At 70.3% G+C, this 57,671-nt stretch carries 49 protein-coding genes (1 of these 49 running past the window's edge); 24 read left to right on the top strand and 25 right to left on the bottom strand.

The window, feature by feature from the left end:
• On the bottom strand, positions 1-250 hold the beginning of the coding sequence (locus HZZ10_RS05750; protein WP_056132072.1) for an aldo/keto reductase family protein. It extends 764 nt beyond the left edge of the window; only the first 250 of its 1,014 coding nucleotides appear in the window; the start codon lies at positions 248-250; its stop codon lies off the left edge, out of view.
• Positions 251-345: 95 nt separating this feature from the next.
• Positions 346-945 (bottom strand): DUF3043 domain-containing protein, encoded by a 600-nt coding sequence (locus tag HZZ10_RS05745; protein WP_056132075.1) that lies wholly within the window; start codon positions 943-945, stop codon positions 346-348.
• Positions 946-1,124: 179 nt separating this feature from the next.
• Between HZZ10_RS05745 and HZZ10_RS05740 the strand changes: the two genes are divergently transcribed.
• Positions 1,125-2,468, top strand: a complete 1,344-nt coding sequence (locus HZZ10_RS05740; protein WP_179912771.1) for a dipeptidase — start codon at positions 1,125-1,127, stop codon at positions 2,466-2,468.
• Between the two features lie 204 nt (positions 2,469-2,672).
• Here HZZ10_RS05740 and HZZ10_RS05735 read toward each other — a convergent pair whose 3' ends face one another.
• On the bottom strand, positions 2,673-3,200 hold the full coding sequence (locus tag HZZ10_RS05735) for an acyl-CoA thioesterase (protein ID WP_179912770.1): 528 nt from the start codon (positions 3,198-3,200) through the stop codon (positions 2,673-2,675).
• A 95-nt stretch (positions 3,201-3,295) separates the two neighbouring features.
• Complete coding sequence (gene nadA, locus HZZ10_RS05730) at positions 3,296-4,507, bottom strand: quinolinate synthase NadA (RefSeq protein WP_179912769.1); 1,212 nt, start codon at positions 4,505-4,507, stop codon at positions 3,296-3,298.
• 50 nt (positions 4,508-4,557) lie between these two features.
• Here nadA and HZZ10_RS05725 point away from each other — a divergent pair, with 50 nt between their 5' ends.
• Positions 4,558-5,838 (top strand): glycerate kinase, encoded by a 1,281-nt coding sequence (locus HZZ10_RS05725; protein WP_179912768.1) that lies wholly within the window; start codon positions 4,558-4,560, stop codon positions 5,836-5,838.
• 294 nt (positions 5,839-6,132) lie between these two features.
• Positions 6,133-6,483 carry an iron-sulfur cluster insertion protein ErpA gene (gene erpA, locus HZZ10_RS05720; protein ID WP_012866564.1) on the top strand — a complete coding sequence of 117 codons (351 nt, stop codon included), beginning with the start codon at positions 6,133-6,135 and terminating at the stop codon, positions 6,481-6,483.
• Between the two features lie 202 nt (positions 6,484-6,685).
• Here the strand turns inward: erpA and HZZ10_RS05715 are convergent, their stop codons facing one another.
• Positions 6,686-7,111, bottom strand: coding sequence for a sulfurtransferase TusA family protein (locus tag HZZ10_RS05715; RefSeq protein WP_308507503.1), 426 nt, complete (start codon positions 7,109-7,111; stop codon positions 6,686-6,688).
• Positions 7,108-8,310 (bottom strand): cysteine desulfurase family protein, encoded by a 1,203-nt coding sequence (locus HZZ10_RS05710; RefSeq protein ID WP_179912767.1) that lies wholly within the window; start codon positions 8,308-8,310, stop codon positions 7,108-7,110. The genes HZZ10_RS05715 and HZZ10_RS05710 overlap by 4 nt, the downstream gene beginning before the upstream one ends.
• A 295-nt stretch (positions 8,311-8,605) precedes the next feature.
• Between HZZ10_RS05710 and ctaC the strand changes: the two genes are divergently transcribed.
• The 4 genes from ctaC to HZZ10_RS05690 all read left to right on the top strand — a co-directional run bounded on the left by ctaC (position 8,606) and on the right by HZZ10_RS05690 (position 13,007).
• Positions 8,606-9,505 carry an aa3-type cytochrome oxidase subunit II gene (ctaC, locus tag HZZ10_RS05705; protein ID WP_056132090.1) on the top strand — a complete coding sequence of 300 codons (900 nt, stop codon included), beginning with the start codon at positions 8,606-8,608 and terminating at the stop codon, positions 9,503-9,505.
• Positions 9,505-11,292, top strand: coding sequence for an aa3-type cytochrome oxidase subunit I (gene ctaD, locus HZZ10_RS05700; protein ID WP_056132093.1), 1,788 nt, complete (start codon positions 9,505-9,507; stop codon positions 11,290-11,292). Before ctaC ends, ctaD begins: the two co-directional genes overlap by 1 nt.
• Positions 11,289-11,687 (top strand): cytochrome c oxidase subunit 4, encoded by a 399-nt coding sequence (locus HZZ10_RS05695; protein ID WP_056132096.1) that lies wholly within the window; start codon positions 11,289-11,291, stop codon positions 11,685-11,687. Before ctaD ends, HZZ10_RS05695 begins: the two co-directional genes overlap by 4 nt.
• A gap of 237 nt (positions 11,688-11,924) precedes the next feature.
• A complete protein-coding gene (locus HZZ10_RS05690) occupies positions 11,925-13,007 on the top strand; it encodes a DUF4349 domain-containing protein (RefSeq protein WP_179912766.1) in 1,083 nt (360 codons plus the stop codon).
• Positions 13,008-13,173: 166 nt separating this feature from the next.
• Here HZZ10_RS05690 and HZZ10_RS05685 read toward each other — a convergent pair whose 3' ends face one another.
• From HZZ10_RS05685 to ctaE, 5 genes are all read right to left on the bottom strand, one after another.
• Positions 13,174-13,797: a superoxide dismutase gene (locus tag HZZ10_RS05685; RefSeq protein ID WP_056132101.1), complete on the bottom strand. Its 624-nt coding sequence runs from the start codon at positions 13,795-13,797 to the stop codon at positions 13,174-13,176.
• 127 nt (positions 13,798-13,924) lie between these two features.
• Entirely contained in the window at positions 13,925-15,625 is a 1,701-nt protein-coding gene (qcrB, locus tag HZZ10_RS05680; protein ID WP_056132103.1) for a cytochrome bc1 complex cytochrome b subunit, read from the bottom strand.
• A complete protein-coding gene (gene qcrA / locus HZZ10_RS05675; RefSeq protein WP_056132106.1) occupies positions 15,622-16,653 on the bottom strand; it encodes a cytochrome bc1 complex Rieske iron-sulfur subunit in 1,032 nt (343 codons plus the stop codon). The genes qcrB and qcrA overlap by 4 nt, the downstream gene beginning before the upstream one ends.
• A complete protein-coding gene (gene qcrC, locus HZZ10_RS05670) occupies positions 16,650-17,429 on the bottom strand; it encodes a cytochrome bc1 complex diheme cytochrome c subunit (RefSeq protein WP_056132109.1) in 780 nt (259 codons plus the stop codon). Before qcrC ends, qcrA begins: the two co-directional genes overlap by 4 nt.
• Before the next feature lie 103 nt (positions 17,430-17,532).
• Complete coding sequence (gene ctaE, locus HZZ10_RS05665) at positions 17,533-18,174, bottom strand: aa3-type cytochrome oxidase subunit III (RefSeq protein WP_056132113.1); 642 nt, start codon at positions 18,172-18,174, stop codon at positions 17,533-17,535.
• Positions 18,175-18,424: 250 nt separating this feature from the next.
• Here ctaE and HZZ10_RS05660 point away from each other — a divergent pair, with 250 nt between their 5' ends.
• Both HZZ10_RS05660 and trpD read left to right on the top strand, forming a co-directional pair.
• Positions 18,425-18,841 carry a response regulator transcription factor gene (locus tag HZZ10_RS05660; protein WP_179912765.1) on the top strand — a complete coding sequence of 139 codons (417 nt, stop codon included), beginning with the start codon at positions 18,425-18,427 and terminating at the stop codon, positions 18,839-18,841.
• A 41-nt stretch (positions 18,842-18,882) separates the two neighbouring features.
• Positions 18,883-19,938, top strand: coding sequence for an anthranilate phosphoribosyltransferase (trpD, locus tag HZZ10_RS05655; protein ID WP_056134020.1), 1,056 nt, complete (start codon positions 18,883-18,885; stop codon positions 19,936-19,938).
• 18 nt (positions 19,939-19,956) lie between these two features.
• Here trpD and HZZ10_RS05650 read toward each other — a convergent pair whose 3' ends face one another.
• The 3 genes from HZZ10_RS05650 to HZZ10_RS05640 all read right to left on the bottom strand — a co-directional run bounded on the left by HZZ10_RS05650 (position 19,957) and on the right by HZZ10_RS05640 (position 24,031).
• Complete coding sequence (locus tag HZZ10_RS05650; protein WP_012866578.1) at positions 19,957-20,238, bottom strand: Lrp/AsnC family transcriptional regulator; 282 nt, start codon at positions 20,236-20,238, stop codon at positions 19,957-19,959.
• Between the two features lie 55 nt (positions 20,239-20,293).
• Positions 20,294-22,144 (bottom strand): DEDD exonuclease domain-containing protein, encoded by a 1,851-nt coding sequence (locus HZZ10_RS05645; RefSeq protein WP_179912764.1) that lies wholly within the window; start codon positions 22,142-22,144, stop codon positions 20,294-20,296.
• Positions 22,145-22,213: 69 nt separating this feature from the next.
• The gene (locus HZZ10_RS05640) at positions 22,214-24,031 is read right to left on the bottom strand and encodes an AMP-dependent synthetase/ligase (RefSeq protein WP_179912763.1); all 1,818 of its coding nucleotides are present in this window, start codon (positions 24,029-24,031) and stop codon (positions 22,214-22,216) included.
• Between the two features lie 138 nt (positions 24,032-24,169).
• Here HZZ10_RS05640 and HZZ10_RS05635 point away from each other — a divergent pair, with 138 nt between their 5' ends.
• Entirely contained in the window at positions 24,170-25,114 is a 945-nt protein-coding gene (locus HZZ10_RS05635) for an ROK family glucokinase (RefSeq protein ID WP_179912762.1), read from the top strand.
• Positions 25,115-25,352: 238 nt separating this feature from the next.
• Here HZZ10_RS05635 and HZZ10_RS05630 read toward each other — a convergent pair whose 3' ends face one another.
• Entirely contained in the window at positions 25,353-26,006 is a 654-nt protein-coding gene (locus HZZ10_RS05630) for a hypothetical protein (RefSeq protein ID WP_179912761.1), read from the bottom strand.
• Positions 26,007-26,080: 74 nt separating this feature from the next.
• Here HZZ10_RS05630 and HZZ10_RS05625 point away from each other — a divergent pair, with 74 nt between their 5' ends.
• The 3 genes from HZZ10_RS05625 (at position 26,081) to HZZ10_RS05615 (ending at position 29,515) form a co-directional block, all read left to right on the top strand.
• Entirely contained in the window at positions 26,081-26,860 is a 780-nt protein-coding gene (locus tag HZZ10_RS05625) for a lysophospholipid acyltransferase family protein (RefSeq protein ID WP_056134023.1), read from the top strand.
• Positions 26,861-26,942: 82 nt separating this feature from the next.
• A complete protein-coding gene (locus tag HZZ10_RS05620; protein ID WP_179912760.1) occupies positions 26,943-28,166 on the top strand; it encodes a pyrophosphate--fructose-6-phosphate 1-phosphotransferase in 1,224 nt (407 codons plus the stop codon).
• Positions 28,163-29,515 (top strand): class II 3-deoxy-7-phosphoheptulonate synthase, encoded by a 1,353-nt coding sequence (locus HZZ10_RS05615; protein ID WP_179912759.1) that lies wholly within the window; start codon positions 28,163-28,165, stop codon positions 29,513-29,515. Before HZZ10_RS05620 ends, HZZ10_RS05615 begins: the two co-directional genes overlap by 4 nt.
• A 186-nt stretch (positions 29,516-29,701) precedes the next feature.
• On the opposite strand, the gene pknB is transcribed toward HZZ10_RS05615, so the two are convergent.
• Positions 29,702-31,813 carry a Stk1 family PASTA domain-containing Ser/Thr kinase gene (gene pknB, locus HZZ10_RS05610; protein WP_179912758.1) on the bottom strand — a complete coding sequence of 704 codons (2,112 nt, stop codon included), beginning with the start codon at positions 31,811-31,813 and terminating at the stop codon, positions 29,702-29,704.
• Positions 31,814-31,934: 121 nt separating this feature from the next.
• On the bottom strand, positions 31,935-33,170 hold the full coding sequence (locus HZZ10_RS05605; RefSeq protein ID WP_179912757.1) for a LysM peptidoglycan-binding domain-containing protein: 1,236 nt from the start codon (positions 33,168-33,170) through the stop codon (positions 31,935-31,937).
• Positions 33,171-33,385: 215 nt separating this feature from the next.
• On the opposite strand from HZZ10_RS05605, the gene HZZ10_RS05600 reads away from it, so the two are divergent.
• Entirely contained in the window at positions 33,386-33,862 is a 477-nt protein-coding gene (locus tag HZZ10_RS05600) for an Rv2175c family DNA-binding protein (RefSeq protein WP_179912756.1), read from the top strand.
• A 131-nt stretch (positions 33,863-33,993) separates the two neighbouring features.
• On the opposite strand, the gene HZZ10_RS05595 is transcribed toward HZZ10_RS05600, so the two are convergent.
• Positions 33,994-35,103, bottom strand: a complete 1,110-nt coding sequence (locus tag HZZ10_RS05595; protein WP_179912755.1) for a polyprenyl synthetase family protein — start codon at positions 35,101-35,103, stop codon at positions 33,994-33,996.
• 165 nt (positions 35,104-35,268) lie between these two features.
• Here HZZ10_RS05595 and HZZ10_RS05590 point away from each other — a divergent pair, with 165 nt between their 5' ends.
• The 3 genes from HZZ10_RS05590 to HZZ10_RS05580 all read left to right on the top strand — a co-directional run bounded on the left by HZZ10_RS05590 (position 35,269) and on the right by HZZ10_RS05580 (position 38,786).
• On the top strand, positions 35,269-36,390 hold the full coding sequence (locus tag HZZ10_RS05590; RefSeq protein ID WP_179912754.1) for a DUF4192 domain-containing protein: 1,122 nt from the start codon (positions 35,269-35,271) through the stop codon (positions 36,388-36,390).
• A 98-nt stretch (positions 36,391-36,488) separates the two neighbouring features.
• Positions 36,489-36,899 (top strand): universal stress protein, encoded by a 411-nt coding sequence (locus HZZ10_RS05585; protein WP_056132157.1) that lies wholly within the window; start codon positions 36,489-36,491, stop codon positions 36,897-36,899.
• A gap of 333 nt (positions 36,900-37,232) precedes the next feature.
• Complete coding sequence (locus tag HZZ10_RS05580; RefSeq protein ID WP_179912753.1) at positions 37,233-38,786, top strand: RNA polymerase sigma factor; 1,554 nt, start codon at positions 37,233-37,235, stop codon at positions 38,784-38,786.
• A gap of 115 nt (positions 38,787-38,901) precedes the next feature.
• Here the strand turns inward: HZZ10_RS05580 and HZZ10_RS05575 are convergent, their stop codons facing one another.
• Both HZZ10_RS05575 and HZZ10_RS19405 read right to left on the bottom strand, forming a co-directional pair.
• Positions 38,902-39,348 carry a hypothetical protein gene (locus HZZ10_RS05575; protein ID WP_179912752.1) on the bottom strand — a complete coding sequence of 149 codons (447 nt, stop codon included), beginning with the start codon at positions 39,346-39,348 and terminating at the stop codon, positions 38,902-38,904.
• A gap of 151 nt (positions 39,349-39,499) precedes the next feature.
• Positions 39,500-39,697, bottom strand: coding sequence for a DUF7455 domain-containing protein (locus HZZ10_RS19405; protein ID WP_228087150.1), 198 nt, complete (start codon positions 39,695-39,697; stop codon positions 39,500-39,502).
• 168 nt (positions 39,698-39,865) lie between these two features.
• On the opposite strand from HZZ10_RS19405, the gene HZZ10_RS05570 reads away from it, so the two are divergent.
• The 7 genes from HZZ10_RS05570 to HZZ10_RS05540 all read left to right on the top strand — a co-directional run bounded on the left by HZZ10_RS05570 (position 39,866) and on the right by HZZ10_RS05540 (position 48,773).
• Positions 39,866-41,995, top strand: coding sequence for a DNA gyrase/topoisomerase IV subunit B (locus tag HZZ10_RS05570; protein ID WP_179912751.1), 2,130 nt, complete (start codon positions 39,866-39,868; stop codon positions 41,993-41,995).
• A gap of 101 nt (positions 41,996-42,096) precedes the next feature.
• Positions 42,097-43,152, top strand: a complete 1,056-nt coding sequence (locus HZZ10_RS05565; protein WP_228087148.1) for a GNAT family N-acetyltransferase — start codon at positions 42,097-42,099, stop codon at positions 43,150-43,152.
• Between the two features lie 119 nt (positions 43,153-43,271).
• On the top strand, positions 43,272-44,342 hold the full coding sequence (locus HZZ10_RS05560; protein WP_179912750.1) for a prenyltransferase/squalene oxidase repeat-containing protein: 1,071 nt from the start codon (positions 43,272-43,274) through the stop codon (positions 44,340-44,342).
• Positions 44,343-44,351: 9 nt separating this feature from the next.
• Positions 44,352-45,206 (top strand): hypothetical protein, encoded by an 855-nt coding sequence (locus HZZ10_RS05555; RefSeq protein WP_179912749.1) that lies wholly within the window; start codon positions 44,352-44,354, stop codon positions 45,204-45,206.
• Positions 45,207-45,214: 8 nt separating this feature from the next.
• Entirely contained in the window at positions 45,215-46,309 is a 1,095-nt protein-coding gene (locus tag HZZ10_RS05550) for a CbiQ family ECF transporter T component (protein WP_179912748.1), read from the top strand.
• The gene (locus HZZ10_RS05545) at positions 46,306-47,922 is read left to right on the top strand and encodes an ABC transporter ATP-binding protein (protein WP_179912747.1); all 1,617 of its coding nucleotides are present in this window, start codon (positions 46,306-46,308) and stop codon (positions 47,920-47,922) included. Before HZZ10_RS05550 ends, HZZ10_RS05545 begins: the two co-directional genes overlap by 4 nt.
• Entirely contained in the window at positions 47,919-48,773 is an 855-nt protein-coding gene (locus HZZ10_RS05540) for an ECF transporter S component (protein WP_308507502.1), read from the top strand. The genes HZZ10_RS05545 and HZZ10_RS05540 overlap by 4 nt, the downstream gene beginning before the upstream one ends.
• Before the next feature lie 84 nt (positions 48,774-48,857).
• On the opposite strand, the gene HZZ10_RS05535 is transcribed toward HZZ10_RS05540, so the two are convergent.
• From HZZ10_RS05535 to HZZ10_RS05515, 5 genes are all read right to left on the bottom strand, one after another.
• Positions 48,858-49,691 (bottom strand): aminoglycoside phosphotransferase family protein, encoded by an 834-nt coding sequence (locus HZZ10_RS05535; RefSeq protein WP_179912746.1) that lies wholly within the window; start codon positions 49,689-49,691, stop codon positions 48,858-48,860.
• Between the two features lie 44 nt (positions 49,692-49,735).
• Positions 49,736-53,266 (bottom strand): methionine synthase, encoded by a 3,531-nt coding sequence (gene metH, locus HZZ10_RS05530; RefSeq protein ID WP_179912745.1) that lies wholly within the window; start codon positions 53,264-53,266, stop codon positions 49,736-49,738.
• Positions 53,267-53,409: 143 nt separating this feature from the next.
• Positions 53,410-54,276, bottom strand: coding sequence for an NAD-dependent epimerase/dehydratase family protein (locus HZZ10_RS05525; protein ID WP_179912744.1), 867 nt, complete (start codon positions 54,274-54,276; stop codon positions 53,410-53,412).
• A gap of 13 nt (positions 54,277-54,289) precedes the next feature.
• Complete coding sequence (locus tag HZZ10_RS05520) at positions 54,290-55,012, bottom strand: LpqN/LpqT family lipoprotein (protein WP_179912743.1); 723 nt, start codon at positions 55,010-55,012, stop codon at positions 54,290-54,292.
• Between the two features lie 141 nt (positions 55,013-55,153).
• Complete coding sequence (locus tag HZZ10_RS05515) at positions 55,154-57,631, bottom strand: DNA gyrase/topoisomerase IV subunit A (protein WP_179912742.1); 2,478 nt, start codon at positions 57,629-57,631, stop codon at positions 55,154-55,156.
• Positions 57,632-57,671 lie beyond the last annotated feature (40 nt).

Raw genomic sequence — 57,671 nt, 5'->3', positions numbered from 1 at the left:
AGTAGACCTTCGTGAAGATCTCGAGCGACTCGCGACGCTCGCCCTTGAGCGCGTCGCCGAGGACCTGCTCGGCCTTCGTGTTCGCATAGACGTCTGCGGTGTCGAAGGTCGAGATGCCGGCGTCGAGCGCCGCACGGACGCAGGCTGTCGCCGCGTCGTTCTCGACCTGTGAGCCGTGGGTGAGCCAGTTGCCGTAGGTGATCTCCGAGATCTTCAGACCGGAGTTGCCGAGGTATCGATAGTTGACCATCCGTCCACAGTATCCGTGACGTACGACACCGGCCGCTCGAGACGAGCGACCGGTGTCGGGTGGATCAGCAGACGCGCCCAGGAGGCGTGCGCAGGTCAGGCTGGGTACTGCCCGTGCTTGACCATCGGCTTGGGCAGACGGGCCCGGCGGATCTGGAAGGCGCGCATCGCGGCGTAGCGGCCGATCCCGCGCAGCTCGACGTTCTCGCCGAACTTCGCGATCAGACGCTTCTTCAGAGCGCGCCACATGATGAAGGTGTCGGCGATCGCGACGATCACCACGATGTACACGGCGAGGATCGCGAAGAGCGCGAGCTCAGGGATCTGGTTGCCGAAGAGAGTCACGACGAGGAAGGCGAGGGCCAGGAACAAGAAGTACTCGGCGACGTTGCGGCGGGCGTCGACGACATCGCGCACGTAGCGCTTGACCGGCCCACGGTCGCGGTAGGGGAGGTGCTTCTCGTCACCGGTCTTCATCGCCTGGTACTCGACGTCGCGGGCGGCACGCTGCTTCGCGCGGGCGGCCTTGGCGGCTGCGCGGCGGTCGTCCGGGACCAGAGGACGCTTGTTCGCGGCCTCGGACACCTTGCGCTTGGGCGTCGGGCGGCCCTTCTTGGCCTGCTCGAGCGCCTCGGCGGCAGCTGCCACGTCGGTGGGCGGGACGGCGTCGTCTGAAGACTTGCTACGTGAGAACACGCAACGATCCTAGTCGACCGGTCGCGAGGGTCGAGCACGGTGCGGCTGCAGGCTCGCCGTCTCGCTCGAGGCCCGCCGGTGCCGCGACCCGGTCGGAGCTGGCAGGTGCGCAGACTCGCTGTCCACAGATGCGCAGGCCCGGCTCTCGGTGGGCGGGGTGGTCGCGATACGGTGCACAGGTGACTCTTCCTGACGACCTCCGGTCCCGTGTCCACGACCTCTTCCCCGCGCTGCGCGCCGACCTCGAGGTGCTCGTGCGCATCCCGAGCGTCTCCGCCCCCGCCTTCGACCAGGCTCACGTCGCATCGAGCGCCGAGGCCGTCGCCGAGCTCCTGCGCGGCGCTGGCCTCGACGAGGTGCAGATCCTCACCTCCGGCGAGAGCCGACCTGCCGTCGTCGCGCGCCGTGCGGCCCCTGCCGGCGCCCCGACGGTCCTGCTCTACGCGCACCACGACGTCCAGCCTCCGGGCGACGCAGCGTCCTGGGCCACCGACCCCTTCGTGCCGACCGAGCGCGACGGGCGCCTCTACGGGCGCGGCGCCGCTGACGACAAGGCCGGCATCGTCGCGCACCTCGGTGCGCTGCGCGCGCTCGGTGACAACCTCGCAGTCGGGGTCACGGTCTTCGTCGAGGGTGAAGAAGAGATCGGCTCGCCGTACTTCGGCGAGTTCCTGGCCGAGCACGCCGAGCTGCTGCGCGCCGACGTGATCGTCGTCGCCGACTCCTCCAACTGGAAGGTCGGCGTCCCCGGCCTCACCACCTCGCTGCGTGGTCTCGTCGACTGCGAGGTCGAGCTGTCGGTCCTCTCGCACGCGGTCCACTCCGGGATGTTCGGCGGACCGGTCCTCGACGCCATCACACTGCTCTCGCGCCTCATCTCGACCCTGCACGACGACGCGGGTGACGTCGCCGTCGCGGGCCTGGCCCACGCACCCGACCCGACGGTCGACTACGACGAGGCCGACTTCCGCGCTGACTCTGGTCTGCTGGACGGCGTGCAGCTCGCGGGCACCGGACCGATCTCCTCCCGCCTGTGGACCAAGCCCGCGCTCTCGGTCATCGGCTTCGACGCCCCGACAGTCGAGCTGTCCTCGAACACGATCGCCCCGAAGGCAACCGCAAAGCTCTCGCTGCGGATCGCCGCCGGGCAGGACCCGGAGGCCGCTCTCGAGGCTCTGCGCACCCACCTGCTCGACCACGCGCCGCTCGGCGCCAAGGTCGTCGTGCGGGACGGCGAGCTCGGCAAGCCCTTCCAGGCTCCCGCCGACTCCGCCGCGATGCGCGCCGCCCGTGCCGCCTTCGAGCAGGCGTGGGGTGTCCCGCCCGTCGACATCGGCATCGGCGGGTCGATCCCGTTCATCGCGGACCTGCTCGAGGTCTTCCCCGACGCCGCGATCCTCGTGACCGGCGTCGAAGACCCGGACTCGCGCGCCCACGGCGCGGACGAGTCCGTGCACCTCGGCGAGCTCGAGAAGGTCGTCCTCGCCGAGGCCCTCCTGCTCGACGGGCTCGCGCAGGGCTGAGCCCCCTGAGAGTCCGACGACCTGTCGGTCTCACGCAGAGAGCCGTCGTCCCCGTCTGGGGCGGCGGCTCTCTGCGTGCGGCATGCAAGATGGCGGCGTGGCCCGACGGCTGCTCCGCACAGCACGGTCCAGCCGGTCTTCAGCCCCGCTGGAGGGCGTTCGTGCCGGAGTCATCCATACGGTGCACTGCCGACCGTCTCGTCGTCAGGCGCGGTGCGCGACGTCCATGGCTCGTGCCCAGGCGGCGACGTCCTCGGGCAGCTCCGGGCTGGTCTCAGGACCGCCGAGCAGTGCCACGACGTCGGGTGCGGGGACGCGGTCCCCGGTCTTGGACAGGAACCGCCCAGCCACGATGCCGCGGGCGGCGAGCTGCCCGCCAGTGGTGACGACCTGCTCGAGGTAGGCGATACGGGGGTCCCAGCCGAGGACCCGGCTGGTGATCTCGACGCGCTGCCCGAGGGTGAGCGACCGGCGGTACTTGACGGTCGACGCGGCCACGACCGGGTACCAGCCACGCTCGTTGAGCAGCGGCATCCCGCCGCAGTCGGCGAGCAGGTTGCTGCGCCCCGTGTCCATCATGTTGAGGTACACGGCGTTGTTGACGTGGCGGTAGATGTCGAGGTCCCCGAGCCTGACCCGGGTGCGGGTCACGGAGGGGTCGAGGACAGTCTGGCCGGGGATCGCCCGGCGAGGACGGAAGGTGGCGAGAGCGAGCTGGATCTGGCGAGTCACCCGGTCACGCTACTACGGCCCCCACCCGACGCAGACGTCAGGTGGAGGCCGTAGGAGGCCTCGGGTCCGGAGACCGGGCAGGAGGTCGCCGCCCCTCAGAGCCCGGGCAGCGCGAGCATCTGGTCGAGGGCGACACGAGCCCAGTGCGCGTCGTCGGAGTCGACGACGATCGGGTTGACCACGCGGCCGGCGACGAGCGACTCCATGGTCCACACGAGGTGGGGGAGGTCGATGCGGTTCATCGTCGAGCAGAAGCACACCGTGGAGTCGAGGTAGTGCACGTTCTTGTCCGGGTGCGCTGCGGCGACCCGGCGCACGAGATTGAGCTCGGTGCCGATGGCCCACGACGAGCCGGGCTCGGCAGCGTCGAGGGTCTGGATGATGAACTCGGTCGACCCCACTAGGTCTGCCGCGACGACGACCTCGTTCTTGCACTCGGGGTGCACCAGGACGTTGATGCCGGGGACCGCCGCGCGGATGTCCGTGACGTTCTTCTCGCTGAACCGCCCGTGGACCGAGCAGTGCCCGCGCCACAAGATCATGCGGGCGTCGCGCAGCTGCTGGGTGGTCAGGCCGCCGCCGGGCTTGCGGGGGTCGAAGACCACGCACTCCTCGGGGGACATGCCGAGCTTGAGGATCGCGGTGTTGCGGCCGAGGTGCTGGTCGGGCATGAAGAGCACCTTGCCGGTGCCCTCGACGCCGCCCACCTGGTCGAAGGCCCAGCGCAGCGCGACCTCGGCGTTGGAGGACGTGCACACGGTGCCCGCGTGGCGACCAGTGAAGGCCTTGATAGCCGCGGTCGAGTTCATGTACGTGACGGGGAGGGTCTGGTCGGCGATGCCGGCGTCCTGGAGGACCTCCCAGCACTCCTCGACCTGGTTGATCGCGGCCATGTCAGCCATGGAGCACCCGGCGGCGAGGTCCGGGAGGATCACCGTCTGGTCGTCCGAGGTGAGGATGTCCGCGCTCTCCGCCATGAAGTGCACACCGCAGAAGATGATGAACTCGGCGTCGGGCCGGGCGGCGGCCTCGCGGGCGAGCTTGAAGGAGTCACCGGTGACGTCGGCGAAGTTGATGACCTCGTCGCGCTGGTAGTGGTGGCCCAAGATGAAGGCTCGGTCGCCGAGTGCCGCGCGGGCGGCTCGGGCGCGTTCGACGAGGTCCGGGTCGCTCGCCGCAGGCAGGGCCCCGGCGCACTCGACACCGCGCTCGGAGGCGAGGTCTTTGCCCTGTCCGAGCAGCAGCAGCGCGGGTGAGGGTGCCGGCTCGGAGAAGGTTGCGTTCAGCAGTGTGCTCACGTCGTCCATGATCTCACAGCGTGCAGGGCAGGGACCGTCCGGCAGGGCAGGATGTGGACATGGACGTCCTGCTGGCTCCCTGCGTCGTGAGCCCCGTCGTGAGCCTTGTCGAGAACGCTGCCGAGGCGCCGGTCGCGAGCTCTGCCGAGAGTGCAGCCGGAGCGAGGCTCCTGAGCGCCTGGACTGCTGCGGCTCCGCACGACGCGGTCGACCTCTGCGAGCTCTCGTCCGGAGGTCCGGGGTTCGCGACGCTCGTCGGACGCCGAGCGGAGACCGTGCGTCGCGGCCGACAGCCGCAGCCTGCGGACCCGGTCGTCTGGCTCGCCCCGAGCGTCGTGCTCGTCGGCACGACCGCCTACGTCGACGCCTCCGCCGCGCTCGTCCACGGGGAGGGGACCTCCGGGGTAGGGGAGCAGCTGATCGCGGCAGTCGGTGCAGGCGCGTCGAGGATCGTCCTGGGGCTCGTCGGGCCGGACCGCTGCATCGTCCCTGATGCCGGGCTCGGGCTGCTCCTCGCACTCGGTGTCGCGGGGCTCGACGGGCGGCGTCTCCTGGCCCTCGGAGACCCGGCCGCCAGGAATGACGAGACCGACCCGATCAGCCCGGCCGTCGACACCGACCAGACCGGCGAGACCCGACAGGCCGACGACATCACCCCCGACCACCTGGCCGGGCTCACCGACGCCCTCGGGCTCCTCGCCCGTGTCGACCTCGTCGGAGCCTGCTCCGACGACCTCCCGCTCCTCGGGCTGCACGGGGCGAGCGCTGCCGCAGGAGAGGTGGGTGCGCTGACGCCCTCCGGAGCCCAGCAGCTCGAGCGGGCTGTCGGCCAGCTCGCCCACACCGTCTGGTCGGTCCAGACCACGTCACGCAGACCCGACCTCCTGTCAGGCTCCGGGTCGGCGGTCCCCGCCCGCCTCCGCGACGTCACCGGTCTGCCCGGGGCAGGCGCAGGCGGCGGGGCCGGATGGCTCGTCGCCCTGGCCGGGGGACGCCTGCTGCCGGGTGCTGCCGTGTTCGCCGACGCCGTCGACCTGCGGAGGCGGGCCGCGGCCGCCGACCTCGTCGTGACGACGGTCGATCACCTCGACGCGTCGACCTTCCACGGCTCGGGCGCCGAGCAGGCGGTGTCTGCGGCCGCCGAGGTCGGTGTGCCGTCCGTGGTGGTCGCGGGGACGAGCATGATGAGCCGGAGGGAGTCGTCCTCTGCCGGGATCAGCGCGGTCTACGTCGCCTCGGACCGGCCGCGCGCCGACGGTGAGACCTCGCCCGTGGACCTTGGGGACGTGCTCGGGCGGGTGGCCAGGTCCTGGTCACCGGCCCGGACGGCGCGTCGCTGACCGGTGTCGACGTGCCTGGACAGGACCCCCGCCGCCATGCTGTCGCGGGCCGCCGCCTGACCCGCTCGACGATGCCGTCGTCGTGCGTGGGCATCATGCGTCGGCCTCCGGTCCTGCGGGAGCCAGCACCGCGCTGGTGACCAGTGAGCGGCACGGGGCTTAGTCTGGTGGGAATACTCCGACGGTGCTGCAGGTTGGCACACGTGCGGGACGGCTCGCACCGCTGAGGCGGAGCTCCGACAGAGCCGGCACCGACCGATCGTCACCAGACTTTCTTCATTGTGGGGAGACACCATGAGCGAGACCACCGAGACAGCGACCCACGGCGTCCTGCTGAGCGACGTCGCGGCGCAGAAGGTCCGCACGCTCCTCGAGCAGGAGGGCCGCGACGACCTGCGTCTGCGCGTCGCCGTCCAGCCCGGCGGCTGCTCCGGCCTGATCTACCAGCTCTACTTCGACGAGCGGGTCCTCGACGGCGACGCCCTCAAGGACTATGACGGTGTCGAGGTCGTCGTCGACAAGATGAGCGTCCCGTACCTCGAGGGCGCGACCATCGACTTCGCGGACACGATCGAGAAGCAGGGCTTCACGATCGACAACCCGAACGCCGGCGAAGGCTGCGCCTGCGGCGGATCCTTCAGCTGATCTGACGCGGGTCGTCGGGGCGAGTGCCCCGCTAGAGACCTGAGGGGCCCGGTCCTGTCTCACGACAGGGTCGGGCCTCTGTCGTGCTCGGGGCACGTCTTCCCTCGGGCTGCGTCGCCCTGGCCCTGCTGCGGCCTGGCGGTGGCGCCGCCCGACGGCGCTGGCCCTAGGTCGCGCTGTCAGCGGGAGGCGCAGACACCTGTCAGCCGCCGAGACGCACGGTGATCGCTGTCGCGACCGGCGCCGGGGCGTCCGCAGCGCCGGTGTCGCGCGAGCCGTGGTCGGACCGGGTGTTCCCCGGTAGCCCTACGTCCGCGCGAGCGCTTCGCGCCGTCCCACCCTCGTCAAGCTCTTCGGGCTCATCGAGCACGGTCGATCCGACCACGGTGTGCCCCCGCATCCGTGCCCAGGCCGGGACGTCGTGCTCGGCGGCCGGGTCGGTGCTCCAGACCGTCACGAGGTCACCCGGCGAGAGGGTAGAGGCGGCCTTCGCGAGCCTGATGACCGGGATCGGGCAGCGCAACCCACGGGCATCGACGATCATCGTGCTGCCGCTGCCGCTGCCGCTGCCGCTGCCGCTGCCGCTGCCGCTGCCGCTGCCGGCACCGGGCTGGGTCGCGTCAGTCACAGCGACTCGACCCCGAGCGCTGCACGCACCCTGGACACGGCCCCCGGCAGGACGGCGAGGAACCTGTCGACGTCGTCTGCTGTCGTGGACCTGTCGAGAGCGATCCGAACGTTGCCGTGCGTGAGCGACCCCATCGCAGCGAGCACGTGGCTCGGCTCGAGGGCACTCGACGTGCACGCAGACCCGGACCCGACGGCGAAACCGGCCCTGTCCAGCTCGCCGACGAGCGCCTCGCCGTCGACGTAGAGGCACGAGAAGGTCACGACGTGGGGGAGCCTGTCGACTGGGTCGCCGACGAGGTCGACGTCCGGCACCAGCAGCGGGACCTGAGTCCGGACCGTGTCCACGAGGGCGCGTCTACGGGCGTCTTGGGCGGCGCGGTCTGCGGTCGCCGCCTGCAGCGCGACGGCTGCGGCGAAGGCGGCGGGGACGTTCGTCCCGCCCGGGAACCAACGGTCCTGGTCTTCAGGCCAGTCGGCCTGCCAGCGCACGCTCTGCCGGACGACGAGGACCCCGGTCCCCCCGGGGCCGCCCCAGTCGGCAGGGTCTGCGGTCAGCACGTCCCAGTCGTCACCGACGGGGACGTGGCCGACGGCCGCGCCGGCATCGACGAGCAGCGGGACGCGGGCGGCGCGGGCTACCTCGTGGGCCCGGGCGAGCGGCTGGAGGGTCCCGACCTCACCGTTGGAGTGCTGGAGAGCCAGGAGCGAGACACCGGGGGCCGTCGCCGCGTTCTCGAGAGCGTCGAGGTCGACGGCGCCGCTGCGTCCGACCGGCACGACGACGTGCTCGGCGGTCGAACCCTCGACGGTGGACTGGTGCCGCCTGACCGCGAAGCCCGACGCCTCGAGGACGGCGGCCCGCTCGACCGCTGATGTCACGACGGACCCGCCGGCCCTCCGGCGGCCGAGGGTCACGGCCCTGACCGCCGCGTGCTGCGCCGCCGCGTGGGAGGGCGCGAAGTGCACCTCTTCGGTCCGGGCACCGAGGACCTCGGCGACCGCCGCGCGGGCTCCGTCGAGCATGGAGGCGGCGCGGCGTCCTTCGGAGTGCAGCCGTCGCGGGTCGGCCCAGCCCTCCGCCAGCGCTCGTGTGAAGGCCTCGTGCGCGTCGGGCAGCAGGCGGGCGCTCCCGCCGGCGTCGAGGTGGACGCGGCCAGGAGCAGAGGAGAGAGCAGCGGGGGAGGTGGCATCGGGCACTCGTCCACGGTAGTCGAGCGTGGGGCACCGGTCCCGCGAGGCCTGGCGGGGTCGTCGTGGGCACCTGCCACCGGGGTCAAGAGTGCTGGCGGAGCCCCACGACGGCACTGTTCGTGACACTCCGACGACTCCTGTGAGCAAAGCGGTCCTCGTGCCACGTCTCACACGTCATCACGGCGATGTCGGGGACTTGCCAGGCCCCTGTCCAGGCTAGGCTTCATGTCATCGAGGACGAAGGTCCTGTGTGCTGCCCGAACACGGTTGGTGTGCAGGACGTGAAGTGAAAGGCCCCCCTTTGCGCTCGGAACGCCCCAACCGCAGTCGAAAGACGGTCGGCAAGCTGGTCATAGCTGCCGCGATCGTCTCCGTCGCCGTGTCCGGATGCTCGGCCGAAGCCCAGCGTGGCTTCCTGCCGGGTTACTCCGACGGCCCCACGACCAACCAGACCGACCGGATCACCGACATGTGGGTGGGCTCCTGGGTCGCTGCGCTGATCGTCGGGATCATCACCTGGGCTCTCATGCTCTGGTGCGTCGTCGCCTACCGGAAGCGCAAGGACGACCACACGCTCCCGATCCAGACCAGGTACCACCTGCCGCTCGAGATCATGTACACGCTCGTCCCGATCGTCATGGTCGGCGTGCTGTTCTTCTTCACGCAGCGCGACATGACCGAGGTCCGTGCGACCGACGCCGAGCCCGACGTGACGATCCAGGTGATCGGCAAGCAGTGGAGCTGGGACTTCAACTACCTGGACGACGACGTCTACGAGACCGGCCAGCACGCCGAGGACGTCGGCTCCCTCGAGAACGAGCTCGGAGGTGTCGGGACCAACTCGCAGTTCCCGACGCTCTACCTGCCCGTCAACGAGGTCGTCGAGTTCCAGCTCGAGTCCCGTGACGTCATCCACTCCTTCTGGATCCCGGCCTTCCTCGACAAGATGGACATGATCCCGTTCCGGACCAACGTCTGGCAGGTGACACCGACCCGCGAGGGCGTGTACGCCGGCAAGTGCGCCGAGCTCTGCGGAGAGTTCCACTCCGGGATGCTCTTCAACGTCGCCGTGGTCTCCCGCGAGGAGTACGACGCCCACATGGCAGAGCTCGAGCAGGCCGGCCAGACCGGACAGCTGGGGCTCGACCTGAACCGTCAGCAGAGCGAGGCTGGCAATGCCGCCGCGGAGGGTGAGAACTGATGGCTGTCGACACCGACACTCACGTCGAGAAGATCCCCGGCCTCGCGCCGGGGCGTCAGACCCTCGGTCGCACGGTGATCAAGTGGATCACCTCGACCGACCACAAGACGATCGGGTACATGTACCTGATCACCTCGTTCATCTTCTTCTGCATCGGTGGCCTCATGGCCCTGGTGATCCGTGCGGAGCTCTTCGAGCCCGGCATCCAGATCGTGCAGAGCAACGAGCAGTACAACCAGCTCTTCACCATGCACGGCACGATCATGCTGCTGCTCTTCGCGACGCCGCTGTTCGCTGGTTTTGCGAACATCATCATGCCGCTGCAGATCGGTGCACCTGACGTCGCCTTCCCGCGACTGAACATGTTCGCGTACTGGCTCTACCTCTTCGGTGGGCTCATCGCCTCCGCGGGCTTCTTCACGCCGCAGGGAGCAGCCTCCTTCGGGTGGTTCGCCTATGCACCGCTGTCGAACACGACGTTCAGCCCGGGCCTCGGCGGTGACCTCTGGGTCTTCGGCCTCGCGATGACCGGATTCGGCACCATCCTCGGTGGCGTCAACTTCATCACCACGATCATCACGATGCGCGCCCCCGGCATGACGATGTTCCGCATGCCGATCTTCACCTGGAACACCCTGGTGACGAGCATCCTCGTGCTCATGGCCTTCCCGCCCCTGGCCGCCGCGCTCTTCGCCCTCGGCGCGGACCGCAGGCTCGGAGCGCAGATCTTCAACCCGGAGAACGGTGGCGCCATCCTCTGGCAGCACCTCTTCTGGTTCTTCGGGCACCCCGAGGTGTACATCATCGCGCTGCCGTTCTTCGGCATCGTCAGCGAGATCTTCCCGGTCTTCAGCCGCAAGCCGATCTTCGGCTACAAGGGCCTGGTCTACGCGACGATCGCGATCGCTGCGCTCTCCGTGACTGTGTGGGCTCACCACATGTACGTCACCGGCGCCGTCCTGCTGCCGTTCTTCTCCTTCATGACGATGTTGATCGCCGTCCCGACAGGTGTGAAGTTCTTCAACTGGATCGGCACGATGTGGCGCGGCAAGCTCACCTTCGAGACGCCGATGCTGTGGTCGATCGGGTTCCTCGTGACCTTCCTCTTCGGTGGACTCACGGGAGTCATCCTCTCGAGCCCGGTCCTCGACTTCCACGTGTCGGACACGTACTTCGTGGTCGCGCACTTCCACTACGTCGTCTTCGGCACCGTCGTCTTCGCGATGTTCGCAGGCTTCTACTTCTGGTGGCCCAAGTTCACCGGGCGCATGCTCAACGAGCGCCTCGGCAAGATCCACTTCTGGCTGCTGTTCGTCGGTTTCCACGCGACCTTCCTCGTCCAGCACTGGCTGGGTGTCGCCGGCATGCCGCGTCGTTACGCGGACTACATGCCTGAAGAGGGCTTCACCTGGATGAACCAGATCTCGACGGTCGGCTCGTTCATCCTCGCGGCCTCGACGCTGCCCTTCCTCTGGAACGTCTACGTCACCTGGCGCAACGCGCCGCTGGTCACGGTCGACGACCCGTGGGGCTTCGGCTCCTCGCTCGAGTGGGCGACGTCCTGCCCGCCGCCGCGGCACAACTTCACGTCGCTGCCGCGCATCCGGTCCGAGCGTCCCGCCTTCGACCTGCACCACCCTGAGGTCGCGGCGATGGACCACCACGCCGTCGACCCTGGTCCCCTCGACCAGATCTACGGTGAGGGTGACCGCCGTGGTCAGCAGTCCCTGGCGAAGGACCGTGTCATCAACGGTCCCGGAGACGAGAACGCAGGAGAGCCCCGATGAAGATCGAGAGCAAGCTGTTCACCTACCTCGCCCCCTTCTTCCTCCTGGTAGCCGTGGTCTACGGCTTCTGGAGCGACTGGGAGCCCGTAGGCACCACCGGGCTGTTCCTGTCGATCGGCCTCGTCGGCATGATCGGGTTCTACCTCGGTTCGACCGCCAAGCGCATGGACCCTCGCCCCGAGGACGACGCCTTCGGTGAGATCGAGCAGGGCGCCGGCGAGCAGGGTGTGTACTCACCCTGGAGCTGGTGGCCGCTCGCGATCGCCGCTGGAGCCGGTGTCTGCTTCCTCGGGCTCGCCGTCGGCTGGTGGGTCTTCGGGATCGGCGTCGTCTTCTCGATGCTCGCGCTCGTGGGCTGGGTCTTCGAGTTCTCTCGCGGACAGCACGCCCACTGATCGACACCTCTCTGGCCGGCTCACGTCGACCTCAGATCTTCACCACAGGCAAGGCTCCGGACCATACGGTCCGGGGCCTTCCTCGTGTCCTGGGGTCCTGCGACAGGCCGCGCTGTCGAGGAGGCTGCGTCGCTTGCAGGTCGGGACGTACCGGTCCGATCTCGGTCTCGACTCGGTTGGGCAACGTTCTGGACGAGTGCGGTCACGCCGCGCCCAGGGGTCTCTAGTGTGGTCGCCATGACGACACGACGCGGTGCACAGGGCGGACCTCGACGCAGGTGGGGGACCGTGGCAGTCCTCGCTGTAGCCGCGGTGCTCGCGGGCTGCTCGTCAGGGGCAGAGAGCACTGCGGGGAGCGCCGACCAGGCGGTCTCAGACCGCTCGGGCAGCGTGGACGGTGCTGACAGCGAAGGCGGGGCAGAACCTGCCGCGGCGGCCTCAGAAGCACTCGCCGCGACCGTCGGCGGGGCCGAGGCAGACCGCTCCGTCATCGTCAGCGGGACCGTCGTGCTGACAGCCGACGACCCGATCGCTGTGGCGGACCTCGTCGCCGGAGCTGTCGAGGGGGCCGGTGGCTACCTCGACGGCCGCTCGGAGTCCCGGGGAGAGGGCTCGCGGCCCGCGCAGGCGCGTCTGACGGTCCGGGTGCCCCCGGGTGAGGTGCAGCCGATGATCGACTCGTTGCGGGGCATCGGTAAGGTCACCGAGGTCGACCTGTCCTCGTCGGACGTGACGAAGCAGGTGGCTGACCTCGAGACGCGGATCTCCGCGAAGAAGGTCGCCATCACCCGTCTCGAAGAGCTGCTCTCCGGCGCGGGGTCCATGGCGGACCTGCTGGCCGTCGAGGGCGAGCTCACCACCCGCCAGTCGGAGCTGGAGCAGCTGCTCACCGAGCAGGCGGGTATCGACGACCTCACGTCCATGGCGACGCTCGAGATCTCTGTCTATGCGACAGACCAGGAGCCGGCACCCGACGAGGACGACGTCTCAGGATTCCTGGGCGGCCTCTCCGCGGGCTGGGACGCCCTGGTGACCGCTCTGGGGGTCGCGGTCACAGTCCTGGGGGTGCTGCTGCCCTGGCTCGTCCTCGTGGCGCTGGTCGGTGCGGTCGCGCTGTGGATCCTCCGCCGTCGACGACGCTCGACCGGCCGCGGGGGTGCCGTGGGCCAGGCCCGGGCGGCTCGTCCTGCGGGGGAGGGGACCGAGACTTCTGCAGACGGGACGACGACGGCGGGAGGTGGCGCTCTCCTCACCGGTGGAGCATCGCTGAAGCCCGGTCCTGCTGCGTCGCAGGACGGCCCGCCAGCCGCGCACGGCTGATCAGGCGCCGCCTCGCCGTGCACCCGTGACGGGTGCCTCGCCGTGCACCCACGACGCGAGAAGGCCCCGCCAGCTCCCTGCCGCCACCTCGTGGACGAGGAGCGGGAAGGGGCCCGACGGGGCCTTCTCGTGGTCTTCAGCGCCTCGCAGGCGCCTCAGGTCGTGCTCAGGGGACGATGAGACCCGAGGTCTGGGTCTTGGCGCGCGCGAGGCGTGCTGCTGCGTCGTCCCAGCTGACCAGGTTCCACCAGGCCGTGACGTAGTCGGCACGGACGTTCTGGTAGTCGAGGTAGTACGCGTGCTCCCAGACGTCCAGGAGGACGATCGGGGTCAGGCCCATCGGGATGTTGCCCTGCTGGTCGTACAGCTGGACGATGATGAGCTTCTGGCCGATCGAGTCCCAGGCGAGGATGGCCCAGCCGGAGCCCTGCACACCGGCGGCGACGGCCGCGAAGTGCTTCTTGAAGGCCTCGAAGGAGCCGAAGTCGTTGCCGATGGTCTCGGCGAGGTCACCCGTGGGCTCGCCGCCGCCCTCGGGGGAGAGGTTCGTCCAGAAGGCGGAGTGGTTGATGTGCCCACCGAGGTTGAACGCGAGGTTCTTCTCGTGGAGGTTGACCGCGGCCAGGTCGCCGCTCTCGCGGGCGTCCGCGAGCTTCTCGAGCGCGGTGTTGGCGCCGGTCACGTAGGCCTGGTGGTGCTTGGAGTGGTGGAGCTCCATGATGCGACCAGAGATGTGCGGCTCGAGCGCACCGTAGTCGTAGCCGAGCTCAGGAAGGGTGTAGACAGCCATTCCGATGTCCTCCTAGACGTCGTTCGCAGCCGAGGGGCCGCGACTCACTGCATAACGCGGAAGGCCCGCGAACATGTTCCCACCAGGGATTTCAGTTCGCGGGCCATCCACCTACTGTGCCGTACCTTCAGTGCTTGTGCTCGTCCGTGACCACTCCGTGACCAGTGGCGTCCCTCACGGGGTCCAGCTGGGCAGCCGAGTCGCTCGAGTCGAGCTGGTCGTGCTCGCCGTGCGAGTGCGCCGCGGCCAGCTCGGCCGGGGTGACGGGCTCGACCCGGTCCTCGAAGAAGAAGCCAGAGAGCTTCTGCAGCTGACGGTCGAAGGCGTAGCCCTTGCGACGCACACCACGAGCGTCCTCACGGGGAGCGATCTCGAGCGGACGGTTGGCCTCGTAGCCGACGCGCAGCCACCGCTCCTGCTCGTCGAGGGGCTTGTGCACCTCGATGTACTCACCGTTCGCGAAGCGGACGATGCGTCCGGTCTCGTGACCGTGGAGCACGAGCTCACGGTCCTTGCGCTGGAGTCCGAGGCAGATGCGCTTCGTGATCCAGAACGCCGCGACAGGTGCGAGGAAGAACGCGAAGCGGAACACCCAGGTGATCGAGTTGATCGACAGGTGGAAGTGCGTCGCGATGAGGTCGTTCGACCCGGCGAGCGCCAGGATGATGAACGCCGTGAGGAAGGCGACGCCCAGACCGGTGCGGACCGGGACGTTGCGCGGGCGGTCGAGCACGTGGTGCTCGCGCTTGTCCTTGGTGACGGCCGCCTCGACGAAGGGGTACACCGCGAGGAAGGTGAACAGCAGACCGGGGATGACCACCGCGGGGATGAGGACGTTGAGCGACAGCGTCCAGCCGGCGATGACGAACTCGGGCTGGCCCGGCATGAGTCGCAGCGAACCCTCGAGGAAGAGCATGTACCAGTCGGGCTGAGCACCGGCGCCGACGGGGGAGGGGTCGTACGGTCCGTAGTTCCAGACGTTGTTGATCGCCATGGTGGCACCCATGAGGGCGATGACGCCGAAGACGATGAAGAAGAAGCCACCGGCCTTGGCCACGTAGACGGGGAACAGCGGGAAGCCGACCACGTTGTTGTTCGTGCGGCCGCCACCGGGGTACTGCGTGTGCTTGTGCAGCACGACGAACAGCAGGTGGAGACCGATCAGCGCGAGGATCAGCGCCGGCACCACGAGGATGTGCAGCGTGAAGAGCCTCGGGATGATGTCCTCGCCCGGGAACTCGCCGCCGAAGATGAAGTACGACAGGTAGGACCCGATGACCGGGATCGACTTGACGACACCGTCGGTGATGCGCAGGCCGTTGCCGGAGAGCACGTCGTCGGGGAGCGAGTAGCCGGTGAAGCCGGCGAGCAGACCGAGGATCATCAGCACGAAGCCGACCATCCAGTTGAGCTCACGCGGCTTGCGGAAGGCGCCCGTGAAGAACACGCGCATCATGTGCGTGACGATCGACGCCATGAAGAGCAGCGCAGCCCAGTGGTGGATCTGGCGCATCAGCAGACCGCCGCGGACCTCGAAGGACAGCTTGAGCGTCGAGGCGAAGGCCTCGGACATCAGCTGACCGCTCATCGAGGACAACGGGCCGTGGTACTCGACGAGGCCCATCGAGGGCACGAAGAACATCGTCAGGAAGACACCCGAGATGAGCAGCACCACGAAGGAGTAGAGGGCGACCTCGCCCAGGAGGAAGGACCAGTGGTCGGGGAACACCTTGCGGGCGAACCCCTTGACCGCGTGCGAGATGCCCGTGCGCTGGTCGAGGTAGTCGGCGGTCGCAGCCACCGGCTTCGGTGCTTGGGTTGTTGTCATTTCAGGCGTCCCCAGTAGCTCGGGCCCACAGGCTCGTCGAAGTCGTCCTGTGCGATGAGGTAGCCCTCGTCGTCGACGGCGATGGGCAGCTGGGGCAGCGGGCGCTTCGCAGGACCGAAGACGACCTTTGCACCGTCGGCGACATCGAAGGTCGACTGGTGGCACGGGCACAGGAGGTGGTGTGTCTGCTGCTCGTAGAGCGCGACGGGGCAGCCGACGTGGGTGCAGATCTTCGAGTACGCGACGATGCCCTCGTGGGACCACGTCTTGCGCTCTTCGGACTCTTTCAGGTCTGCAGGGTCGAGACGGACCAGGAGCACGACCGCTTTGGCCTTCTCCGTGATCCACTCGTGCGATCGACGCTCTTCCTCGGGCACGTCAGGGATGACGTGGACGACAGAGCCGATGGTGACGTCAGCGGCCTTGATGAGACGGCCGTTGGGGTCGATGGCGAGGCGGGTGCCGCGCTTCCAGATGGTGTGCTTGAACTTGCTGATGTCCCAGTCCCCGCCGACCGAGCTGACGAGCGGCACGGCGATGGTGAGCGGGAAGAGTGCGAGCGCGGTGACCACTGCGCCCTTGAGCACCGGGCGGCGGGCGATGCCGGAGTCTTCGGCGCCGGCCTTGAGCTCGGCGATCGCAGCCTCGCGGACGTCGTCAGAGCCGCGCTGCGGGTGACGCTCGTCGACGTGCTCGTGGTCGGACATGAGGGTCTTGGCCCAGTGCACGGCGGCGAGGCCGATGCCCATGAGCGCGAAGAAGAGCCCGAGCCCGACGGCGAGGTTCGCGTTGCGGGTGCTCTCGGTCGTGCCCTCGAGGCGGAACACGAAGAAGGCGACGATCATGCCGATGGTGCCCAGGATCGAGATCGCGAACAGCACCACGGTCTGACGCTCGGCGCGCTTGGCGGCCTTCGGGTCCTTGTCGGCCATGCGGAGCTTGTGCTCCGGGACGCCCGGGTCCGGGAAGGTCTCGAGCTGCTGCCCACCGGTCGAGGTGGTGAGCTCCGACGAGTTGTGCTCGGTCATGAGGACTTCGCTCCGATCCACACTGCGCACCCGATGAGGGCTCCGATGCCGACGATCCACACCCACAGGCCCTCGCTGACGGGGCCGAGGTTGCCGAGGTCTGCGCCACCGGCGGATCCCTCGCGCTGCTCGACGAGGTACGCGATGACGTCGCGCTTCTCCTCGGGGGTGATGGTCGCGTCGTTGAAGACGGGCATCGACTGCGGGCCGGTGAGCATGGCCTCGTAGATGTGCGTCGGGGTGGTCCCGGTGAGGGCGGGTGCGTACTTGCCCTCGGAGAGCGCTCCACCGGCGCCGACGGCGTTGTGGCACATGGCGCAGTTGGTGCGGAAGATCGCCGAGCCGTTCGACGCGTCGCCGAGCTCAGGGTTGACCTGCTCCTCGGTCGGCGTGGCCGGGCCGGGGCCCAGCGAGGCGACGTAGGCGGCGAGCTGGTTGGTCTGCTCGGCGTCGAACTGGGCCGGCTTGGCCGGAGCCTGCGGGCTGTTCATCTGCATCGGCATACGGCCGGTGCCCACCTGGAAGTTCACCGAGGCTGCACCCACACCGATGAGCGAGGGGACCTCGTCACGGCCTTCGGCGTTGATGCCGTGGCACGTGGCGCAGTTCGCCTGGAAGAGTTTTTCACCGGCTTCGATGTCAGTGGTCGCAGCAGTGTCGGCGCTGGCCGACGTGGGCGACAGGACGGCGTACAGGCCGCCGGTCACCAGCAGCGCCAGCAGCATCAGCACGACCGGCGTGAGCCGGTGGTGTCGGCGGGCGGCGAGTGCCTTCACGGATGGATCCTCGTCTCACAAGATGGGTGTTCGGGGGCTGTGGTCGGCTGGGGAGCCGGACCGGGGTTCTCGGGGTGGAGCAGGTGGTGCGGGGAGGGTGTCGTCACCGGAGGAAGTAGATGACGCCGAAGAGCGCGATCCACACGACGTCGACGAAGTGCCAGTAGTACGACACGACGATCGCCGTGGTGGCCTCGTGGTGACCGAAGTTCTTGGCGGTGAAGGACCGACCGAGCAGGAACAGGAAGGCGATGAGCCCACCGACCACGTGGAGGCCGTGGAAGCCCGTCGCGAGGTAGAAGACCGAGCCGTACGGGCTCGACGAGATCGTCAGGCCGGCCTCGACCAGCTCCGAGTACTCGAAGATCTGACCGGCGACGAAGAACGAGCCCATGAGGTAGGTGAGCGTCATCCACTCGTTCATGCCCCACCGGTTCACGGCGAAGATCGAGCCGGAGCGGCGCGGCTGCATCCGCTCTGCGGCCCACACGCCCATCTGGCAGGTCACCGATGACAGGACCAGGACGGAGGTGTTGATCGCGGCGAAGGTGAGGTTGAGGTGGGAGGTACCCTCCGCCCACTCCTCAGGAGAGATCGTCGCCCGGATGGTGAAGTACATCGCGAAGAGGCCCGCGAAGAACATGAGTTCGCTCGCGAGCCAGACGATGGTTCCGACCGACACGGGGTTCGGGCGGTTCACGCTGACGTGGGTGTGGGTGCTGGGGGCAGCCGTTGCAGTCGACACCCCATCATTATGGCTGACGAACGGGGGATGGTGGGCCCTAGGACCCACCGATTCAGGCCGCTGAATCTCACAATGCTGCAACGGCGGGCGGTTCTGTGGCCATCTCGTGACGGAGCGTTCACAACTGTCACCAAAACGGGGCCGCACGGCGGGTCGGATCCGTGCCAAGATGCTCAGGAGACCCACATCCTGGCCGCGCGACAGCTCGTCGGCAGGGGTGCCGACCAGCGACAGCGAGGACCTAGGACTCATGGCGACCGCAGCTCCCGTACGCACGATCCTGCTCTACTCGGACGACTCCTCGGTGCGTGAGACCGTCCGCGGTGCTGTCGGGTCGGTCGCCGACTCAGCCGGCACCGTGATCGAGTGGCTCGACGTCGCCACGCACGCCGAGGTCGTCCGACGCGCAGACCTCGGGGGGATCGACCTGATGATCCTCGACGGGGAGGCCGACAAGGCCGGTGGGATGGGTGTGTGCCGTCAGCTCAAGAACGAGATCTTCGAGTGCCCGCCGGTCCTGCTGCTCACCGGGCGTCCCCAGGACGCCTGGCTCGCGTCCTGGTCGCTCGCCGACGTCGCTGTGCCCAGGCCCATCGACCCGATCGAGCTCCAGCGTGCGGTCCGTCGCGTGCTGGCCGGCGAGGTCGTCGCCGGTGCGGCCCTGTGACCGCGGCACCCGCGCCGCGCCCGACCTCCGCTCCCCGCACGCTGGCGTCGTCCGACGTCCCGTCGTCGTGGCCCGACCTCACCTCGGTGCTCGTCGCGGGCCAGGACCTCTCCGCGCGCCAGACCGCGTGGGCCATGGACTCGGTGATGTCTGGCGCTGCGACCCCGGTCCAGCTGGCTGGCTTCCTCGTCGCGCTCCGCTCCAAGGGTGAGACCGTCGCGGAGCTCACGGGGCTCGCCGACGCCATGCTCGACCACTCGGTACCGTGCCGTGTCGACGGCCCGACCCTCGACATCGTCGGGACCGGCGGCGACCGCGCCCACACCGTGAACATCTCGACCATGTCGGCGATCGTCTTGGCCGGGACCGGGATCACCGTGGTCAAGCACGGCAACCGCGCGTCGTCGTCGTCCTCGGGGTCGGCCGACGTCCTCGAGGCCCTCGGCATCCGGCTCGACCAGCCCGCACGGCGGGTCGCGGAGATCGCCTCCGAGGTCGGCATCACCTTCTGCTTCGCCCAGGTGTTCCACCCGTCGATGAAGCACGCGGCCGCAGCCCGCCGTGACCTCGGGATCCCGACGGCGTTCAACTTCCTCGGTCCGTTGACGAACCCGTCGCAGCCGCGTGCCACGGCCGTCGGGGTCGCTGACGCGCGGATGGCGCCCATCGTCGCCGGGGTCTTCGGCAGCCGGGGGACGCAGGCGCTCGTCTTCCGCGGCCAGGACGGGCTCGACGAGCTCGCCGCGACCTCGCTCGCGGACGTGTGGGAGGTGCGCGACGGGGTCGTGACCACCTCGACGCTCGACGCTGTCGGAGATCTCGGGCTCACCCCGATCTCGGTCGAGGACCTCCGGGGGGCCGACGCCGCCTACAACGCCGGTGTCGCCCAGGCGCTGCTCGACGGCTCGACGGGACCCGTGCGCGAGACCGTCCTGCTCAACGCCGCGGCGGCGCTCGTCGCGGACGGCAGCCTCGAGGGGACCTCGGAGGGCACGCTCGTCGAGCGGCTCACCGCCGGGATGCGGCACGCGGCCGAGTCGATCGACTCGGGCAGCGCCCGCGGAGTCCTCGACCGCTGGGCTGCCGCCGCGGCCTGAGCCGGGTGCGGCGAGGAGTCAGTCTTCGAGACCCAGGGCGAAGGCCGCGTCGAGGTCGCTGCTCGAGAACTCGCGGAAGGCGAGATAGGTCCGCGTGCGGCGCACGCCGGGGACCTTGCTGATCCTGTCGGCGATGACGTCGGCGAACTGGTTGTGGTCCTGCACGTGGACCATCGCGATGAGGTCGACCTCGCCGGTGACGGAGTAGACGGCCGAGACGCCCTCGACCTCGGCGATCTTCGTCGCGGCCTCGGGGATGAGGGCCTGGTCGGTGTCGATCATGACGATGGCTGTGGGCACGATCTGTCTCCTCGGAGCCGGCGGGTCGGGCTGTGCTCGTCTCAGTATGCCGCGCTCAGCCCGCGGCCGAGACAACCTCGGCCGTCGACCTGCCGACCACGTACTTCTCGGCTCCCGAGACAGGGCAGGTGAGTGGCAGGTCGGTCTCGACGAGCCGCACGCCGGGGGACCGCAACCATGCGACGACGAGGTCGGTCTCCTCGGGGTGGCACGCAGGACCTGCCGAGGTCGGGGGGACGACGTGCTCGGCGACGGCGACGGCGGCCGCGACGGCAGCGAGCGGGTCGTGGCCGTGCTTGCAGACCGCCGTCGTCGCGAGCCGCCCGTACCGCACGACGACGATCTCCCAGCCGGCGGTCTCGGTCGGTCGTGCGGCGACGATCTGCGGGCTGGCGACGACGGGCGCGAGCCGCTGGGCGCGCGAGGCACCGGCGAGGAAGGCCTCGAGCCTGTCGCGGTCGGTCCCGGCGTCCTCGAAGCGCTGCTGCTCGACGTGCTCGGCGATGCGCCGGGCGAGCGCTGTCACGACGGGGCTCGGGTCGTGCGCCATCGACCGGGCCAGCCCGGCCACGACGTCGGCGTAGTCGTCGGTCGGAGCCGTCGCTGGACGAGCCTCGGGGCGGACGCACGGGGCCGAGCAGCGGCCCATCTCGGCGAGGACGCAGGCCGAGGCGGAGGCGGAAGGCACGGCGGGGAGCTTCTTGGTGCACTGGCGCACCTGGTGCGCCGACTGGAGGGCCTCGACGGCCTCGGTCGCCCTGGACCTCGAGACGAAGGGCCCGACGACAGCCTCCCCGGGGCCGGCTGCGCCGTCGCGCACCACGGTGAGCCGCGGGTACGCCTCCGCGGACAACCGCACCCAGTGCATACGCTCCGGGTGCTTGGACCGCCGGTTGTACCGCGGCGCGTGCTCGGTGATGAGCCTGAGCTCGCGCACCCGGGCTTCGAGGTCTGTCGCGCACGGCACGGCGCGCACGCTCACGGCCAGCCGGATCATCTCGGTCATGCGGCTGCGCTTCTCGGCGGCCGTGAAATAGCTGCGCACCCGGGTGCGCACGTTCTTCGACGTCCCGACGTAGAGCACCTCGTCGGCCGGCCCGACGAACATGTAGACCCCCGGACCGCTCGGCATGTCGTCGGCGAGGTGCCGGCGCCTGCGGATGTCGTCCGGGACGGGGTCTGTCGCCGTGGCGAGGTCTTCGAGGTGCGTGATGCCCAGGGGTGCCATCCGGTCGAAGAGCGCGTGCATCACGTCGACGGTCGCGCGGGCGTCTGAGAGCGCCCGGTGGTCCGGGGTGACCGTCGCCCGGAAGAGGGCCGCGAGCGTGCCGAGCTTGTGGTTCGGGGCCTCGTCGCGGGTCACCACCCGTCGGGCGAGCGGCACGGTGTCGAGCACCTGGTTGCCGGGCCACGCGAGGTCCATGCGACGCGCGGCCGCCTTGAGGAAGGAGATGTCGAAGGGGGCGTTGTGGGCGACCAGCACGGCACCGCGGGCGAACTCGAGGAAGGACGGCAGCACCAGCTCGATGCCGGGTGCGCTCGCGACCATGAGCGTCGTGATGCCGGTCAGCCGGGCGATGAAGGCCGGCACGGGCACACCAGGATTGACCAGGGACTGGAACTCGCCGATCACCTCGCCGCCCCGGACCTTGACCGCACCGATCTCGGTGATCCCCGAGTCCTTCGACGAACCGCCGGTGGTCTCGAGGTCGACGACGACGAAGGTCACGTCGCTCAGAGGTGTGCCGAGCTCGTCGAGCCCGAGCTGCACGGGGGTGCCGGACATGTCGACGGGTCCCGGGGAGCGCAGCGTCCCGCTGACGGTCCGCAGGGCACCCGGCAGCCGCTTCCCGGCGTCCCGGGGGCCAGGGGCTGGGCGGAGGTCGTTCGAGCGCTGCGCGTGCATGCCGGCGAGACTACGGGCACCCACCGACAGAGCTGCCGGCAGGTGCCCGGGAGGCGTCAGCGAACTGGGCTAGCCGTGCTGCTCGGAGCCGTCCGCGTAGAGCGCCTCGACGGCGTCGTCGAAGTCGACGAGGACCAGGGAGCGCTTCACCTTGAGCGAGGGGGTGAGGTATCCGTTGGCCACCGTGAAGTCCGAGGGGAGCAGCGTGAACTTGCGGATCGACTCCGCTCGGGAGACGGCCCGGTTGGCGCGCTGCACGCCGGCGTCGATCGAGGTGAGCACGTCGGTGTCGACGAGAGCCTCCTCGAGGGACATCGCGGGCTTGCCGTGGGAGCTGAGCCAGCCTGGGAGGCTCTCCACGTCGAGGGTCACCAGGGCCGCGATGAACGGCTTGGCGTCACCCACCACGACGACCTGGCTGACCAGCGGGTGCGAGCGGAGACGGTCTTCGAGGACGGCGGGCGCGACGTTCTTGCCGCCCGCGGTCACGATGATCTCCTTCTTGCGGCCGGTGATGCGCAGGTAGCCCTGCTCGTCGAGGGAGCCGATGTCCCCCGTGCGGAACCAGCCGTCGGCTGTGAAGGCCTCGGCCGTGGCCTCAGGATTGCCGTGGTACCCGCGGAACACGTGCGGACCCTTGAGCAAGATCTCACCGTCCGCCTCGAGCCTCACGCCGTGCCCCGGGAGGGGCGGACCGACGGTCCCGATCTTGCTCAGGCCCGGCAGGTTCACGCTCGTGGGCGCTGTGGTCTCGGTGAGCCCGTAGCCCTCGAGGACGACGAGGCCGACCCCCCTGTAGAAATGCCCGAGGCGCTCCCCGAGGGCAGCGCCGCCCGAGACAGCGTGCTTCACGTGCCCGCCGAGGGCTGTGCGCAGCTTGCCGAGGACGAGCACGTCGGCGAGCTTGTGCCGAGCCCGCAGCGCCAGCCCGGGCCCGCCCCCCTCGTCGAGAGCGCGGGAGTAGGCGATCGCCGTCGAGGCCGCCCACCGGAAGATCTTGACCTTGCCGCCCGCCGCGGCCTTCTGCTCGGAGGAGTTGTAGACCTTCTCGAAGACCCTCGGGACCGAGAGGATGTACGAGGGCTGGAAGCCGGCGAGGTCCTCGAGCAGCGTCGCGGTGTCAGGGGTGTGGCCGAGCACCGATCCCGCCGGGACGACGAGCACGTGGATGAACCGTGCGAAGACGTGCGCGAGCGGCATGAACAGCAGCGTGCGGCGCCGTCCGTGGTGCAGGACCTCGCGCAGGCCCTCGGAGGCGTTGACCGTGAGCACGTAGAAGTTGCCGTGTGTGAGCTCGGCGCCCTTGGGGCGGCCCGTCGTGCCCGAGGTGTAGATGATCGTCGCGACGTCGTCGAGGCCTGCGAGGCTGCGACGACGGAGGATCTCCTCGTCGGGGACGCCCGCCCCGGCCGCCACGAGCTCGTCGATCGCACCGTCGTCGATGGTGTGGACAGACCGCAGCCCCGGGGCACCCGTCCGCGCGGCCTCGACGGTGCTCGCGTGCTCGGAGGTCTCGACGACGAGCAGCCTGACGTCGGCGTCCGACAAGATCCACTCGACCTGGTCGGCGCTCGACGTCTCGTACAACGGCACGGTCACGGCTCCGGCGCGCCAGATGGCCCAGTCGAGCAGCGACCACTCGTAGCGGGTGCGCGACATGATGCCGACGTGGTCGCCAGGGGCGACCCCTAGGGCCACGAGGCCCTTCGCGACAGCGTCGACCTGCGCGTCGAACTCGCGGGCCGAGACCGACGTCCACGACCCGCTCTGCTCCTTGCGTTCCATCAACGGTTCGTCACCCGAGACCTCGACCCTGCTGGCCAGCAGATCGTTGAGGTTCTTGCCCGGATCGACGGTGATGAGGGCGGGGGTGTGGAACTCGTCCATGCTGACTCCAGTGGCAGTGGTCGACGGGGGTCCGACACTAGCCGGTCATCGAGTGTGCGGCGACACCTCAGACCTGAGTACGCTGCTGTGCGGGTCGCACAGGGATGCGTCACACGTCGAGTGAGTGAGGAACTGTTCATGCACGCCATCGGGGTCGACATCGGCGGGACGAAGATCGCGGCTGGGGTGGTGGACGAGAAGGGGCAGATCCTCGCTCAGACCCGGGTGAGCACAGAGCCTGACGACGCGTCGAGCATCGACCGGGCCATCGCCGAGGTGTACCGCGAGCTGTCCAAGGACTACGAGATCGGCGCTGTCGGTCTCGCCGCCGCCGGCTTCGTCAGCTCGGACCGGACCTCGGTGAACTTCGCCCCCAACATCGCGTGGCGCGACTACCCGATCGCCGCGCGTGTCGGTGAGCTCATCGGCACCGACGTGCCGATCGTCGTCGAGAACGACGCGAACGCGGCCGGCTGGGCCGAGTTCCGCTTCGGGGTCGGCCGCGACGCGAGCGACATGCTCATGCTCACGGTGGGCACCGGGCTCGGCGGCGCGATCATCGTCGGCAACCAGCTCGTCCGCGGACGCTGGGGCGTCGCCGCCGAGGTCGGCCACATGCGCGTCGTGCCGAGCGGTCACTACTGCGGCTGCGGCCACGAGGGCTGCTGGGAGCAGTACGCCTCCGGCTCCGCCCTCGTCCGTGACGCCCGCGCGGCGGCGATCGCCCGCCCGCGCGAGGCGGCGCACCTGCTCGACCTCGTCGACGGCAAGGCCGACGACATCAACGGCCCGCTCGTCACGATGGCTGCGCAGTCTGGAGACCCGCTCTCGATCGAGCTGCTCGCCGAGCTCGGACGCTGGATCGGTGAGGGCGCCGCGTCGGTCGCCGCGCTCCTGGACCCCGAGCTGATCGTCATCGGGGGAGGGGTCGGCGCAGCCGGCGACCTGCTGGTCAAGCCGGCACGCGAGGCCTACGGCCAGGCGCTCCCGGCCCGTGGGCACCGCCCCGAGGCACGCATCGACCTCGCAGCGCTGGGCAACGAGGCCGGCATCGTCGGCGCGGCGGACCTCGCCCGCAGCTGACCGGACCGGGCGGCCCTGCGGGGCAGCCCCGACACAGCAGGAGCCCCTCACCCGTGCCGGGTGGGGGGCTCCTGCTGCGTCTGAGGTCTAGCGGGCGTGGGCGACGCCTGGTCTGCTCCTGGTGCGACGGGGCCCACCAGACGACGACGCTGGCCAGGCGGCCGAGCCCGTCAGACGGTCCTGCTCGTCAGACGGCGCTGCTCGTCACACGGTCCTGCCCGTCAGACGACGGCGACGGTCAGACGACGGCGCCGCCGTCCCCCGAGTCGTCGTCGCGGTGCGTGGGCATGCGCCACACCAGCAGGGCCGCGCCCGCGAGGAACATGCCGACGAGCGTGACGTAGGCCGAGGTCGGGGCGTCGCGCCACAGGACGATCGCGAGCACGGCCAGGACGGGCGCCGCGACGACCGCGAACCACCCGAGGTTCCTCAGCCGGTCTGCGCTCAGCTCGAAGTCCGGGTCCGGCGGGACGAAGTCACCCTCGGCCTCGCGGGCCGCCTGAGCCTCGTCGCTGACGACCCAGCTCCGGTGCCCCGAGGGGTGCACGCGCGGGGCAGCGGGTCCCTGAGGCTCGGCCTCGTCCGAGGGCTGGTCGACCCAGGGCGCGACCGGGAAGTCGAACCCGCCAGCCTCCGCCGCAGGTGACGCGGTTAGATCACCGGCCCGATCCGTGGAAAGATCGGAGAGTTCTGCGACGATCTCCTCCCAGGCCGCATCGGTCTGGCGCTGGTCCATCGGGCCGCGGTCCCGCGCACTGTAGCCTCGTGGCTGCTCGTGCTCCGGGTCCTGGGTGTCGTCGTCAGCGGGCGCGGCGGTCTCGCCGTCCGGCTGCTCGGGCGGGTCCGGCTGCTCACCCGGCGGGTTCGCGGGGTCATCGGTGGTTCCTGACATGGAGATCACTCTAGAGTCGGATGCGAGTCCCGCAGGGGCGAGGCGCACGAGGAGGCGGGTTGTTCTACTGGCTGATGAAGCGAGTCCTGGTCGGGCCGCTTCTGAGACTCATGTTCCGACCGTGGGTGCGCGGGCTCGAGAACATCCCTGGCGACGGTCCGGCGATCATCGCCAGCAACCACCTCGCCGTGATCGACTCCTTCGTCCTCCCGCTGGTCCTGGACCGCGAGATCGTCTTCATCGGCAAAGCCGAGTACTTCTCCGGGACAGGCCTCAAAGGACGCCTCACCGCGGGCTTCATGCGCGGTGTCGGCACGATCCCCGTGGACCGCTCCGGTGGCAAGGCGAGCGAGGCAGCGCTGCGGACAGGGCTCAACAGGCTCGCCGACGGCGGCCTCTTCGGCATCTACCCGGAGGGCACCCGCAGCCCCGACGGCCGCCTCTACCGCGGCAAGACCGGCGTCGCCCGCCTCGCGCTCGAGTCCGGCGCCCCGGTCATCCCCGTCGCGATGATCGGCACCGACAAGGCCCAGCCGATCGGCAAACGGCTCCCGAAGCCCATGCGCATCGGGATCGTCATCGGTGAGCCCCTCGACTTCTCCCGCTACGCGGGGATGGAGAACGACCGCTTCATCCTGCGCTCGGTGACCGACGAGATCCTCTACTCGCTCATGAGCATCTCGGGCCAGGAGTACGTCGACATCTACGCCGCGACGCAGAAGGCGCGCCTCGCTGCCGGCGTCAAGGCCACCCAGGCGGGCACGGCTGCGCCGAGTGCGCCGGGCGGACGCCGAGCACCTGACGTCCAGGTGCCGGAACCGCCCCAGGAGACCCCCGGTCCGTCGGTAGACTGACGCCCGGTCTTACGTACGATTCCAGCGCCCGACCAGCACGCACCTGCGCGCTCGCGGCCGGGCACGATGAGAGGTTGTTCCCATGACGGTCCGTCGCGTTGCGCTCCTCACGGCAGGCGGCTTCGCCCCGTGTCTTTCGTCCGCTGTAGGTGGGCTCATCGAGCGCTACACGGAGCTTGCACCCGAGGTCGAGATCATCGCCTACCAGCACGGCTACCACGGCCTGCTGACCGGGAACAAGATCGTCATCGACGCCGAGACCCGCAAGAACGCTGGCGTCCTGCACCGCTTCGGTGGCTCGCCGATCGGCAACAGCCGCGTCAAGCTCACCAACGCCGCAGACTGCGTCAAGCGCGGGCTCGTCCAGGAGGGCGAGAACCCGCTGACCGTCGCAGCCGAGCGCCTCAAGGCCGACGGCGTCGACGTCCTGCACACCATCGGTGGCGACGACACCAACACGACGGCTGCCGACCTCGCCGCGTACCTCGAGGAGAACGGCTACCACCTCACGGTCGTCGGGCTCCCCAAGACGATCGACAACGACGTCGTGCCGATCAAGCAGTCCCTCGGTGCCTGGACCGCTGCCGAAGAGGCCGCGCACTTCGCGGAGAACGTCATCGGCGAGCACCGCTCGGGCCCGCGCATGCTCATCGTGCACGAGGTCATGGGCCGGCACTGCGGCTGGCTCACGGCGGCCTCGGCTGCGGCCTACCGCAAGAACCTCGACACCAAGGAGTGGGTCCCGGGCATCGGCCTCACCAAGGAGCGGTGGGACATCCACGCGGTGTTCCTGCCCGAGCTCGCCCTCGACATCGAGGCGGAGGCGAAGCGCCTGCGCACGGTCATGGACGAGGTCGGCAACGTCAACATCTTCCTCTCCGAGGGTGCGGGCATGAACGAGATCGTCGCCCAGCTCGAGGCCTCCGGAGAGACCGTCGAGCGCGACCCCTTCGGTCACGTCAAGCTCGACACGATCAACCCCGGCGCCTGGTTCGCCAAGCAGTTCGCCGAGCTCCTCGGCGCCGAGAAGACCATGGTCCAGAAGTCCGGCTACTACTCGCGCGCCGCGGCCGCCAACGCCGAGGACCTACGCCTCATCAAGTCGATGACCGACCTCGCCGTCGACTGCGCCTTCCGCAACGAGTCCGGCGTGATCGGGCACGACGAGGAGGACGGCGACCGTCTCAAGGCGATCGCGTTCCCGCGCATCGCCGGTGGCAAGGCCTTCGACGTGCAGCAGCAGTGGTTCGGCGAGCTGCTCGGCGAGATCGGCCAGGACCTGGTGCCCGCCCCCGCCCACTCATGAGCGTGACCGTCGATCCGGAGATCGCCGCCGGGCTCGACCACTTCCGCACGCTCGTCGCGGGTCAGCAGCCTGTGTGGCCCGACGCCGAGCACCTGCGCTCGGTGAGCGAGCGCCTCGCGGCCGTGCCGCCGCTCGTCGTGCCCGCGCAGCTCGAGACGCTCACCGAGCGTCTCGCGGCTGCCGGGCGCGGCGAGGCCTTCCTGCTGCAGGGTGGCGACTGCGCCGAGACCTTCGCCGAGGCGAACGCCGACCGTGTGCGCAACAAGGTGCGGACCATCCTGCAGATGGCTGTCGTGCTCACGCACGGCGCCAGCATGCCCGTCGTCAAGATGGGTCGCATGGCCGGGCAGTACGCCAAGCCGCGCAGCTCGAACGACGAGACGCGCGACGGCGTGACGCTGCCCGCGTACCGCGGCGACATGGTGAACGGTCACGCCTTCACCGAGGGTGCGCGCGTGCCTGACCCGGAGCGCCTGCTGCAGGGCTACACGATCTCCGCGGCGACGCTCAACGTCGTCCGTGCCCTGACGACGGGCGGCTTCGCCGACCTGCGCCAGGTGCACGAGTGGAACCGCGGCTTCATGACGAACCCCGCCTATGCGAGGTACGAGCAGACCGCAGCGGAGATCGACCGCGCGATCCGGTTCATGGCGGCGTGCGGGGCTGACTTCGAGGCGCTGCGCACCGTCGAGTTCTTCGTCAGCCACGAGGCGCTCCTGCTCGACTACGAGCGCGCGCTCACGCGGGTGTCGTCCCAGACGGGCCTGCCGTACGACTCGTCCGGGCACTTCCTCTGGATCGGCGAGCGGACGCGCCAGCTCGACGGCGCGCACGTCGACTTCCTCTCGCGGATCTCGAACCCGATCGGTGTGAAGCTCGGTCCGACCACGACCGGTGACGACGCTCTTCGTCTGCAGGAGCGGCTCAACCCTGACGGGGTGCCGGGCCGGCTCACCTTCATCACCCGCATGGGGGCCTCGAAGATCCGCGAGGCGCTGCCGCCGATCGTCGAGAAGGTCACCCGCGAGGGCGGTCCGGTCACCTGGGTCACCGACCCGATGCACGGCAACACCATCACGTCGGACTCTGGGTACAAGACGCGCCGCCTGGAAGACGTGCTGGACGAGGTCCGCGGCTTCTTCGAGGTGCACCGTGGTCTCGGATCGGTCCCTGGAGGGCTGCACGTCGAGCTCACGGGTGACGACGTCACCGAGGTTCTCGGCGGCTCCGAGGAGATCGACGACGCAGGTCTCGCGCTGCGGTACGAGACTCTTGTCGACCCGCGCCTGAACCACCAGCAGTCGCTCGAGATGGCCTTCCAGGTCGCACAGATGCTGCAGGCCCGCTGAGCGGGACTGTCGCACCAGGAGCACTGCCCAGACGACGAAGGACCTGACCTCTCCCTGAGGTCAGGTCCTTCGTCGTGTGCGAGTCGTCGTTGCTCGGCTGGTGGTCGTCCCCTGCTGCTGAGGCGTCGGGCGGATCGAGCCGACCCTGCGCGGGGCAGGGACTGCGAGGGACAGGGCCTGCGTGGGTCAGAGCTTCAAGGTGATGGTCGATCCCTTGCGCAGCTCGCTGCCGGGTGCGGCGCTCTGCTCGCGCACCTCGTTGCCGAAGAGCCCGAGCCAGTACGCGACGTCGACCTTGAAGCCGGCGGCCTCGAGCTCGGCGCGCGCCTCCGCGACAGGCTTGGTGATGACGCTCGGGACCTCGACGTAGGGCATGCCGAGCGAGACGACGAGGGTGGCCTCGTCCCCGCGGAAGGCCTGCGTGCCCTGCTCGATGCTCTGCGAGATCACCTTGCCCTCGGGGACGGTGTCGCTGTACTCCTCGGTCGTGACGACCGAGATGTCGATCGCGGCGAGCTGTTCGGTCGCCTCTTCGAGCGACAGCGGGACCAGCTGGGGCACGGTGACGGGCTCGGGGCCCTTCGAGACCGTGAGGACGATCGGCTCGTTGTGGGGGAGCGTGGCACCCTCGGCGGCCGACAGGCTGAGGACCGTGCCTGCAGGGACGTCGGTGCTCCACTGCTCCTCGCTGGTCACCTGGGTGAATCCTGTCGCGCGCAAGGACGCCTCGGCGTCGGTGGCGGCGATGTTCGTGAGCCCCGCGGGGACCACGAAGGTCTCGATGCCGAGAGACACTGTCAGCTCGACGGTCCCGTCCTTGGGGATCTGCTCGCCCTCGGCGGGGCGCACGTCGACGACGGTGCCTTCGGGGACCGTGTCGCTGTAGGCCTCGGACGTGTCGGCACCGAGACCGGCCGTCGTCAGCGTCGCCACGGCGTCGTCCGACGGTACGGCCGTCAGACCCGCCGGGACCTCCGTGTAGTGGCCGGGGCCGGCGGTGTACCACCAGTACGTGCCGGCGGCGCCACCCCCTCCGAGCACGAGGACCAGGACGAGGACCCATGCCAGGGCTCGCCTGCGGCGACGCGGCACCGGCGGCTCGTCGGGAGCGTTCTCGTCGGAGATCTGGCCCGAGCCGATGCTCAGGGCGATGGTCGAGCCTGAGCTCGCGTGCGAGAGGCTCTGTGTGAGGTTCTCGGAGGACGACCCGGGGTCGGTGCGGCTCGTCGAGGTCGTGGCAGCCCGGGCTGAGGTCGACGGCGAGGAGACCCGGACCACACCGGTCGCGTCGAGCAGGGCCGAGATGTCGGCCGACTCCTCGCCGCGGGCGTCGGTACCTGTCGTCTGACCGCCCGCTGCCTCGGCGTCTCCTGCCGTCACGTCGTCGTCAGAGTCGTCGCTCGCAGGCGAGGGTGCCACCACGGGCTTCTCGCCCTTGCGACCGAGGACGTCGTCAGAGAGCTCGGCCCGGACACGGCGGACGTAGGCCAGGGCCGCGGTCGCGTCGGCGGGGCGGTCCTCCGGGCTCTTGGCGGCGAGCGCGCAGGTGAGCTCGTCGATCTCCGCAGGGAGCCAGGGGAGGGTGTCGGAGGGTTCGGGGACCGAGCCGTTGACGTGCTGGAAGGCCACCTGGATCGGCGTCGAGCCCGTGAAGGGCTGCGTCCCGGTGAGCATCTCGTAGAGCATGACGCCGACGGCGTAGACGTCGGTGCGCGTGTCGCACTGTCCTGTCGCGATCAGCTCCGGGCCGAGGTAGGCGACGGTACCGAGGATGGTCCCGGTGGTCGTCGAGGTGACCTCGGTGACGGCACGCGCGAGACCGAAGTCGGCGACCTTGATGCGTCCGTCGGTCGCGAGCAGGATGTTCTCGGGCTTGATGTCCCTGTGCACGAGGTCGTGCCTGTGCGCGGCTGCGAGGGCGTCGAGCACGTGCTCGACGACGTCGAGGGCGTCGGCGACGGTGAACGGGCCCTCGTCCTGGATCCGGTGGCGCAGGTTCGTCCCGTCGATGTACTCCATCGTCAGGTAGCTCGTCTCGCCGTCGACGCCCTGGTCGTAGACGGCGACGAGGCCGGGGTGCGTGAGCCGTGCAGCGGCGCGGGCCTCACGTCGGAAGCGCGAGACGAAGTCCGCGCCTGACGCACCGTCGGCGAGGTGCGGGTGCATCACCTTGACCGCGACCTCGCGGTCGAGGCGACGGTCGCTCGCCAGGTAGACGGTCGCCATGCCGCCGCGCGCGATGCGTTCGAGCACCTCGTAGCGCCCGTCGACCAGACGGCCGACGAGTGCATCAGTCACAGTGCTTCCCACGGCGAAGATCCTACGGTGAGGGTCGGGGGAACGCGGGGATGCGCGCACCCTGCGTGCAGGTTCTCCACACACGAACAGGCCCCCTGCGGACTGTTCGTGCGCATCTGGGTCACCTGTACTGGTTCGCCAAGGTCTGGACGTTGGCCACGTACCGACGGGTGTCGTCGAACATGCCGTTGTTCCGGACCGAGGACTGACCCTGGTAGTAGCCCGCGATCGCGGTGTCGGTCGACGGGCTCGTCGCCAGCAGACGACCCAGGATCGCCACACCGGCCGTGACGTTGTCCTGCGGGTCGAGCAGGTTGAGCTCGCGCCCGACCATCTCGGAGGCCCAGTCGCCCGAGCTCGGGATGACCTGCATGGTGCCGATCGCGTTGGCGGGGGAGACCGCGCGCTGGTCGAAGCCGGACTCCTGGGTAGCGATCGCGAGGGCGAGCGCCGGGTCGACCCCGTGGGCCCTAGCCGTGCTGCGGACCAGGTCCTTCATGTCGCTCTTCGAGGGCACCTGGCTCGCGTTGAGCGTCGCCTTGTTGGTGTTCGCGGCTGACACGACGTCGCGGGAGTATGTGCGTCCCAGGAAGGTGTCGCCGACCAGCTGCTGGGTCGGGGCCGGCGCAGCAGCCGGTGACGACACCGTCGAGACCGTCTGGCCGGCACCGCCACCCGTGCCGGGGATCGTGAGGGTCTGGCCGGCGCGGATGAACCCACGGGCGTCGAGGCCGTTGGCCGAGACGATCGCCGACTGCGTGGTCCCGTAGGCCCGCGCGATACCGGAGACCGTGTCTCCAGCGACGACCGTGTGCGAGGAGCCGCTGGCCGTGGACGTCGTGGAGGTCTGTGCCGGGGCGGACGACGACTGGCCCGAGGGGATCGTCAGGACCTGGCCGGCGCGGATGAAGGCGCGGGAGTCGAGGCCGTTGGCCGAGACGATCGCCGAGGCGGTCGTGCCGTAGGAGCGGGCGATCCCGGAGACCGTGTCGCCTGTGACGACGGTGTGGGAGCCAGCAGGTGCGGCTGCCGTGGCCTGCGCCGGGGCTGTGGACGCCTGCCCCGACGGGATGGTGAGGGTCTGACCCGCCCGGATCCGCAGCTGGGCGTCGAGGCTGTTGGCGGCGCGGATGGCCTGCGCGCTGGTCCCGGTGTCGCGGGCGATCTGGCTGACGGTGTCGCCCGAGCGGACCTCGTAGCTGTCGTCTGCGGAGGCTGCTGTCGCCGAGGCGGCGATCGACGCTGCGGCGAGGGCGACGCCCGTCGTGCCGTAGCGGAGCGCGTAGCGACCGATGGTGCGCTGGAGGCTCGGTGCGGGGACGTCTGCCGCGAGCGTGGCGCTGCTGCGAGCTGGCATGGGGGAATCCGATCTGTCGTCCGGTGCCGGGGGCACAGGGTGTGGCATGTCGGTGAGCACTGAGGGTGTGTGACACCTGAGCATGGTGGTGCTCGTGTGACTGATGGTACTGGAGTGATCTTTGTCGCGCTCAGGTGGGATCGTCAAGGCGGGTGGGTCTCCCGTGAGACCCCCGGCGGGCGCACGCGTGCGGGGGATCGCCGTAGGCTGTGCACGTGAACACGACCGAGCACCCCCCTGTCGACCCTGAAGACGCGCCGACCGCGCACGAGCTCGAGACCGCGCGCATCGACGCGCTGGTCGGGGAGTGGCTGAGCCTGCCCGTCGTGGCGGAGAAGCTCGGGACGGCTGTCACGTCGATCCGCAACGCGCTCGGCGACCGCCGCATCGTCGGCATGCGACGCGGCGAGCGGAACGTCTTCGCGATCCCCGCCGCGTTCCTCGTCCCTGCGCACCTCTCGAACCCGGCCGACGTCAAGACGCCCCGCCTCACAGCCGAGGGCTCCGAGAAGATCATCATCCTGCCCTCGCTCAAGGGCACGGTGATCCTCCTCGGGGATCAGGGGCTCAGCGACGAGGAGATCGTCTCGTGGCTCTTCTCCGAGGACGAGATGCTCGGTGAGACGCCGATGGAGGCGCTCCTGGCGGGACGCAAGAGCGCGGTGCGACGCGCCGCACAGTCCTTGGGGTAGGACACCCCGATCTGGTCCGGCGCGACGCCCGCACGCCGTACGACCGCGGACGCTCGCCGTCTTCGGAGCACCTCGACGCACGAAGACCCGCCGCCTCGTGGAGGCGGCGGGTCTTCGTGCGTGCAGGTGCTTCAGGCGGCGCGCTGGACGGCTGCGAGGGCGAGAGCTGTGAGCGTCTCGGTGGCGGGCCCGTCGAGCCCTGACGCGTCGAGGGCGGAGAGCGCGGAGTCGCTGAGGGTCTCGATCAGCGACTCGACCTCTTCGGGTGCACCGGTCGCCAGGATGGTCTGCTGCATCTCGTCGACGTCCGCCGCGGTCAGGTCTGGCGCGCCGAGCAGCGACGCCAGCCTGGTCCGGGCACCTGGGTCGAGCGCACGCATCGCGCGGACCACGAGCAGCGTCCGCTTGCCCTCGCGCAGGTCGTCACCAGCAGGCTTGCCCGTGGTCGCCGGGTCGCCGAAGGCGCCGAGCAGGTCGTCGCGGAGCTGGAAGGCCTCACCCAGCGGCAGGCCGACGGCGCTGCAGACCTCCATCTGGTGCGCCGTCGCACCGGCGAGGGCTGCGCCGAGCAGGATCGGGCTCTCGACGCTGTAGCGCGCCGACTTGGACCGCACGACCTCGCGGGCGCGGCGCTCGTCGGCGTCGAAGTCGTCGGTCCACGGCAGCATCTGTGCGTGCATGTCGAGGTACTGCCCGACCGTCACCTCGGTGCGCATCTGGGTGAACAGCCTGCGCGCAGGGTCTGTCTGCGCCGACGGCATCTCGTGGACGGCCCGCAGGAACTCGTCCTCGCTCGCCACGAGGCTGAGGTCGCCCAGCAAGATCGCCGAGGAGAGCCCGAACTGGTCGGCGTCGCCGGACCACTCGGAGTCTCGGTGGCGGGCTGCGAAGGTCCGGTGCGCTGTGGGGATGCCACGGCGGGTGTCCGACCGGTCCATGACGTCGTCGTGGAAGAGCGCGGCTGCCTGGAAGAGCTCGAGAGCGGCACCCACCCCGACGAGCGCTGTCGCCTCGGCCGTGCCGGGGCGACCGCCGTGAGCGCGCCAGGACCAGTAGGCGAAGGCGGCTCGCAGACGCTTCCCGCCGACGAGCATCTGGGTCCAGGCGTCGACGAGCGGCTCGGCGTCGGTGCTGATGCGGGCCAGGACGTCCGCCTGCTCGGAGAGGACCGACCGGAGCCGTCCGTCCACCTGCTGTCGGAGGTCTTCGCGGTCGACGAGCGCAGAGGCGTGAGAGGGCATGCGCTGAGCCTAGGCGGCGAGGCCGACGACAGCAGCACTGCTGACCGTGTGTCGCCCGTCGGCCCCGCGTCAGCAGGTTGTCCACAAGGGCTGTGGGGACCGCCGCGAACCACAGGCACGCACGAGGCGGCGGACAGGACGGGGCGCTGACCTCAGGCTCGGGTCATGAGCATCACACTCGAAGTCTGCGAGCCGCGCGAGCTGCTAGCCCTCATCCCCTTCCAGCTCGGTTTCCAGCCCCGCGAGAGTCTCGTCCTGGTGAGCCTGCGACGCCCCGACGGTCGCGTGGGTCTCGTGGCGCGGGCCGACCTGGACGACGTCTGCGACCCCGTCACGGGTCCGGCGGTCGTCGCCCGGCTCGTCGACCACCTGCGCTCCGACGGTGCTGCGACCGTCCTGGCAGTCGTCTACACAGACGACGCGCTGCCAGGTGCGGTGCCCGACGGCTCGCGCCCCTGGGTGGCTGCGGCTACCGTCGCGAGCGCAGCCGAGCCACCCGGCGTCGCGAGCGTCTGGGTGGTGGGGCGGGCTGGGTACCGCCGTCTCGAATGCGTCGACGGGCTCTGCTGCCCCGCGCAGGGGCGACCTCTCGAGGACCTCGAGTCGACGCAGGTGGGGGCGCACATGGTGCTCGCCGGTGCGACAGTGCGGGCGAGCCGGGACCAGCTGGCCGACCTCGCGCCGGTCTCCGAGGACGCCAGACGACGAGCGCGGGCCGCCGCCGTCGCGTGGAGGAGGGCGCGGTCTGCTGACGGGCTGCGTGGCCCGGCCCACGCCGACTGGCTCGAGCGCAGCCTCGTGGCCTGGCACCGGGCGGTCGAGGGCTCGGCGGTTCCTGCAGAGCTCGGGCAGGTGGCTGCGGCGCTCGACGAGGTGGTGCTCCGGGATGCTGTCCTCGTCTCGCTCGTCCCAGGTTCGGGTCGCCTCCCCGAGAAGATCGTCCAGGAGGTCGGGTCGCCTCCGCAGGACACCTCGACGAGCGACGCCGTGGGCAGGGCTGTCGCGGCGCTCCTCGACCCTGCCGCCGGCGTGCGACCTGACGACGCGACCGAGCGGGGGCGCAGTGCGCTCGAGCGGGTGGTTGCGCACCACGACCCCGGCGCTGCGCCCGGCCGCACGCTGCTGGCCCTCGTGGCCTGGTGGCACGGGGACGCCGCGCTCGCCGCAGCCCACCTGGACCAGGTCTGCGGTGAGCAGGACTACAGGCTCGCCCGGCTGCTGCGCACGGCTCTCGACGCGGGGATGCCGCCCGGGTGGGCGGCCGTCCCACGGCCGGCGGGGCGATGACGAGGGCCCTGGGTGCCACGACGCCAGCGGTCGGGTAGTTTCAGGGTGGCCGCTGCCGACCAGGTTGCGGAGTGGATCTGTGTTCTTCGGAGGGCTGCATGAGCGTCGTCGTCGGTTATCTCGCCACTGTGGAGGGACGTCAGGGGCTCGAGGCCGCCGTCGTCGAGGCTGAGCGCAGAGGCACCGGGCTCGTGGTCGTCGTGACCGAGAAGGGTGGCACGCCCGCTCCTGACGCCGTCGAGCAGCGTGACCTCGAGCTCGAGGTGCTGCGGCGCGACGCCCAGGGTGTCGGCGTCGAGGTCGAGATCCGCATCCTCGGTGAGAAGCGTGACGTCGCCGAAGACCTCATCTCCGTGGCTGAGGAGATCGACGCCGACGTGATCGTCATCGGTCTGCGTCGTCGCAGCCCTGTCGGCAAGCTGATCCTCGGCTCGAACGCCCAGCGGATCCTGCTCGGGAGCCCGTGCCCCGTGCTTGCGGTCAAGCCCGCCCGGACGCCCGGCTCCTGAGCCTGCGGCGGCGGCTCGGACGCGAGGCCGCGGCAGACCGGACCCGAGCGGCAGACCGGGAATCTTCCCGTCGTGCGGCTCGTTGACGTCTTCAGTGCGCGACGCCCGTCGTGCACCGTGCACGGTGTGCCCGGCGCTCGACCCGGACTGCCCGCACGTCGCCCCGGGAGCAGGTGCCTGAGGTGCTCGGAGGAGGGCTGAAAATCCCTTGTCCCGCACCGATCGGGCGGCCGACCGACTATAATGGTCGTTCTACGGCAGCGTCGATGCGTCCTCGTGGACCATCGCTCAAGCCAGCCGACTCTGACTCCCTGAGATGCCGAAAGGTCGTTTGTGGCGCCCATCTCTGCGAATCCCGCCCTCCCGCGTGAATTCGAGCACCCCGCTCTCCAAGAACTCCTCCGTCGTGGTGCGACCCACGGTCGTGTCGACGCGGAGTCCTTCCGCGATGCCTGCGAGCAGGCGCAGGTCGGTGACGCCAAGCGTCTCAAGACTGTCTTCCGTGCTCTCGTGACCGCCGGGGTCGACGTCGACCTCCCGACCTCGACGGTGGCCGCAGCGTCGACGACCCGCGCCACGAGCACCACCGCTCGCGCCGTCAAGAAGGCCGCACCCAAGAAGGCCGCAGCGATCACGACCCGCACGGTCGGCCAGCCCGCACCCGAGCCTGTCGTCACCGGCAGCGGCACCGCCGCTCCGGCTGACGGCTCTGCAGCCACGGCTGACGACGCCGCACCTGTCACCACGACCAAGCGTGCACCGCGCAAGACCGCCGCCAAGGCCGCGCCCGTCAAGCGCGGTCGCCGCAAGGCCGACGACGTCGACGAGGCCGACCAGGTCGAGGTCGAGGGCGACGACACGGACGAGTCGACCACCGCGACGAAGAAGCCCGAAGAGGCCGACGAGTCGCGCGGCTTCGTCTTCTCCGACTCCGACGACGACGACCAGCCGGCCCAGCAGGTCGTCACCGCCGGTGCGACGGCCGACCCTGTCAAGGACTACCTCAAGCAGATCGGCAAGGTCGCCCTGCTGAACGCCGAGCAGGAGGTCGACCTCGCCAAGCGCATCGAGGCGGGCCTGTTCGCCGAAGAGCGCCTGAGCGCGCCGGACGCCAAGTTCGAGCCCAAGGCCCGCCGCGAGCTCGAGTGGATCGCGGGTGACGGGCGTCGCGCCAAGAACCACCTGCTCGAGGCGAACCTCCGCCTCGTGGTGTCGCTGGCGAAGCGCTACACCGGCCGCGGGATGCTGTTCCTCGACCTGATCCAGGAGGGCAACCTCGGACTCATCCGTGCCGTCGAGAAGTTCGACTACACCAAGGGCTACAAGTTCTCGACATACGCCACGTGGTGGATCCGTCAGGCGATCACCCGTGCGATGGCCGACCAGGCCCGCACCATCCGCATCCCTGTGCACATGGTCGAGGTCATCAACAAGCTCGCCCGTGTCCAGCGCCAGATGCTCCAGGACCTCGGCCGCGAGCCGACCCCGGAAGAGCTCGCCAAAGAGCTCGACATGACGCCCGAGAAGGTCGTCGAGGTGCAGAAGTACGGGCGTGAGCCCATCTCGCTGCACACCCCCCTCGGTGAAGACGGTGACAGCGAGTTCGGTGACCTCATCGAAGACTCCGAGGCCGTCGTCCCTGCCGACGCTGTGAGCTTCACGCTGCTCCAGGAGCAGCTGCACCAGGTCCTCGACACGCTCTCCGAGCGTGAGGCTGGCGTCGTATCGATGCGGTTCGGGCTGACAGACGGCCAGCCGAAGACCCTCGACGAGATCGGCAAGGTCTACGGGGTCACGCGCGAGCGGATCCGCCAGATCGAGTCCAAGACGATGTCGAAGCTGCGTCACCCCAGCCGTTCGCAGGTGCTGCGCGACTATCTCGACTGACTGTCGTCAGTCGCGCACGCGAGAGAGCCCGGTCACGTCGATGACGTGACCGGGCTCTCTCGCGTGACGGTGGTGCTGTGCGTCGGGACGCGACCGCGCGGCCGGAGGGCCGTGCTCAGCCCGCGGCCTGCTCGCAGACCGTGGTCTCGAGGGAGCCGTAGATGTTGCCCGACCACAGGGTCGAGAACGTGTCGGCAGTCTCGAAGCTGTCGAAGTACAGGACGACGGCGCGGCTCGTCGGGTCGTCCTCGACCCCGAGCATCTTGGCACCGCCCTCCACGCAGCTCACGTCGATCGGCGCGACGTCGTAGCCCAGCTCAGCGAGTCCCGTGATCGTCGGGGCGAAGGCCTCGTCGCCCTCGGCAGCGGGGGCGTAGTCCATGAAGAGGACCGTCAGGGGCTCGCCGGGCACGGGGACCTGCTGCTCAGGAGGTTCGGCCGGGGTCGTCGTCGTCGTCGCAGCTGGGGTGGTGGGGGACGGGGTCTCTGTGCTGTCGGAGCATGCCGCGAGGGAGGTCGCGAGGAGCACGGCCACGAGCAGGCCGGGGGTTCGGAATCTCATCCTCCGAGCCTCTCATGCGGGGTGAGGAGCGGTTGACACGCGCGGCTGCAGGTGCCCGTGGTCTCGGTCACCTGCGGACGCACGACGCGCCGGCCGTGCACCGCGGTGGCAGTGTCACGACCGGCGCGTCGACGGTCAGGTGTGGGTGCGGTCAGCCGCGTGCGGTCGACCCGGCTCCGTGCTCTGCGAGCAGACGGTCCGTCTCGTCCTGGACGTGGGTCGCGACCGAGGAGAAGGCTTCGGAGTGGGCACGCGCGTGGTGGGCGCAGAAGAAGAGCTCGCCGGAGGGGAGCTGCACTCGTACGTAGGCCTGAGCGCCGCAGCGATCGCAGCGGTCGGCCACTGTCATGGCTTCGGTCGATGAGGTAGTCACATCAGTATGTAACCATCCCCGCGCCAGATCATTCCCCTCAGGACGACTCGGTTCGCTCCGCGCGTATTCGCGGCAGCGCGCCCGTCGCCGCGCCTGCGGCCGGTCGCGGGCCCCGTGTCGGTGGCACCGATTAGGCTCAGGGTCGTGACGACCGCATCCGCTGAATCCAGCTACACCTCTCGGCACCTCTCTGTCCTCGAAGGGCTCGAGGCCGTCCGCAAGCGACCGGGCATGTACATCGGCTCGACAGACTCGCGCGGTCTCATGCACTGCCTGTGGGAGATCATCGACAACTCCGTCGACGAGGCGCTCGCCGGCCACTGCACGCGGATCGGCATCATCCTCCACGCTGACTCCTCCGTGACCGTCACCGACGACGGCCGTGGCATCCCCGTCGACATCGAGTCGAAGACCGGTCTGAGTGGTGTCGAGGTCGTGTTCACCAAGCTGCACGCCGGCGGGAAGTTCGGCGGTGGCTCGTACACGGCATCGGGCGGTCTGCACGGTGTCGGCGCGTCGGTCGTCAACGCGCTCTCGGCCCGCCTCGACGTCGAGGTGGACAGGTCGAGCAAGGTGCACAGGATGACCTTCCGGCGCGGAGAGCCCGGCCAGTTCGAGGACCCGAAGAGCGGCCCGAGCCCCGACTCTCCGTTCACGCCCTTCGTCAGCACCTCTGAGCTCGCGATCGTCGGCAAGGCCAAGCGGGGGACGACCGGAACCCGGGTGCGCTACTGGGCCGACCGCCAGGTGTTCCCCAAGACGGCCGTGTTCGCCTACGACGAGCTGGTCACCCGAGTGCGCCAGACCACGTTCCTCGTCCCCGGCCTGACGATCACCGTCCGTGACGAGCGCGGCCTCGAGGGGACGCCGGGTGCTGACGGCCCGCACGAGGAGACCTTCGTGCACCACGGCGGGACAGTCGACTTCGTCGAGTTCCTCGCACCGGACACCCCGGTGACCGCCACGTGGCACCTCACCGGCTCCGGCAGCTTCAAGGAGACCGTCCCGGTCCTCGACGACCGGGGGCACATGGTCGCCCAGGAGGTCTCGCGCGACTGCGAGGTCGACCTGGCCCTGCGCTGGGGCACGGGTTACGAGACCGAGGTGCGCAGCTTCGTCAACATCATCTCGACGCCCAAGGGCGGTTCGCACCTGTCGGGCTTCGAGGCCGGACTGCTCAAGGTCATGCGCAAGGCTGTCGAGACCAACGCCCGACGCCTCAAGGTCTCGACCAAGGACTCGGCTGAGCGCATCGAGAAGGACGACGTCCTGGCGGGCCTCACCGCCGTGCTGACGGTCCGTCTCGCCGAGCCCCAGTTCGAGGGACAGACGAAGGAGATCCTCGGGACCGCACCCGTCCGAGCCATCGTCGCGCGGGTCGTCGAGCAGCAGATCGGTGCGATGCTCACCTCTGCCAAACGTGACGAGAAGACCCAGGCGTCCCTGCTGATGGACAAGGTCGTCGCCGAGATGCGCGCGCGCCTGTCTGCCCGCAAGCAGAAAGAGATCTCGAGGCGCAAGAACGCTCTCGAGACGAGCTCGCTGCCCACCAAGCTCGCGGACTGCCGCAGCGACGACGTCGCCCGTTCCGAGCTGTTCATCGTCGAGGGTGACAGCGCGCTCGGCACCGCCAAGCTCGCCAGGTCCTCGGACTTCCAGGCGCTGCTGCCCATCCGCGGCAAGATCCTCAACGTGCAGAAGGCCTCGGTGAGCGACATGCTGCGCAACGCCGAGTGCGCGGCGATCATCCAGGTCCTCGGTGCAGGCTCGGGACGCTCCTTCGATCTCCAGGCCGCCCGGTACGGCAAGGTGGTCCTCATGACCGACGCCGACGTCGACGGCGCGCACATCCGCACGCTCCTGCTCACCCTGTTCTTCAGGTACATGCGACCCCTCGTCGACTCCGGTCGGGTGTACGCGGCTGTGCCGCCGCTGCACAGGGTCGAGGTCATCGGGGCAGGCTCTCGCAAGAACGAGTACATCTACACGTACTCCGAGGCCGAGCTCGCAGCTGTCCTCAAGAAGCTCGACCGCTCGGGCAAGCGGTACAAGGAAGACATCCAGCGGTACAAGGGCCTGGGTGAGATGGACGCCGACCAGCTGGCCGAGACGACGATGGACCCGCGCCACCGCACGCTCCGGCGTGTCACCGCCGCCCACGCCGAGAACGCCGAGCGGGTCTTCGAGCTCCTCATGGGGTCTGACGTCGCCCCGCGCAAGGACTTCATCGTCGCCGGGGCGAGCGAGCTCGACAGGGCACGCATCGACGCCTGACGGTGGTCGGACCGGGGTGAAGCACCCCGAAACGACCCCCAACGCGCCGACGATCCGCTGATATCCGTGCCCTCTCGGCCCGGTGTCCCTACGCTGACCTCATGACAGACGAGAAGCCTGGCGGTCCGACCGCCGCGAGGCGCGCGAGCGTCGCGATGCTGCCCGGCGATCTCGGGCTCACCTGGCGTCCGCTCAGCACCGCTGACGTCGACGCCCTCTACGAGCTCATCGTCACGATGGAGGTCGCGGACGAGCAGCCCTACAGGACGTCCCACGCCGAGGTCGAGGAGATCTTCGAGGGCGACTGGAAGGACATCCCGGCAGACACCGTCGCCGGGTTCGACGCGGACGGGGTGCTCCGTGCCTACGCGTGCCTCGAGGCGCGGCCCGGCGACGAGACGACCCAGCGCGTCTTCGTCATGGGCGGGGTGCACCCGCTCTCGCGCGGCGCCGGGGTCGGCCGGGCGCTCGTGGCCTGGATGACCCGGCGTGCCAAAGACATCCTCGAGGCGTCCGACAAGGACGTCCCCGGCCGCATCGCGGCGTACCTCGAAGACACCTCGCCCTCGCACTGGCACCTCTACGAGGCGGCGGGCTACGAGGCGAACCGCTTCTACTCCAACCTCCGGCGTGACCTCCGCGAGCCCGTGCGCCACCCCGAGCTGGACGGCGGCCTGCGGATCGTGCCCTGGAGCGAAGAGCTCGACGACGCCGTGAGGCTCGCCCACAACGACGCCTTCCGCGACCACTGGGGGAGCGAGCCCGCTACCCCGGAGTCGTGGGCTCAGGGACGGTCCATGTTCGCACCGGGCTGGAGCTTCGTCGCGCTCGACGACAGCGCCGGGACCCCTGACGTCGCGGCGTACCTGCTGTCGGGTCGCTACGAGCAGGACTGGCCTGTCGCGGGGTACTCGAGCGGGTACATCGAGACGCTGGGCGTGCGCAGGCAGTACCGCGGCCGCAAGCTCGCCGTGGCGCTGCTCGGTGCCGCGATGGAGGCCTACAAGGCCTCGGGCATGGAGTACGCGGAGCTCGACGTCGACACCGACAACCCCTCGGGCGCCTTCGGGCTGTACTCGACTCTCGGGTTCACCAAGGCCCAGGGGTCCAGGATGTACTCGATCGAGATCGAGCGCGTCGGCGTGCCGCTCGCCTGACGGGCACCCCCGGACCAGACGGCCGAGCCCACCTAGACTGCACGCGACCGGTCAGCAGGCACGGTCGGGTCCGCGGAGAGCGCGTGGCCCTCGCCCCGCACCACCCGAAGAGGACCTCAGTGAACCGTCGACCCCATCTGCTGCTCGCCACCTCCGCGACGCTCGCGCTCGGCCTGCTCGCCGGCTGCTCGTCGGACGACACTCCTGCTGCCCCGTCGGCGTCAGGCTCCGCCTCGTCGACGAGCGACGCGACGAGCGCACCGGCGACGACCGGACCCGCGCAGGGTCCGGGCGACAGCGAGGTGCAGGCCGCCGCGGCTGCCACGTGGCTGCAGGCCCAGGCTGCGGCCGGCACGGTGTTCCAGACCGAGTTCGACGGCGTCGCCTACGACGACTACGGACTGACCGCTGACGTGGTGCTCGCGCTCCTCGCGGCGGACCAGGACGACGCGGCCCAGACCTACGCCGAGGCGCTCACCACGGACGAGGCCGTCGCGGCCTACGTCGGGGACGGGACCACTGCGCAGTACGCAGGTGCGACCGGCAAGCTGCTCGCAGTCACGGACGCGGCCGACCTCCCGACGGACAGCATCGGCGGGCGTGACCTCACAGCAGAGCTCCTCGCACTCCAGACCGACGAAGGCCGGTTCTCCGACCTCGGGGCCGACGACTACTCGCACACGATCTCGCAGTCGTGGGCCGTCGCCGCCCTCGCCACCCAGGACGCTGCACCCCAGCAGGCTGTCGACTACCTCGCCGCGCAGCAGTGCGAGGGTGCTGGCTTCCCGGCGCAGCTGTCCAGCTCGGCCCCGGCCGACTGCGTCTCGGACGTGGACTCGACAGCCTTCGCCGTCTCGGCGCTCGTCGTGGCCGGGACCGACGACGACGCACCCGTCATCATGCAGGCTCTCGCGTGGCTCGACTCGGTCGGCGCTGCAGACGACGCAGGCACGTCGTGGGCCTCTGCCGACAGCGACGGTCCGAGCGTCAACAGCACCGCGGTCGCGGTCTCTGCCCTCGAGGACGGCGACGCCGATGCGAGCCAGGGCATCGCGTGGCTCATGGCCCAGCAGGTGACCGACGGTGAGGACGCCGGAGCGTTCCTGCTCGCCGACCAGCCTGACGTGCGCACCACAGCCCAGGCGACGGTCGCCCTCGCGGGCGAAGGTCTCGACGACCTGCTCGGCTAGCACAGAGCCGTGAAGAGCCTGGTCCTCGCCGCCGTCCTCGGTCCGGCCCTCGTGGTCGGTGCCGGGCCTGGGGCGACGCCGGGCACCGGAGCCGTGCACACGGTGCTGACCGACGGTGCTGCGGCGCGTCCTGCCGTGGTGGCCGGTCTCTCGGGTGGCGTCGGGGTCCGTCCTCCGGGGCCGGGGGCGTCGTCGGGCCTGACGGCGTGCGACGGGGTGACGGTGGTGGTCGACGGAGGCGTGCTCGACACGGCCGCGCTCGGACCGGTGAGCGGGCTCGCCTGTGCTGCGGCCGACGGGCCCGTGACGGCCTACGACGCCGTGGCAGCGGCGGGGGTCGAGCTCCAGGGGACCGAGCAGTGGGGAGCGGCTTTTGTGTGCAGGGTCGACGGACGTCCCGCGCTCGACGAAGACGTCCTGAGGGCCGACGGCAGCGTCGGGACCGAGCCGTGCCTGCGTACCCCGTCCCAGGGGGCCTACTGGGCGCTGTGGACCTCGACCGACGCATCGACGTGGACCTATGCGACGCGCGGGGTGACCTCGACGGAGGTAGCGCGAGGCGACATCGTAGGTCTCGTCTTCGTGACGTCCGACGAGGCTGCGTCTCCGCAGGTCAGTCCTGCGGAGGCGAACGAGGGGGTCGTCCCGCAGGGCTGGGGCGTCCTCGGGACCGGAAGGTCCTCGACCAGCCCGGTCGCCGAGGGGCAGGTCCTCGATGCTCCGGGGTCTACCCGGGACCTCGTCTCACCCGGCGCATCGCCGTCTGTCGATGCCTCGCCCGGGGTCGTGGCGCTGGTGGGGCTCGGGTTGGCCGGGGGACTGCTTTGCCTCGCGGCAGCCCGAGCGCGGGGTCGACGACAGTGAGGCGTCGAGTGCCGGTCCACCCCGCCGCGTGGTGGGTGTGGGGTCTGGGTGTCGCTGCCGCAGCGACGACGACCACGCACCTGGTCGTGCTGGTGACCTTCGTCGCCGCGGTCCTCGCGGTCGTCGCCTCGTGCGCCGACCCGGCCCGTCGCGGGTCGGTCTTCCGCACCTATCTCTGGGTCGCGGGCTGGACCGTCGCGGTCCGGCTGGTCTTCCGTGTCGTGCTGCCGGCGGGCGCGGGGACCGGGGTGCTGAGGCTGCCCGAGGTCTCGGTCGGTCCCGTCGTGCTCTTCGGCACGGTGACCCGCGAGGCGTTGCTCGGTGGCCTGACCGGAGGCCTCCAGCTCGCCGTCGTGATCCTGGCGGTCGGAGCCGCGCACACCCTCGCCGACGCGCTCGGTCTGCTGCGGCACGCCCCGTCCGCTCTCGCCGGGATCACCACGGCGCTGGTCGTCGCGGTCTCGGTGCTGCCGACCCTGGGACGCTCGGTCCTCGACGTGCGGCAGGCCGCGCGCCTGCGCGGCAAGCAACCCGGGCTGCGCCGGACCGTCGTGCCGGTCCTGGAGGGGACCATGGACAGGTCGTCCGCGCTGGCCGCAGCCATGGAGTCCCGCGGCTACGGGGCGATGCCCGTGCCGCCTCCTGCATCGTCGTCGTCCGCGTCGGTACTCCGTCGCACCTCAGTGCGTCCATCGGTGCGTCGGCTCGTGCAGCCAATCTCGCTGCTCGGAGCCGTGGGTGTCGTCGCTCTCGCGACCTACGCGCTCTTCGACGCGTCCTGGCCCGGGTGGGCTGCGCCGGCTCTGGCCTGCCTGGCGGTCCTGCTCTGCGTGGTCGCGCTGCGCACCGGCACGACAGTGCGCCGGACGGTCTACAGAGCCGAGCGCTGGACGGTCCGGGCTGCGCTGGTCGCCGCGTCGGGGATGGTTGCTCTGGGGCTGCTCGTCGTCGCAGCCGGGCCGCGTGTCGCGCATCCCGGACCTGTCCTCCTGCCGGCGCTCTCGGCGGTCGGCCTCGCCGCCGCCCTCCTCACGGCGCTGCCTGTCCTTGTCGCGCCCCCGACGGCGGCGGTCCGTCCTCGGAGAGAGGAAGTCCTCGCATGATCGTCTTCGACGACGTCAGCCTGGTCCACGACGACGGCCGGGTCGTCCTCGACCACGTCTCGACCACGATCGAGCAGGGTCAGCTCACGCTCGTCACAGGTGGCACCGGCTCCGGCAAGTCGACGCTGCTGGCCATGGTCGACGGTCTGGTCCCGCACTTCTCACCCGGCGTCATGACGGGAGAGGTGACGGTCGACGGCCGCTCGACCCGGCTCGTGCGGCCCCGCGACCTGGCCGACCTCGTCGGCTACGTCGCCCAGAATCCTGCGCACGGCTTCGTGACCTCCGAGGTCGAGTCTGAGCTCGCCTTCTCCATGGAGCAGCGCGGGGTGTCCCCGGCTGCCATGCGCCGACGTGTCGAGGAGACGCTCGACCTCGTCGGGCTCGCCGACCTGCGCGACCGTCCGCTGCGCTCGCTCTCCCTCGGCCAGCAGCAGCGCGTGGCGATCGGTGCGGTGCTGACGGCGGCACCGCAGGTGCTCGTCCTCGACGAACCGACCTCGGCCCTCGACCCCGTCGGCGCCGAAGAGGTGCTCGCGATCGTCCGTCGGCTCGTGGAAGACCTCGGCCTCACGGTGGTCCTGGCCGAGCACAGGCTCGAGCGTGTCCTGCACGCGGCCGACGGGGTCCTCTACCTGCCGGGGGACGGATCGGTGCGCTCGGGCGGCGCTGCTGAGCTGCTGCGGGGCACGTCGAGCGCACCGCCGCTGCTGCGGCTGGCCGACGCGCTCGGCTGGGACCCCGCTCCGCTGACGGTTCGCGCGGCGCGTCCCTACGCGCGGCTCGTCGCTCAGGACGACGGGGCTGCGAGTGACCTCGCTGCTCCTCTGGGAGGCCCGCGGGAAGACGCGCACGATGACCCGAGGCTTGTCGCCCGGTCTGTCAGCGTCCGCTACGGGGACCTCGAGGCCGTGCGCTCCGTCTCGACCGAGCTGTCCTCGGGGGAGGTCGTCGCCCTCATGGGCCGTAACGGCTCGGGCAAGTCGTCGCTGCTGTGGGCGCTCCAGGGGAGCGGGCGCCGCGACGGCGGCCACGTCCAGGTCGACGGGAGCGACCCGGCCGCCGTCGGGCCGCGCAGAGCCCGTGACCTGGTGGCCCTCGTCCCGCAGGACGTCACTGACCTGTTCTTCTGCGAGACCGTCGACGACGAGTGCCGTGCAGCGGACCACGACGCGGCTGCGTCCGACGGCACGACGCGTGCGCTCCTCGCGTCGATGGTCGGCGGGATCGACGGCGGCACCCACCCCCGTGACCTGTCCGAGGGGCAGCGGCTCGCGCTCGCCCTCGCGGTGGTCCTCGCCGTGCCCGCGCGGGTGCTCCTGCTCGACGAGCCGACACGAGGCCTCGACTACGCCGCGAAGGCGACGCTCGTCGACACCCTGCGCACGATCGCGCGCGAGGGGACCGCGGTCGTGGTCGCGACCCACGACGTCGAGCTCGCTGCCGACCTCGCCGATCGTGTGGTCCTCATGGCGCAGGGCGAGATCGTCGCCGACGGACCGGCCCGCGAGATGCTCACGGCCTCGACGGGCTTCGCGCCCCAGGTGGCCAAGGTCTTCGCGCCCAGCCCCTGGTACCGCGTGTCCGACGTCCTCGGGAGCACGGCGCTGTGACGCGAGGCAGAGACCGGGCTGCTGAGGCTCGGCTGTCCGTCGCAGACCCGCTCGTCGGGTACCGGGGGACCGCGGCCCGGTCGGCGTCCACAGTGCTGCTCGTCCTCACGAGCCTGATCGGGCTGGTGATGTTCTGCTGGCCGCTCGTCGCGAGCGTGCTCCCACGCGCCTCCGGGCAGAGCGCACCGTGGCTGCTCGTCGTCCTGCTCCCTGTCGTGCTCGTCCTGCTGCTCGTCCAGCTCACCGGCGGTGAGCTCGACCCACGGACGCTGGCGCTCCTCGGTGTGCTGTCGGCGGTCAACGCGGCACTGCGGCTGCTGAGTGCGGGGACCGGGGGCATCGAGCTCGTGTTCTTCCTCCTCGTCCTCGCGGGGTACGTCTTCGGCCCGACCTTCGGGTTCTTGCTCGGCACGGTGTCGCTCGCCGCCTCGGCGCTGATCACCGCGGGAGTCGGTCCGTGGCTGCCGTTCCAGATGATGGCGGCCGGGTGGATCGGGCTCGGAGCAGGTCTGCTGGGACGCGTGCTGGCCCGGCGGGTCCGTCCCCGCGGATGGGTCGAGATCGGTGCTCTCGCCGTGTACGCAGCGCTCGTCGCCTACGTCTTCGGCGCGCTGATGAACCTGTGGTTCTGGCCCTTCGCGCTCGGTGGCGGCACGCAGGTCTCGTACGTCCCTGGTGGGGAGCTCACCGAGAACCTGCGCCGCTTCGCGGTCTTCACGCTGACGACCTCGACCCCCACGTGGGACACCCTGCGGGCCGTGACGAACGTCGTCGCGGTGCTCCTGCTCGGACGCCCTGTGCTCGGGACGCTGCGCCGTGCCCAGCGCCGCGGGGTGCTGGCCGGGCGGTGACGCGCCTCAGCCGGTGCTCCAGCCGCGACGGTCCGACAACCACGACCAGGTGGCGTCCCGGTACCAGGCCTGGTGGCTGCGCAGCTACGGAGACGTCTCGACGTGCTCCTGCGCGGCGGCCCAGGTGAAGTAGCCCAGCAGCAGGGCGAGCACACCGTCGACGAGGTCCGGGTCGAGGCCCCGGGTGAGCGGGTCACCGGCGAGCACGCTGTCGCAGTCGATCCCGTCGCCGTACGCCTGGACGAGCAGAGACACCGTGTCGAACCAGGCTGGTCCGGCGGCCACGAAGTTCCAGTCGACGGTGACAGCACCCTGCTCGGTCAGGAGGACGTTGTCGTCGCGGATGTCGGTGTGGACCACCGTGGTCGCCGGGGAGGCGAGCATCCGCTCGGCGAGGTCGACGCAGGTGTCGCGCCACGGGAGGTCGAGATCGCGCACCATGGCGAGCTCGGCGGCCAGCTCGTCGGCGAGGAGCGGTACGTGCAGACCGTGGGGCGGGGGCGTGAGCGCCCGAGCGTTCTCGCCGAGCATCGCCACGACTGACGCGAGCTCCTCGGCGCGCCACGGACGTCGGGGGTGGTGCCCCTCGACGTCGTCCATGACGGCGACGAACCACGGTCCGTCCTCGCAAATCCACCGGGCGCGCGGAGCGTGAACTCCTGCAGGCAGCGCCGCCGTCACCTCGCACTCGCGCCTGTACGCCTCGACGATCCAAGGAGCCATCTCGGTCGAGGCCGCCTTGACGAAGACGCGCCGGCCGTCTGCGAGGAGCAGCCGCGACGCGAGACCGGGGGTGAAGCCCGAGTCTTGCGACCGGGCCTCGACCACGGCCGACCCGAGCCTCGTCTCGACGGTGTGCCGGACCTGGGCTGGGAGCGACTCCCAGGTCGGGCGCAGCGCGGTGGCTCCCTGCGGCACCGACCCGCCAGGGGCGGGCCGTCCTGCTGACCCGCCGACCACGCTCACACCGAGAAGTACTTCGCGGCAGGGTGGTGGAACACGATCGCGTCGGTCGACTGCTCGGGGTGCAGCTGGAGCTCGTCGGAGAGCACGACACCCACGCGCTCGGCGCGCAGCAGCTCCATGACCTTGCGGCGGTCTTCCATGTCGGGGCAGGCCGGGTAGCCGAGGGAGAACCTCGCGCCGCGGTAGTCGACCTTGAACATGCCGTCGAGGTCTGCCGGGTCCTCGGCGGCGAAGCCGAGCTCCTCGCGCACGCGGGAGTGCCAGAACTCGGCGAGGGACTCGGTGAGCTGGACGGAGAGGCCGTGCAGCTCCATGTACTCGCGGTACCTGTTCTCGGCGAAGAGCCGGGCTGTGTGCGGGTCCACGGAGGCGCCGACGGTCACGAGCTGGAAGGCGACCACGTCGACCTCGCCCGAGTCCTTCGGCCGGACGAAGTCCGCCAGGCACAGGTGCCTGTCGCGGCGCTGCCGCGGGAAGGTGAAGCGCATGCGCTCCGTGCCCGGCTCGCCGCCCGAGCCGCCGTCGGGGCCCTCGTGGTGCAAGATCACCATGTCGTCGCCGTCGGCGACCGCGGGGAAGTATCCGTAGACGACCGAGGGGTCGAACATGTTGTCGGTCTTGATGCGGTCGAGCCAGTCGCGCAGACGCGGGCGGCCCTCGGTCTCGACCAGCTCTTCGTAGCTCGCGGAGTCGTCGGCACGAGACGGCTTGAGACCCCACTGACCCATGAAGGTCGCGCGCTCGTCCAAGAACGCCGCGTAGTCGGCGAGCTGGATCCCCTTGACGATCCGCGACCCCCAGAACGGCGGTGTCGGGACAGGGTTGTCGGAGTCGATGTCGGACCGCGGCGGGAGGTCCTCGTCGGCCGTCTGGGTGACCGTCACGGTAGCGTGGCGGCGCTTCTTGAGCGGCGGGAGACCGACCGAGGCGACGTCCTCGCCGCGGGCGACCCGCACGAGGGGCTCCATGAGGCGCAGGCCCTCGAAGGCGTCGCGGGCGTACCGGACCTGGCCGTCGTACACGGCGTCGAGGTCGTCCTCGACGTAGGTGCGGGTCAGTGCGGCACCGCCGAGCAGCACCGGGTACTTCTGCGCGAGGCCTCGTGCGTTGAGCTCTTCGAGGTTCTCCCGCATGACGACGGTCGACTTCACCAGCAGGCCGCTCATGCCGATGACGTCGGCGTGGTGCTCCTCGGCGGCCTCGATCATCGCGGCGATGGTCTGCTTGATGCCGATGTTGACGACCGTGTAGCCGTTGTTGGTGAGGATGATGTCGACGAGGTTCTTGCCGATGTCGTGCACGTCCCCGCGGACGGTCGCGAGCACGATGGTGCCCTTGCCGGCCTCGTCAGTCTTCTCCATGTGCGGCTCGAGGTAGGCCACGGCAGTCTTCATGGCCTCGGCGGACTGCAGCACGAAGGGCAGCTGCATCTCGCCCTTGCCGAAGAGCTCTCCGACGACCTTCATCCCGGCGAGCAGGTGGTCGTTGATGATCGCCAGGGCCGTCATGCCCTCGCCGAGCGCCTGGTCGAGGTCGGTGTCGAGACCTTTGAGGTCGCCGTCGAGGATGCGACGCTCGAGCCGCTCGCCGAGGGGGAGCGCCGCGAGCTCGGCGGCGCGCCGGTCCTTGAGAGCTGCGGTGTCGACCCCGGCGAAGAGGTCGAGGAGACGGGCCAGCGGGTCGAAGGTCATCGCGCCGTCGGCGTCGTACTCGCGGCGGTCCCAGACGAGGTCGAGAGCGGCCTGGCGCTGCTCGTCGGGGATCTTCGCGAGGGGGAGGATCTTCGCGGCGTGCACGATCGCCGAGTCGAGCCCGGCCTGGACGGCCTCGTGCAGGAACACCGAGTTGAGCACGACACGTGCGGCCGGGTTGAGCCCGAAGGAGACGTTCGAGACGCCGAGCGTCGTGTGCACCCCGGGGTACTTCGCCTTGAGCGCGCGGATCGCCTCGATGGTCTCGATGGCGTCGCGGCGGGTCTCCTCCTGTCCCGTGGCGATCGGGAAGGTGAGGGTGTCGACGATGATGTCGGCGACGTCCATGCCCCAGCGGCCGGTGAGGTCGTCGACGAGGCGGCTCGCGATCGCGAGCTTGGTCTCGGCTGTGCGCGCCTGGCCCTCTTCGTCGATGGTGAGCGCGATGACCGCCGCGCCGTGCTCCTTGACGAGCGGCATGATGCGCCCGTAGCGCGACGTCTCGCCGTCGCCGTCCTCGAAGTTCACCGAGTTGACGACCCCGCGCCCGCCGACGAGCTCGAGACCGGCCTGGATGACCGGCGGCTCCGTCGAGTCGATGACCAGGGGCAGCGTCGAGGCCGACGCGAGGCGGGACACGACAGACCGGACGTCGGCGACGCCGTCGCGCCCCACGTAGTCCACGCACACGTCGAGCAGGTGCGCGCCGTCGCGGGTCTGCGCCCGGGCGATCTGCACGCACTCGTCCCAGTCCTCGGCGAGCATCGCCTCACGGAAGGCCTTCGACCCGTTCGCGTTGGTGCGCTCGCCGATCGCCAGGAAGGACGCGTCCTGGTCGAAGTCCACGTGGGTGTAGAGGCTCGCGACGCCCTTCTCAGGCTCGGGGGAGCGCTCGACGACGGGTACCCCGCCGACGGCCTCGACCACGGCGCGCAGGTGCTCGGGCGTCGTCCCGCAGCAGCCGCCCACGAGCCCGAGACCGAACTCCCGGACGAACTGCTGGTGCGCTGCGGCGAGCTCGGCCGGGCTCAGCGGGTAGTGCGCACCGTTGGCGCCGAGCACGGGCAGCCCCGCGTTGGGCATGCAGGTGAGGGGGACGGCCGAGTGCTTGGCGAGGTGGCGCAGGTGCTCGCTCATCTCGGCTGGGCCGGTCGCGCAGTTCAGGCCGATCGAGTCGATGCCGAGCGCCGCGAGCGTCGTGAGGGCGGCGCCGATCTCGGAGCCCATGAGCATGGTGCCCGTCGCCTCGACGGTCACCTGGACGAAGATCGGCACCTCGACACCCGACTCCGCCATGGCCTTCTTCGAGCCGTTGACGGCCGCCTTGGTCTGGAGGAGGTCCTGGCTGGTCTCGACGAGGATCGCGTCGGCGCCGCCGGCCACCAGACCGGCAGCCTGCTGGGCGAAGGTGTCGCGCAGGTGCGCGTAGCTCGTGTGCCCGAGGCTCGGCAGCTTGGTGCCCGGTCCCATCGAGCCGAGGACCCAGCGCGGCTTGTCGGGCGTGGCGTGCTTGTCAGCGCTGCGGCGCGCGACCCGCGCGCCCGCCTCGGCGAGCTCGAAGATGCGGTCGTCGATGCCGTAGTCGCCGAGGTTCGACCAGTTGGCCCCGAAGGTGTTGGTCTCGACGCAGTCGACACCGACGGCGAAGTACGCGTCGTGGACCGACTCGACCACGTCGGGGCGGGTGACGTTGAGGATCTCGTTGCAGCCCTCCAGACCCTGGAAGTCGTCGAGGGAGAGGTCGGCCGCCTGGAGCATCGTGCCCATCGCACCGTCGGCGACGACGACGCGCGAGGCGATGGCGGACTTCAGGGCAGCAGCGCGCGCGGTGAGCATGGGGTCAGTCTAGGGACGACGGCCGACAGACCGGCGGGCGACCGCCAGGTGGTCGCCCGCCGCGCGTCGGCCCGGGGCCGTGGCGCTCTCAGGGCGCCGCCCACCCGGGGCGGCGTCCCCGGGAACCGCGGGCCAGGGGCTGCTCAGACCTGGTCGCGCCACGAGTGCTGCGGGTCGAAGCCGAGCACCCGTCGCGCCTTGTCGATCGACAGCAGGGTCTCGTGCGTGCCGAGCCCGTCACGCAGCGGGACGCCGGGGAACTCGGCCGCGGCCAGCTCGGTGCTGCTGCGGCTCATCACGGTGTCGGCGTTGGCGATGACGAACACCTCGAAGCCCGGGTGCCCGTGCTCGAGCGACCGACGGATCGCCTGCGCGCCGTCACGGGCGTCGATGTACCCCCACGCGTTCCAGCGGCGCAGCGACGGGTCGGCGTCGAAGCCCGGGAACGCCGCGTAGTCGTGGGGTTCCATGACGTTGGAGAACCGCAGCGCGTGGATCATCAACGACGGGTCCTGCCGGCACATCTGCGCGGCCGTGTGCTCACCGAGCAGCTTGGACAGCGAGTACGAGGACTCCGGCCGGCCCGGGTACTCCTCGTCGACCGGCAGGTACGGGGGAGGGGTCTCGAAGGGCAGACCGAGGACGGTCTCGCTCGAGGCCCACACCACGGTGCGGATCCCGGCCGTCCGTGCCGCGGAGAACACGTTGTACGTCGAGACGGTGTTGGTCTCGAAGATCACGTGGTCCGGGAACCCGCCCGGTGCGGGGATCGCGGCCAGGTGCACGACGGCGTCGACGCCCCGGTACCTGTCATCCACGCCCGTGAGCACGGCGAGGGTCTGCCCGAGGTCGGTGAGGTCGGCGCGCACGTAGGCGCAGCCCTGGTCTTCGGGCGGAGGTGCCACGTCGACGTTGACCACCTCGTAGCCGTGCTCGAGGAGGTCCGCGACGCACGCGCGCCCGAGCTTTCCGCTGCCGCCGGTGACGACGACCCGTCGTGCCTGGTCCATGGGTGCCGTCCCGTCAGCTGATCGTGGCCGACGACAGCACGCCGCTGAGCACGTCGCGCCCGGCCGAGTCGTCCGCGTGGGTGGTCAGCGCGAGGGCCAGGGCGACCGTCGAGCCGTCGTCGCCCTCGACGATCACGAGGGTCGAGCTCTGCGCGAGCTGTTCGCCCGAGGGCCCCTCGCGCAGACCGGAGACCGTGTGGGACGGGTAACCGCCGACAGTGCCCGTGCTGCCGTCGGGCTCGGTCGAGTCGAGGCTCAGCGCGGCCGCCGTGTGGTTGGCGAAGATGTCGTCCTCGGACGCCCCGGACGGGACGTCCTCGACGGTCACGACGACGTTCGGGCTGAAGGCCTCGTACACCTCGGGGGAGACCGCCACGAAGATGATGAAGGGTGAGCTGTCCATCGCGTCGGAGGGCTGCCACCCCGTGGGGATCTCGAGGGTGAGGTCCTTGTCGGACCCGTCGACGTCGATCACCTGGGTGCCGTCGACCGACCCGTCGCCCGAGTCGTCGGCGTCGTCAGTGCTGTCCTCGGTCGCCTCGTCGGTCGCGTCCTCGGTCGAGTCGTCGTCCGAGTCCTCCGTCGGCTCGTCGGTGCTCTCGTCGGTGGCGTCGTCTGTCGCCTCGGCGGAGACGGGCGAGGCGACCTTCTCGTCACCGTCGCTCGAGCAGCCGCTGAGCACCATCCCTGTCGCGAGGAGCGCTACGGACGAACGGACGAGGAGGGAGGTGCGCATGAGGGTGCTCCAGGGGGGTGGGGGGCCGCGACGTGCATCACGCGGTCGGTGAATTCTCGCTGCCCATCGTCGTCCCCGCACGGCGAGACCGTCGATGGGGAGAACTTCCACCGGGCGACGCCCCCGGTCACCTGCCCGCGATCACCCCACGGCGTGGACCGGCGCGTCGAGCATCGTGCCCGAGCCGTCGCGCCGCGGGTCGGCGGGCGGCAGGTCGAGGGGCTGCCCGGCGGCCCCTGTCGCGTGCGGCGGGGCTGTGCCCACCCACGCGAGCAGCAGCGTGTCTTCGCCCTTGAGGAACCTGTGCGCCCGCACCCCGCCCGTCGCTCGTCCCTTGCCCGGGTACACCTCGAAGGCCGTCGTCTTGACGCTCCCCGTCTGGGTCCCCGGCAGGGCGTCCGACGCACCGGCGATCGTCACCACCGCGCACTGCTCGGCCTGACCCGCGGGGACAGCACCGAAGAACACCGCACGCTGGTCGCCCGTGAGCTTGATGCCGGCCATGCCGCCGGCCGTCCGGCCCTGGGGGCGCACGGCGCTCGCGGAGAAGTGCAGCAGGCTCGCCTCGGAGCTGATGAAGACGAGCTCGTCGTCGTCGGAGACCGGCACGGCGCCGACCACGGTGTCACCGGGCTTGAGGGAGACGACCTCCCAGCTGTCCTTGCTCGGTACGTCGCCCTGGGCGACGCGCTTGACGGTGCCACCGGCGGTCCCGAGGGCGAGGGTCGGTGCGTCCTCGGCGAGGGAGACGAGGGTGACGAGCTGCTCACCCGGCTCGAGGGTGCAGACCTCGGCGACGGGCACCCCGCCCGACAGGCTCGGTGCACCCTGGGTGGGCGGCAACGACGGGAGGTCGAGGACCGAGACCCGCACGACCCGTCCGGCCGAGGTCAGCGCACCGACCTCGCTGCGCACCGACGACAGCAGCGACGTGCTCAGCACGTCGTGGGCGTGCCGGTGGTCGTCGCGGACGGGGACGGTGTCGTCGGAGGTCCGGGCGAGGAGACCCGTCGACGACAGCAGCACCCAGCACGGGGTGTCCTCGATCTCGAGGGACACCTGGCTGCCACGTGGCCCCGGGAGCCCTGGAGCGCCCGTCACGCCGCCACCTGCCGAGTCGAGCAAGATCGTCCGTCGCGGCGTCCCGTAGACCTTCGCGACCTCGGCCATCTCCTCGCTCACCACGCGGCGCAGCAGCGCGTCGTCCCCGAGGATCGCGCGCAGCTGCTCGATCTCCTCGACGAGGGCCGACTGCTCCTTCTCGAGCTCGATCCGCGAGAACTTGGTGAGGCGTCGCAGCCGCAGCTCGAGGATGTACTCGGACTGCGCCTCGGAGAGGTCGAAGACCTCGCGCAGGCGTCCGCGCGCCGTGTCGGCGTCGTCCGAGCTGCGGATCACCTGGATGACCTCGTCGATGTCGACGATCGCGAGCAGCAGGCCCTCGACCAGGTGCAGCCTGTCCAGGCGCTTGGTCAGCCGGAACTGCGAGCGGCGGCGCACCACGTCGATGCGGTGGTCGACCCAGACGGACAGCATCTCGCGCAGGCCGAGCGTGCGCGGCTGGCCGTCGACGAGCGCCACGTTGTTCATGCCGAAGGAGTCCTCCATCGGCGTGTACCTGTACAGCTGCTCGAGGACGGCCTCGGGGTTGAATCCCGTCTTGATCTCGATGACCAGGCGCAGCCCGTGCGACCTGTCGGTGAGGTCGGTGACGGCCGTGATGCCCGACAGCTTCTTGGCCTGGACGCCTTCCTTGATCTTCTCGACGACCTTCTCGGGACCCACGAGATAGGGCAGCTCGGTGACCACGAGCCCCTTGCGCTTGGGTGTGACGTTCTCGACCCGGACCGTGGCACGCGTCTTGAAGGACCCGCGACCCGTCCTGTACGCGTCGCGGATGCCCTCGAGGCCGACGATCTTGCCACCCGTGGGCAGGTCGGGTCCGGGCACGAAGCGCATGAGGTCTTCGAGCGAGGCCTTCGGGTTCGCGACGAGGAACCGCGCCGCCGCGATCACCTCGATGAGGTTGTGCGGGGCCAGGTTGGTCGCCATGCCCACGGCGATGCCCGACGCACCGTTGACGAGCAGGTTCGGGATAGCGGCCGGCAGGACCTCGGGCTGGACCAGCTTGTTGTCGTAGTTCGGCACGAAGTCCACGACGTCCTCGTCGAGACCCGTGGTCATCACCAGCGCAGCCGGTGCGAGGCGCGCCTCGGTGTACCGAGGGGCAGCAGGGCCGTCGTCGAGGGATCCGAAGTTCCCGTGACCGTCGACCATCGGCAGCCGCAGCGAGAAAGGCTGCGCCATGCGCACCAGGGCGTCGTAGATCGCCGTGTCGCCGTGCGGGTGCAGCTTCCCCATGACCTCGCCCACGACGCGCGCGGACTTCACGTGCCCACGGTCGGGACGCAGACCCATGTCGGACATCTGGAAGAGGATGCGGCGCTGGACCGGCTTGAGCCCGTCGCGGGCGTCGGGCAGGGCGCGCGCGTAGATGACGGAGTAGGCGTACTCGAGGAACGAGCCCTCCATCTCCTGGGCGACGTCGATGTCGACGATGTTCTCGGTGAAGTCACCGGGTTCTGTCGTCGAGCCGGACCGCGTCGAGGTGCGTGCCATCTGTCTCTGGGCTCCTGGGTGGTGCGGGGGTGCTGTGGGG

The organism is Sanguibacter inulinus, assembly GCF_013415325.1.
Taxonomy (GTDB): Bacteria; Actinomycetota; Actinomycetes; order Actinomycetales; family Cellulomonadaceae; genus Sanguibacter; species Sanguibacter inulinus.
Note: the sequence above shows the minus strand (reverse complement) of the source record. Positions and strands in the feature narration are given on the sequence as shown.

What these genes read in the sequence shown, in the direction of transcription:
- nadA (WP_179912769.1), bottom strand. Translation starts at nt 4,507, where the DNA reads ATGGACGACGTGAGCACACTGCTGAACGCAACCTTCTCCGAGCCGGCA.
- HZZ10_RS05725 (WP_179912768.1), top strand. Translation starts at nt 4,558, where the DNA reads ATGGACGTCCTGCTGGCTCCCTGCGTCGTGAGCCCCGTCGTGAGCCTT.
- erpA (WP_012866564.1), top strand. Translation starts at nt 6,133, where the DNA reads ATGAGCGAGACCACCGAGACAGCGACCCACGGCGTCCTGCTGAGCGAC.
- ctaD (WP_056132093.1), top strand. Translation starts at nt 9,505, where the DNA reads ATGGCTGTCGACACCGACACTCACGTCGAGAAGATCCCCGGCCTCGCG.
- HZZ10_RS05695 (WP_056132096.1), top strand. Translation starts at nt 11,289, where the DNA reads ATGAAGATCGAGAGCAAGCTGTTCACCTACCTCGCCCCCTTCTTCCTC.
- HZZ10_RS05690 (WP_179912766.1), top strand. Translation starts at nt 11,925, where the DNA reads ATGACGACACGACGCGGTGCACAGGGCGGACCTCGACGCAGGTGGGGG.
- HZZ10_RS05685 (WP_056132101.1), bottom strand. Translation starts at nt 13,797, where the DNA reads ATGGCTGTCTACACCCTTCCTGAGCTCGGCTACGACTACGGTGCGCTC.
- qcrB (WP_056132103.1), bottom strand. Translation starts at nt 15,625, where the DNA reads ATGACAACAACCCAAGCACCGAAGCCGGTGGCTGCGACCGCCGACTAC.
- qcrA (WP_056132106.1), bottom strand. Translation starts at nt 16,653, where the DNA reads ATGACCGAGCACAACTCGTCGGAGCTCACCACCTCGACCGGTGGGCAG.
- HZZ10_RS05660 (WP_179912765.1), top strand. Translation starts at nt 18,425, where the DNA reads ATGGCGACCGCAGCTCCCGTACGCACGATCCTGCTCTACTCGGACGAC.
- HZZ10_RS05645 (WP_179912764.1), bottom strand. Translation starts at nt 22,144, where the DNA reads ATGCACGCGCAGCGCTCGAACGACCTCCGCCCAGCCCCTGGCCCCCGG.
- HZZ10_RS05640 (WP_179912763.1), bottom strand. Translation starts at nt 24,031, where the DNA reads ATGGACGAGTTCCACACCCCCGCCCTCATCACCGTCGATCCGGGCAAG.
- HZZ10_RS05635 (WP_179912762.1), top strand. Translation starts at nt 24,170, where the DNA reads ATGCACGCCATCGGGGTCGACATCGGCGGGACGAAGATCGCGGCTGGG.
- HZZ10_RS05630 (WP_179912761.1), bottom strand. Translation starts at nt 26,006, where the DNA reads ATGTCAGGAACCACCGATGACCCCGCGAACCCGCCGGGTGAGCAGCCG.
- HZZ10_RS05625 (WP_056134023.1), top strand. Translation starts at nt 26,081, where the DNA reads ATGAAGCGAGTCCTGGTCGGGCCGCTTCTGAGACTCATGTTCCGACCG.
- HZZ10_RS05620 (WP_179912760.1), top strand. Translation starts at nt 26,943, where the DNA reads ATGACGGTCCGTCGCGTTGCGCTCCTCACGGCAGGCGGCTTCGCCCCG.
- HZZ10_RS05615 (WP_179912759.1), top strand. Translation starts at nt 28,163, where the DNA reads ATGAGCGTGACCGTCGATCCGGAGATCGCCGCCGGGCTCGACCACTTC.
- HZZ10_RS05605 (WP_179912757.1), bottom strand. Translation starts at nt 33,170, where the DNA reads ATGCCAGCTCGCAGCAGCGCCACGCTCGCGGCAGACGTCCCCGCACCG.
- HZZ10_RS05595 (WP_179912755.1), bottom strand. Translation starts at nt 35,103, where the DNA reads ATGCCCTCTCACGCCTCTGCGCTCGTCGACCGCGAAGACCTCCGACAG.
- HZZ10_RS05590 (WP_179912754.1), top strand. Translation starts at nt 35,269, where the DNA reads ATGAGCATCACACTCGAAGTCTGCGAGCCGCGCGAGCTGCTAGCCCTC.
- HZZ10_RS05585 (WP_056132157.1), top strand. Translation starts at nt 36,489, where the DNA reads ATGAGCGTCGTCGTCGGTTATCTCGCCACTGTGGAGGGACGTCAGGGG.
- HZZ10_RS05575 (WP_179912752.1), bottom strand. Translation starts at nt 39,348, where the DNA reads ATGAGATTCCGAACCCCCGGCCTGCTCGTGGCCGTGCTCCTCGCGACC.
- HZZ10_RS19405 (WP_228087150.1), bottom strand. Translation starts at nt 39,697, where the DNA reads ATGACAGTGGCCGACCGCTGCGATCGCTGCGGCGCTCAGGCCTACGTA.
- HZZ10_RS05565 (WP_228087148.1), top strand. Translation starts at nt 42,097, where the DNA reads ATGACAGACGAGAAGCCTGGCGGTCCGACCGCCGCGAGGCGCGCGAGC.
- HZZ10_RS05545 (WP_179912747.1), top strand. Translation starts at nt 46,306, where the DNA reads ATGATCGTCTTCGACGACGTCAGCCTGGTCCACGACGACGGCCGGGTC.
- metH (WP_179912745.1), bottom strand. Translation starts at nt 53,266, where the DNA reads ATGCTCACCGCGCGCGCTGCTGCCCTGAAGTCCGCCATCGCCTCGCGC.
- HZZ10_RS05525 (WP_179912744.1), bottom strand. Translation starts at nt 54,276, where the DNA reads ATGGACCAGGCACGACGGGTCGTCGTCACCGGCGGCAGCGGAAAGCTC.
- HZZ10_RS05520 (WP_179912743.1), bottom strand. Translation starts at nt 55,012, where the DNA reads ATGCGCACCTCCCTCCTCGTCCGTTCGTCCGTAGCGCTCCTCGCGACA.
- HZZ10_RS05515 (WP_179912742.1), bottom strand. Translation starts at nt 57,631, where the DNA reads ATGGCACGCACCTCGACGCGGTCCGGCTCGACGACAGAACCCGGTGAC.